The organism is Bacillus siamensis KCTC 13613 (assembly GCF_000262045.1).
Lineage (GTDB): Bacteria > Bacillota > Bacilli > Bacillales > Bacillaceae > Bacillus > Bacillus siamensis.
This window is the reverse complement of sequence record NZ_AJVF01000022.1, coordinates 1-47,241: the sequence shown is the minus strand read 5'-3', so window position 1 is coordinate 47,241 and position 47,241 is coordinate 1. Positions and strand designations below refer to the sequence as shown.

Here is a 47,241-nt window from a genome sequence, read left to right as displayed (position 1 = left end):
ACCTGTTGACCCTGTGATTCCAGTCGCTCCGGTTGATCCGGTTGCACCCGTTGGACCTGTTGACCCTGTTGTTCCTGTTACTCCAGTTGGACCTGTTGACCCTGTTGTTCCTGTTACTCCAGTTGGACCGGTTGACCCTGTGATCCCAGTCGATCCGGTTGCTCCTCTTGCACCCGTTGCTCCAGTAGCTCCCGTTACTCCGGTTACTCCAGTTGGACCGGTTGACCCTGTGATCCCAGTCGCTCCGGTTGAGCCGGTTGCACCCGTTGGACCTGTTGATCCTGTTGTTCCTGTTACTCCAGTTGGACCTGTTGACCCTGTGATTCCAGTCGATCCGGTTGCTCCTCTTGCACCCGTTGCTCCAGTAGCTCCCGTTACTCCGGTTACTCCAGTTGCTCCTGTTGACCCTGTGATTCCAGTCGATCCGGTTGAGCCGGTTGCACCCGTTGCACCCGTTGCTCCGGTTACCCCTGTTGCTCCTGTAGGGCCTGTAACGCCAGGGTCACCCCCGGTTTGCGCCAATGAAACATCGTCTATTAAAACCGTGCCGGAAGAAACTTTACTTAATACAATGACAGCAGAGGCCGCGCCAGAAGGCACACTGCTTGTTTTATAGATTTCAGACCATGTATGAAAGAGCACGTTCGGCAAATTTCCGGGTGTGATATTTTCTTGAACGGAACTGATTTGTTCACCTGCTGCGCTGACATATATGATCTGGAGGGTTACCTGGGGACTTGGCTCATTTCCGAGCGTTGCCAGTGATACGAATAGAGTCAGTGACTGAGCTGAGATGGGGATGATTTGACTGAGGTAAGCATATGGCTGAGTTCCAATAAATTGTGCAGAATATCTCCCTGAATGTGCAAACAAACTGTTAATCTGGGTATTTGCCGAACTCCAACCCTCTAATGTGCCGGTTTCAAAGCTCCCATTTATAATCGGATTATTCATTCAAGCTTTTTCCCTCTCCTTTCTGTTGCGGATAACCTTACATTTTAAGACAGCATATTAATACGGGCTGTCTTTTGACAACCTAAATAAAAAAGGTGATTTCTATTCATCACCTTAGTCCGATCCTTGAATGGGGAATCCCGTTGCAATGAGGGAACGGTTTGCCGCTGTGACTTGCGTGACATGATTCGAAGACAGTACAGATAAAAAGAGCTGATACGCAGCTGTTTCTCCCGCTGTCATTTCCTCGATGTACGTAAAAGGAATCCCCAAGATTTGCCCGCCTGAAGAAAAGAGGTTCAGCTCTTGTCTTAGTGTTTGAATAGATACCCCATTTCTTTGGAGATCGACAGCTAAGTCTAATGAAAAATTAGAAGCGAGCAGATCTAATTCCACATTTACTTGTATGACGGCATCCGTTTTTACCAATTGATCTGTCGGCGCATCTACCACCGTGCTTAATACATTTATCGGTGTTCCTTCTAACGGAATCGTCATTTGTTCTGTTGTATTTTGAAAAGCTACAGCCGGAACCGCACCGGGCGGACCCTCAGGCCCCGGGGGACCAGGCGGACCGGGCGGACCTGCTTCCCCTTGCGGACCGCGGGAGCCGGCGGGGCCTCTTTTGCCTTCGGGACCCCGCATCTGGGGCACGCACAGGGCAGATCGATTTTCATCTAAAGACGGAAACTGTTTTTCCGTCACTATTTCCGTTTTTTCATGATCGTATAGTAATTGTTCATACCAGCGTTTCATATGTCTGCTCATATATTTGTAAGGTTTCTGTTTCAATATCATGTATTGATTACGGCCGCTGCTCATATTATCACCCCGGCTATATTGTATTCACGCTGAAGCCATCATGTGCAGGGCCTTCCCGCCTCTTATCAAAACAAAAAAAAGGCAGACCTGAGTCTGCCTTTTTTCTTCTACCATAAACCCAATACTTTCCACCATAATCCGCCGATCACAAGCCATGTCACAATATGGACGATTGACAGGATAAAGCCGATGGACCACCATTTGCTTTGCGAAATATAGCCCGCTCCGAAAAAGACCGGAGCCGCTCCTGAGCCGTAATGCGTTGTCGAACCGAAAAGGTTGCTGAAAAACGCCAGGCTGAGCGCCGCCAATAGCGGCGGAGCGCCTGCCGCCACAATGACGGCGAGAAATGCCGCATACATGGCGCTGATATGCGCGGTTGCGCTCGCAAAGAAGTAATGGGTGTAATAATACACAACGATCAGAATCATAAATGCCACAATCCATGAAAAACCGGAAACAGAGGATTTCATCATATTACTGAACCAAGACACCATGCCGAGTTCATTCAGGAAATTCGCCAGCATCACAAGCGCCGCGAACCAAGTCAGTGTATCCCACGCACCTTGTTCCTTTTTGATGTCCTCCCATGTTAATACCTGTGACAAAAGCAAAACGGATAATCCGATCAGGGCCGTCGTCGTTGCGTCGATATTTAAGCTTCCTCCGAAAATCCACAGCGCAAGCACCAATAAAAAGACGATGACCATGGAGAGCTCGGATTTTTTAAACGGACCCATTTCTTTCAATTTTTCCGTTGCGATTTTAGCCGCATCCGGTGTTTCTTTAATTTCCGGCGGATACAGCTTATAAATAACGAGCGGTGTAATGATTAAGCTCGCCAATCCCGGGACAATGGCCGCGATTGCCCAGCTTGTCCATGTGATGTCCACCCCTGCGACATCATGGGCCAGCTTGGCGATCAGCGGGTTCGCCGCCATTGCCGTCAAAAACATCGCAGACGTAATCAAGTTTCCTTGGAAACCGGTCTTTAATAAGAAAGCGCCGATTTTCCGCTCTGTTCCGTCTGCCGGCGTTGATCCGAAAGTTTCGGATAATGATCTGATAATAGGAAAAATAATGCCGCCCGCCCGTGCCGTGTTACTCGGAATGGCAGGTGATAAAATTAAATCACTGAACAGCAGTGAATAAGAAAGGCCGAGTGTTTTCTTCCCGAACCGTTGTACGAATACGTAAGAAATCCTGGCGCCGAGCCCGGTTTTGATAAATCCCCGGGAAATAAAAAAGGCGATGACAATCAGCCAGATTGTCTTGTTTCCAAATCCGCTTAACGTATTTTCAATAGAAAGCGTTCCCGTTAACGCGGTGACTGCCAATGCAAAAATTGCAATTGCGCCCATTGGCAAGGGCTTGGAGATAAAGCCGATAATTGTTGCGACAAAAATAGCGAACAAATGCCATGCTTTAGGTTCAAGTCCGGACGGCGCGGGAATAAACCAAATGATTAATCCCACAGCAACAGTAATAAGCAAAGGAATGATTTTTACCGCCTGCTGTTTTTTTGCGTCTTTTTCTGAAGCCATTACAGGTCTCCTCCTATTTTGTTGTCTTCCATCCCCCATCCCATTTTACTACTTAACTAAGTTAATAAACGTTTTTGTTAATTAAAAAACACAAAGGAAAATATTCCTTTGTGTTTCTTATTTTAACGTACCCGAACCGGCTTTAGATATAACATCCGGTTTTACATTTGCGGATGAGCCGATAGAGCCGTGCAATGCCGGTGTCCAGCCGACAGACTGACTTAATCCGTTGGCGGCTGACGCGTTAATGGCAGCGCCGTTTAAAAGAGTGCCCTCTTCATGAAGCGCTTTTCCGCCGCTGAAGACGCTGATGACCTTATCGGCAGCCAGGCCCGGCACCTCAAAAACATTATTCTGCGCATATATTTTTGACGCATGTCCTGCGCCCCATGCATAACTGAACGGGTACGCGGCGCTTTTCGAGCCTGCGTAAAAATTATTATAAATATGAACCTGCCCGTACCGGACCCGCGGGGCGCGCTGGACGATGTTCTGGTAATAGTTATGGTGAAGGGTCACCTTCAGTTTTCCTTCATCCGACGTCTTGCTGTCGCTGTTTCCGATGACGGAGCCTTTATCATGGTCATGATATTTATTATAAGATAATGTAATATAATTCGCCCCGTTGGCTATATCCGTCTGGCCGTCATGGTGCTGATATTTTCTCCCGTAATAGTAGGGAAAACCGCTGTCGGGATTCGATCCGTCATTAAAGGTGCAATGGTCGATCCAGATGTGCGTCGCGCCGTTAATGGTGATATTGTCATATTCCGAGTTCCAGTTGCCGCTGCTGCCGTCAGTCGGGTCCCATTGCGGAAAATAGTCGTAAGCGTCTTGAAATTCGATGTTGCGGATGATGACGTTGTCGACGCCGTTCTTCATATTAAAATTTCCGCCTGTCACTTTGGCGTTTGAGCCTGACCCGATGATCGTCGTATTTGAAGGGATATCAATCACGACCCGCGCTTTCTGATTTTTTTGGGATCGCTGTCTGGCGTCTTCCTGGGTGCCTGAAGGTGCTTTTTTCCCCCATTTATCCGGGTCGTACGCGTTCAAATAGGCGTTGAGATCATATGCCGGATCTTTATAATCATGAAAGCCGAGCGTTTTATTGCGGTCGTCGGTATTCAAATTGATTGTGCCTTGTATGTAAATAATCTTCGGCGTGCTGTTGGCGCTTCCACCTAATGCAGAAACGAGCTGCTGTCTGTTTGATACGGTGTATACATTCGATGAAGAGGCTTTCGCGCCGCCGGTTGTCCCGCCGGAAGCGGCTCCCCATCCGTCATTTGCTCCTAACGTCTGCCGGCCAAGGTCAGCGGCATGGACACCCGCAGGAATCATCCATAAACAAACCGCCAGCATCAGTAACATTTTTTTCATAAATGGTGCTCCTCCTGATTTGATATTCCAATTTATTACAAACGAATTGTATCAAATCAATTAAGAAACAGCACCGAAAATGTACTGATTGTGTCTTTCGGTTTTATTGCGGAATCCGCAAAAAAATCCCAAGGGACCGAAATCCCTTGGGACCTGATCGGCTTACGCCCATGATTTTACTTTTTCGTTATCCGTGACAAACAGAAGGACTTTTCCTTCATCTAAGCGCTTTTCAAATTGTGATGCTTCCTCTTCTGAAAAGCCGATTTCGTGAATTTTGTTGCGGAGCTCGTCGCCCTTTTTATTAAACATATTGCCGACCGCGTGTTTAATGCCCGTTTCTTTTGCTCCGATGGTATTGACATCCGTATTGTCGGCCAGTCGTTCCGTTCTGTCGTCATCATGAGAAAGCACGTATACATCTTCTTTTGCGACACCCATTTGCTGAAGCTCTTTTACGTCCTGCATCAGTTTTTGATCGTTTGTATACTCTCTTACTACCGGTTTCATTGAGAAGTCCTCCCTTTTGTTTTTGTATATTGTGTGTTTACCCGCTTCACCAAGTGCCAAACAAAAGAAAGAGCGTTCAGTGAAAAATCGGGCAGATTGTCGGTGGATATTTTCTTCCGGGACATGTTACAGTAGGAGAAGCTACTTTTATCAGAAAAATAAAAATTTTCAAGAGCCGATCACGCAGGGAGGTGGTTCCTATTCATTATTTTTCACCGGAACAGCGATTTAACGCTTGGGTTGTCAGTGATTTAGTGAAACAGGTATTCCGCCGGCATACCCGCTGCCCGGATGGAATAAAAGAGCTTACGGCCTTTGCTGAAGATACCTTTCATATTAATATCGATTACGTTTTCTCTATTATTATCAATATCGGTGATATCGAATCCGTTCTGCCGAAAGAAATTGAGAATACGCTGGGTACTTATCTGACCGCGCTTCAGCCCGTCATTACCCCCGACATGCTTCATTCTTCTAAAACAAATGCCTATGAATATTTGGAACATGAGAAAAACACTGAGATGTTCCGGTTGTTCTATTAAAAGAAGGGCCCGGGCCCTTCTTTTTTTGTTGCCGGCGGACGGTTTGATTTTGTATTCGGGAAATGGTTCGTGTTACATTTGGAACAAACACTCATGTTGAAGGAGGATGCATCATGCCGAAAAATCAGCAGCAGATTCAATTGGCGAGACGCCCTAAAGGCGTTCCCGTCCATGACGATTTCCGTTTTGAAACGATTGCCGTTCCCGAGCCGGAAGACGGTGAAGTGCTTGTAAAAACGAGTTATGTGTCCGTTGATCCGTACATGCGCGGACGAATGCAGGATACAAAATCATATGTCGAGCCGTTCGCTTTAGATGAAGCCATAACAGGCGGAGTGATTGCCGAGGTTCTCACAGACGGCAATAAGCTGAAAAAAGGCGATATTGTGATCGGGAATCTCGCATGGCAGGAATACTCAGCAGTGAATGAGTCCGCCCTCCGCAAACTGGACACGGATATCGCACCCGCCTCGGCGTACCTCGGCATTTTAGGGATGACCGGACTGACCGCTTACTTCGGGCTGCTTGATATCGGCCGTCCGAAAAAAGGCGAAACCGTCGTCGTTTCAGGGGCTGCGGGCGCCGTCGGCTCAACGGTCGGGCAGATTGCCAAAATCAAAGGCGCGCGGGTTGTCGGCATCGCCGGTTCTGACGAAAAAATCGCGTATCTGAAAGAGGAGCTTCAATTTGATGAAGCCATTAATTACAAAACGGCGGATGATATTCAAAAAGCGCTTGAACAGGCATGCCCTGACGGCGTCGATGTCTATTTTGACAATGTCGGCGGACCGATTTCAGATGCGGTGATAAACCTGCTGAATGAATTCGCCCGCATTCCGGTATGCGGAGCGATCTCTTCATATAATACCGAAAGTGAAGAGGAAGACATGGGTCCCCGCGTACAGCCGAAACTGATTAAAACAAAAGCGCTGATGCAGGGATTCATCGTCGGTGATTATGCTGACCGCTTTTCCGAAGGCGCGAAACAATTGGCTGAATGGCTCAAGGACGGGAAGCTTCATTATGAAGAAACGATTACGGAAGGATTCAGCCATATTCCTGACGCATTCCTCGGTTTGTTTAAAGGAGAAAACAAAGGCAAACAGATCATCAAAGTCAGTGATCCAAGTTAACATGATGATGAAAAAAAGGAGGGCTTTGTTCCCTCCTTTTCTGCTTTTTCGGATCAGCTGCGAAGAATCAAAGTCAGGAAGCCGTCTTCATCCGGCTCCGTATCTTCCAAAGTGAATCCCGCTGCTTGAAAGCAGGCTAAACTCATTTGATTGTCTTTTTCGATGCTTGCCGCCCATTCCCGCACACTGGTAAACCCAGGGTCAGTCAGGAGTTTTTGCAATATCCGTTTTCCGTACCCTTGAAGCTGGTACAAAGGATTGACGATCAATCCGATATACACCTGTTCCTCCACAAACTCTATAGAGACTATGCCAGCCGGCAGCTGCCCGTCATATGCCATAAAGACAGTATCGTCTTCATCTTCATTCAATCGTGCATACCACGCATCTAATGGCAGCATCGCATCCATTCTCCGTCTGATATTATCGTCCTTAAACCAGTGCTCAAGTATTTTCAGCTCACGTTCCTTCAATATTTGAAATCTGTCTATTGAAACCATCTTCCCATCCCCCGCGCGAACCTTTTCTATTATTTTACAACAAAAAACGAAGGGCTTCCCGCCCTCCGTTTCTTATTTCTCAGATAATTTTCCGCCTGAATAAACGGCCTCTTTCAGCTCAATTCCGAGTGATTTGGCCATTTTTTTCAGTTTGGATTCTTCCATCGGCGTGACAAGGCTGAGTACCGTTCCTTCTTTACCGGCCCGCCCCGTCCGGCCTGATCTGTGAATGTACCCGTCTGCATTTGGGATGTCCGCGTGAATGACGTACGGAAGATCGTCGATATCAAGTCCGCGCGCTGCTATGTCAGTCGCCAGAAGCAGCGGAAATTCTCCCCGTTCAAACGCTGATAATATCTTTGCCCGCTCCATTTTTTTCGCTTCTCCGTGCAGGATGCCGAGATCCACGTGATGATAGGCGAGTTTTTCCGCATAGACGCTTAAATTTCCGATATCTCTGACGAACACGAGCGCCTGCATGCCGTTCAGCCGTGACAGCTTTTGCAATAGCTTCACTTTATCCCGCTGATCGCAGACGAGATATTGATGCGTGACCCGGGCTTTTTCCGCCGTATTCCGCTCCACCTTCAAAACGGCCGGTTCGTGTGCAATTCCATTCAGCACCTCTTCTGTCTCCGGCTGCAGCGTAGCAGAAAAGCTTAAAAGCTGGCGGTCTTTCAGCGTCGTTTTAATGATTTTTTTCATTGTTTCGCGGTGTTCCTTTGTCACGAGCTGATCCGCTTCATCAAGAACGATCGTCTTGACTTCATGCATTTTCAGCTTTTTCGCCTGAATCAATTCGAGCACCCTGCCCGGTGTGCCTGCAATGATATGCGGTTTATTTTTGAGCTTTTCCACCTGCTTTTTCACGTTTGCTCCGCCGATTAAAGACAAGGCGCGAAGATCGGAGCCTTTTGTCCAATCCTGAATCACCTGAAAAATCTGCATCACAAGCTCGCGGGACGGCGCTAAAATAATCACTTGCGGATGTTTTTGCTCCGGATTGATCCGCTCCAGAACCGGAAGCGTATACGCCAATGTTTTTCCGGTTCCCGTCGGGGATTCGGCGATGACGTCCTTCCCTTCCATGATCACCTGAGCGGCTTTTTCCTGAATGTCGGTCGGCTTCTGAAAGCCTGACGCTCTCCAGTTTTCGGCGATAAATGGTTGTGTATGCTGTAAAAATGGCCATGTTTGGGTCATGTCGTTCTCCTCAATTCTTAAAATCTACTCCATAGTATCTCAAATGCACGCGGCAAACGCAATTTTCTTTTTCCTTCCAAGCCTTTTAACAAACGGTCTCCTCCTTTATAATCATTAATGAGAAAGACACATGATAAAAAAGCGTGTCTGATAACGATAGAGGTGTAATGATGAGTATTTTATCCGTAAAAGATTTAAGCCACGGCTTCGGTGACCGTGCGCTTTTTAACAATGTATCGTTCCGTCTTTTAAAAGGGGAGCACGTCGGCTTAATCGGAGCTAACGGCGAAGGTAAATCAACATTTATGAATATTATTACCGGAAAGCTTGAGCCTGATGAGGGAAAGATTGAATGGGCGAAAAACGTGCGCGTCGGCTATCTCGATCAGCATACTGTGCTTGAAAAAGGCAAAACGATCCGCGACGTGCTGAAAGATGCGTTCCATTACTTATTTGCGATGGAAGAAGAAATGAATGAGATTTACAATAAAATGGGCGAAGCGGACCCTGATGAGCTTGAGCAGCTGCTTGAAGATGTCGGTGTCATTCAGGACGCCCTGACAAACAATGATTTCTATGTGATTGACAGCAAAGTTGAAGAAATCGCCCGCGGCCTCGGCCTGCAGGATGTCGGCCTTGACCGCGACGTCACTGACTTAAGCGGCGGACAGCGGACGAAAGTGCTGCTCGCCAAGCTGCTTTTGGAAAAACCGGAAATCCTCCTGTTGGACGAACCGACGAACTACCTTGATGAGCAGCATATTGAATGGCTGAAACGCTATTTGCAGGAATATGAAAATGCGTTCATCTTAATTTCTCACGACATTCCGTTTTTAAACAGCGTGATCAATTTGATTTATCATGTAGAAAATCAAGAGCTGACGCGTTATGTCGGCGACTACCATCAGTTTATGGAAGTATACGAAGTGAAAAAACAGCAGCTCGAAGCGGCCTACAAAAAGCAGCAGCAGGAAGTCGCAGAGCTGAAGGATTTTGTCGCCCGCAACAAAGCGCGGGTCAGCACGAGAAATATGGCGATGTCCCGCCAGAAAAAGCTTGATAAGATGGATATGATTGAACTGGCGGCTGAAAAACCGAAACCGGAATTCCATTTCAAGCCGGCGAGAACGTCAGGCAAATTGATTTTTGAAACGAAGGACTTAGTCATCGGCTACGATACCCCGCTGTCACGTCCGCTCAACCTCAGAATGGAACGCGGACAGAAAGTCGCCCTGTACGGCGCGAACGGCATCGGGAAAACGACGCTGTTAAAAAGCCTGCTCGGTGAAATTCAGCCGCTGGAAGGCACGGTGGAACGCGGCGAGCATCAATACACGGGCTATTTCGAGCAGGAAGTAAAAGAAACCAATAACAATACGTGCATCGAAGAAGTGTGGAGCGAATTTCCTTCCTTTACCCAGTACGAAATCCGCGCCGCCCTCGCCAAATGCGGCCTGACCACTAAACACATTGAAAGCCGCGTCTCCGTATTAAGCGGAGGAGAAAAAGCAAAGGTCAGACTGTGCAAGCTGATCAATTCAGAAACAAACCTGCTCGTGCTTGACGAGCCGACAAACCACCTGGATGTCGATGCGAAAGAAGAGCTGAAACGCGCACTGAAAGAATACAAAGGCTCCATTCTGCTCATTTCCCACGAACCGGAGTTCTACATGGATATCGCGACAGAAACATGGAACTGCGAGTCTTGGACGACGAAAGTGCTGTAAACACAAAAAGGAACTCCCGCCTGTGCGGAAGTTCCTTTTTTTCTTAATGTCCGGCTTTTATTCCGGCGAGATGTTTGCGTCCCATGAGAAGGACAAGCATGCCGACAAAAACGACGAGCCCGCCAACTGTATATGGCGTGCTTGCGGTGAAGTGTTCTGACAGCATTCCCGCAATCCACGGAGCGAGCGCACCGCCGATAAAGCGGACTGAGCTGTAGGCTGAAGACGCGATTGAACGTTCAACCGGCGCAGAACCCATCACAGCCGTTGTCATGATCGTATTCACCATACCGAGCACGGCACCGGCGACAACGATACATGTAATGATCAACGTCTGATGGTCAGTCCAGATCCCCATGACGATGAGAATGACCGCAAAGGCGATAAAGAGAACGACGAGCGAACGCACTGTTCCCAGCGCTTTGTGCACGAGCGGCGCCGTAAAGACTGACGTAATTGCCAGCAATAACCCCCAGCCGAAGAAGACGTATCCAAGACCGTGTTCATCTAAATCCAGAACGAACGGAGAATAAGCAAGCAAAATAAAAAATCCAAAGTTGTATAAGAATGCCGATACTGCCATTGTCAAAAGGCCTTTATACTTGAGCGCCTTCATCGCATCAAACACACCGACGCGTTTCGCCGGTTTCGGCAGCTTCGGCAGCATGAGTGAAATCGCGCAAAGCGCTATAAACATCAGGACAGACACTCCGAAGAACGGAGCGCGCCATGAAATGCTGCCAAGCTCTCCGCCTGCAAGCGGCCCGACGGAAATCCCCAAGCCGAGCGCGGCCTCATACAAAATAATGGCTTTGGCGCTGCCGCCGACAGATACCCCGACAATGACGGCCAGCGCGGTTGAAATAAAGAGAGCATTCCCAAGCCCCCAGCCGCCGCGATAGCCGACAAGCTGAGCGATTGAACTTGAGCTTCCGCCAAGGGCGGCAAACACGATGATAAAAATAAGTCCGAGAAGCAGTGTCCATTTCGCGCCGATCCGGCTGGAAATCGCGCCGGAGAAAAACATCATAAAACCGGTAACGAGTAAATAACTTGTAAATAACAGAGATACTTCACTAGGTGAAGCATGTAATTGTGCGGCAATCGCCGGAAGTATCGGGTCGACGAGTCCGATTCCCATAAAGGAAATCACACAGGCAAACGCAACCGCCCAAACGGCTTTAGGCTGGCTGAATAAGCCTGTTTTCTGTTGTGATGATGTATCCATTTGATCAGACCTCCTATTTGATCCATTAAAAGAAACGCTATCTTCATAGCGTTTACAGCAAAATCATTCGATTGATTGAATGGCGCGGTCAGCTTTTTCTTTCATTCCGTTAAGGCGCTCTTTAAAATGCAGAAATGTGCTGATCTTCTCATCAATCATCTCAAGCTGGTGGTTCAATGCGTGCTGAATCTCTTCCAGCTTTGCTTTCCGTTCCTTCGGATCCAGTGACAACAAGTACCCCTCTTTGTTTAATTCCAGCTGACGGCTCATCTCCATAAACTGCTGAAGCTCCTGAAGGGAAAAACCGAGCACTTCTTTAGTGCTGGTGACTTTTTCGAGCTCCTCCATATCATCTTCAGAGTAAAGCCGGACGCCGCCTTCTGTCCGTTTAGGTGCAGGAATCAAACCAATCTCCTCGTAAAAACGAATGGTTCGTTTTGTCAATCCGCTTCGTTTGGCAACTTGATCAATCTTCATCCATTCCAAGGTGAATCCCCCTCTTGTCGTTTCTGTTTCTATTATACACCTTTTGAACCTTAACGTAAACGTGAAGTTTTAAAAATGAATTTTTACGGATAAACATCCATACCGCACAATGGACATCCGCTCATGACAAAAAAAGCCGGTATGACCCGCTATTTTCTCGGGGGACATACCGGCTTTTTTTAATTCTCAAGTTCTTCAATCATCAGTGACAATTCGGTCCAGCGCTCCATCGCCGCTTCAAGCTCTTCAGCCGTTTTTGCCTGTTCGGCCATCAGTTCTTGAATCTTTCCGAAATCACTTCCCGCTTCAGCGATTTCCGCTTCCAGACGCTGATGCTTTTCTTCAAGGCCGGCGATTTTGTCTTCGATGCCGTCCCATTCGATCTGGTCCTTGTACGAAAGCTTTTTGCGCTTTTTCTTCGGCTCTTCCTCCGCCTTTTTCTCTTCGGCCGGCTGTTTTACCGCAGTCTTCTTCGCTTTTGCGTATTCCATGTATTCACTGTACGAACCTTGGAAACGCGAAATGACGCCTTGTCCTTCAAATACGATCAGGCGGTCCACGACACGGTCAAGGAAATAGCGGTCATGGGATACGGTAATGACGACGCCCGGAAACTGTTCGATGTAATCTTCGAGCACGCTTAATGTTTCTGTGTCCAGATCATTGGTCGGCTCATCTAAAAACAGCACATTCGGCTCCTGCATCAGTACATTCAGCAAGTACAGACGGCGCTTTTCCCCGCCTGACAGCTTTCTGATATATGTCTGCTGCATCGGGCGCGGGAACAGAAAGCGCTCAAGCATTTGTTCCGCGGTGATGACATCACCTTCCGCCGTCTTGACGATTTCAGCCGTCTCTTTTATATAGTCAATGACTTTCATATCGCCGTTCATTTCGCTGTGGTCCTGGGTGTAGTACCCGATCCTGACCGTCTGCCCGATGGTGATGCGGCCGCTGTCTGGCTGAATTCTGCCGGCGAGGCTGTTTAAAAGTGTCGTTTTCCCGATTCCGTTCGGCCCGATGATGCCGATTCTTTCACCCGGGATAACAAGCTCGTTAAATTGGCTGATCAGCGCTTGGCCGCCGTAGGTGAGGGTGACGTTTTCCGCTTCTATCACCTGTTTTCCGAGACGGTGGGACCCGATCGCGAAATCGAGCGATCCTGAAACTGCCGGCCCTTTTTGCTCCTTGAGCGCCTCCGCTCTGTCCACTCTCGCTTTTTGTTTCGTCGAGCGTGCTTTCGCCCCTCTTCTGAGCCACGCCAATTCGCGGCGCAGGAGGTTTTGACGTTTCGTTTCTTTCTGCTCTGCCAGCGCTTCCCGTTCGGCCCGTTTTTCCAGGAATACTTCATAGTTTCCCTTATACGTATAAAGGCTGCCTCTCTCAAGCTCGTAAATTCTGTTCGTCACCCTGTTCAGAAAATACCTGTCGTGCGTGACAAGCATGACGGCGCCCGGATATTGCGATAAGTAGCCTTCCAGCCATTCAATCGTTTCATTGTCCAAATGGTTTGTCGGTTCATCCAAAATAAGCAGGTCAGCCGGCTGGATGACGTTTTTCGCAATCGCGACGCGCTTTTTCTGGCCGCCGGACAGCTCGCTGACATCCTTCATCAAGTCGGTGACACCGAGTTTGGTTAAAACCGTTTTGGCTAATGTATTCGCCTCCCACGCATCATTCGCGTCCATTCTCGCCTGCGCATCAAGCAGGTGCTTTTGGCGCTGTTCATTTTCCGGCTCTTCATTCAGCTCCTGAAGCGCTTTTTCGTACTCCCGCATCGTTCTCATAACGGCTGAGTCACCGGAATAAATATGCTCAAGGACGGTTTGTCCGGCAGGAAGATCGGGATCCTGATGCAAAAACTCAATATGCACGTTTCCTGAAGCCGTCATCTCGCCTTCCTCCGTTGATTCAAGGCCGGCAATGGTTTTCAGAAGCGTGGACTTCCCCGTTCCGTTCGGGCCGATTAAACCGATTCTTTCATTCTCTTCAATATGAAAGGAGATATGGTCGAATAATGTCTTTTCTCCGTATGTTTTATAAAGATTTTCCGCTTTTAAGATGCTCATGGTTCCTATCAATCCTCACGTAAGTTCATGTGTTCATTTTAAATCAGGCGTTGGAATAAAACTAGTAAAAGGGCAGACAAATTTCTTGGAAGCGATCATTTTGTCCGAAGAATGTTTCCGCCTCTCCTTTTATACACTGGAGGTGAAGAGGTGATGACATGATCAGCATCAGTTTATGCGTTATCGTTAAAAATGAAGAGGAAGTGCTTGCGGGCTGTCTTGATTCCGTCAAAGACATTGCGGATGAAATTGTGATTGCTGATACGGGGTCGACCGACCGGACGAAAGAAATCGCGGCCCGTTATACGGATAAGATTTATGATTTTGAATGGGTCGATCATTTTGCGGCCGCCCGTAATTTTGCGTTTTCGAAAGCGGAAATGGAATATATTCTGTGGCTGGACGCCGACGATATGCTGACGGAAAAGGATCGTGAAAAGCTGATAGAGCTGAAGGCGTCGCTTTCAAAAGAGGTGGACGCGGTATCCATGTATTATCACGTCGGCTTTGATGATCGGGGAGAGGTCAGCTTCAGATACCGCCGCAACCGTCTCGTCAAGCGGGAAAAAGGGTTCCGCTGGATCGGAGCCGTGCATGAGTATCTGGAAGTATACGGAAACATTATAGAAACCGATATCGCCGTCACACACCGCAAATCCGAGAAAAAGCACTCGCCTCCCTCAGACCGCAACCTGAGGATTTACGAGAAAATGGCGGAAAACAGTGAAACGATGACACCTCGCGATTTATTTTATTTCGCGAATGAATTAAAGGATCACGGCCAGTATCAGCGCGCCATTACGTATTATCATCATTTTCTTTCCACTAAACAGTGCTGGATCGAAGACGAGATCAGAACGTGCCAATACCTATTCGATTGCTACAGGGCGGTCGGCCATGAAGAGGCCGCCATGACGTCGCTCTTAAAATCATTTTTGATTGATTGTCCGCGGCCGGAGTTCTGCTGCAGGCTCGGCGACTATTTTACGGAGAAACGGCAATACCGGCAGGGCGTGTTTTGGTATGAGCTCGCCCTATCCGCCACATACAGCGATTCAGGCTTTACCCAGCTCGAATATTCCACCTGGTATCCTCATCTGCAACTCTGCGTCTGCCACTGGCAGCTCGGCGACAGAGAAAAAGCGAAGATTCATAACGACAAAGCCGCCTCCTATCACCCGTCACATCCGAGCGTCCTGTATAATCAAAACGTGCTCGGCACATAACATCAAAAAAAGAGCTGCCCCCTGTAAGAGGGCAGCTCCTTATTCATTACGCCGTCGGAATACCTCCGCTGACACTGTAGATCTGGGATGTCACATAACTCGATTCTTCTGAGGCCAAAAAAACATAAATCCCTGCAAGCTCCGCGGGCTGGCCGGCACGCTGTAATGGCACGGCCGGTGTTTCCTTGCCGAATTTCGGAATGTTTTCACCGGGCTGTCCTCCGGAAATCTGAAGCGGCGTCCAGATCGGCCCCGGCGCTACAGAGTTGACTCTGATTCCTTTATTCGCCAGCTGCTTTCCTAAGCCGACGGTAAAGCCGATAATGGCATGTTTTGTCGCGGCATAATCCAACAGCATCGGACTTGGATTGTACCCTTCGACAGAAGTTGTCGTGATAATAGACGCGCCTTCCGGCAGATACGGAAGCGCCGCTTTGACGAGCCAATACAGTGAGAAAACATTAACTTCGAATGTTTGATAGATTTGTTCTGTGGCAAGATCGCTGATATCATCCACTGCCTGCTGTTTGCCGGCGACAAGGGCGAGCGTGTCAAGACCGCCAAGCTCTTGATACGCTTTTTCCGCCAATTCTCCGCAAAACGCTTCATCGCTTAAATCTCCGGGGAGCAGAACGGCTTTTCTTCCTTCTTTTTCAATTAATGCTTTCACTTCTTCGGCATCCGGCTGTTCCTCAGGCAGATAGTTAATGGCCACATCCGCCCCTTCCCGGGCATAAGCAATCGCAGCAGCCCGGCCGATCCCCGAATCGCCGCCGGTGACGAGGGCTTTTCTTCCCTTCAGCTTGCCTGCTCCTTTATAGCTTGTTTCGCCGCAGTCCGGCACAGGCTTCATCTCTTTCTGCAAACCGGGCGGCTCCTGATATTGTTTTGGAAATTCATCATGATCATATTTCATCTGCGGGTTGTGCAGATTTGCATCAGACATACAAAACTCTCCTTTATCATTGGTGATGTATTCGTATGTGTACCCCTGCGTATAGCGGATCAAACGTGTAAGTGCAGTTTCCAATTGATAAGGGAAAACAAAAAAGGAGCCCGTAAGCTCCCTTTTTTTATGATTCTCCGAGCACGTTTTCAGCCATTTTCGCTAAATGCTGGGCGCTTCCTGAAATCTCCTGCATCGTGGCAGAAATTTGTTCAACCGCCGCCGCTTGGCCGTCTGTGTTCTGGTTGATGGATTCAATAGAGTCCTCCAGCCCTTTCAGCAGGCTGTGGATTTTTTTCGTAATCTGGTCAATTTGTCCGACGTTGTCTTTTGAATGAGTGGCAAGCTTGCGGATCTCATCCGCCACCACGGAAAAGCCCTTGCCGGATTCTCCAGCTCTCGCGGCTTCAATGGCCGCATTCAAACCGAGCAGATTGCTTTGATCTGAGATGCCCTTGACAGTGACGGAAATGTCGGCAATTTCTCCCGCGCTTTCACTGACTTGTTTCGCCTGAGCGGAAATCCCGGTCATCTGTGCTGAAAAGCCGCTGATGGATTCTGAAATATCCGCGATGGCTGAAGCGGTCTGTTCCACGACGGCGGACAGGCTTTCAGCGACATCATGAAGCTTAGCTGATTTTTCAAGGCTCGTGCCGAGACCGACGCCGCCGATGACTTTTCCGTTTTCATCGTGAAGCGGAATCGCTCTGGCGATCAGCGGAAATCCGAACAGCTCTTTCGGCACCATGCTTGTCTTCTTCTGATTCATGCGTATCGCGTCTGTAATGATGTCTCCTTTTTGGAGCGGGTCTCCCGGCTTTACGTTAAGAGAAAACGTTTTAGCCGGAATATTCACAATTAATTTTTCTGTATCATAAATCCCGATGGTGATGTCATCTTGGATCAGGCTGTTTAAAAAAGGCGCAACTTTGACAAAAGCGTCAAGCAGGCTGTGCGTTTGCTGTTCCGTCTGTATACTCATTTCTTTCACTCCTTCTTAATATGGGAATTGCCGTTTTTCATGCTGAACCGAAATCCATTTCAGCGTAGTGAATTCTTCAAGGCTCCATTCGCCGTTCAGCCTCCCGAGACCTGATTGCTTCTCGCCGCCGAACGCGACATTCGGTTCATCATTAATGGTCGTATCGTTGACGTGAATCATGCCGGTTTCGATCCGCTTAGCAAACTCAACGCCGCGCTCAACGTTTGCCGTATGCACGGCTCCGCTTAAACCGAACGGTGTCGCGTTTGCGATGCTTACCGCTTCATCCTCCGTTTCAAACGGCATAATGCAGACGGCCGGACCGAACAGTTCCTCTTTTGCGATACTCATCTCAGGTCTTACATCTTTTAAGATGACGGGTTCAGCTACCGTTTTGCTGAATCGGCCGGAAAGCACCGGAACCGCTCCCTCTTCTATCGCTTTTTCAACGGACCGTTTCAGACCTTCCGCCTGTTTCTCATTGATTAAAGGCCCGATCACCGTATCAGGGTCCATCGGATCGCCGACTTTCAGCGATGACACTTTCGCTTCGTAAAGCTCTGTGAATTTGTCATATACAGATGTGTGAACGAGCACGCGGTTCGCCGACATGCAGATCTGGCCCTGATGCGTAAACCGGCTGAATACGGCCGCATTGACGGCGTATTCGAGATCAGCGTCCTCAAGCACGATCAGCGCGCTGTTTCCGCCAAGCTCCAAGAGCGGTTTTTTAAAGTGCTTGATCGCAAGCTGTCCGATATAGCTGCCCACTCCGGTTGAACCCGTAAATGAGATAATCCGCGGCACGGGATGCTCAACAAAACTGTCGCCGATCTCCCCGATATCCGTCACGATGACATTCAGCAGCCCGTCCGGTACGCCGGCCGCTTCAAAAATCTTCGCAATCAGTGTTCCGCCGCAGATCGGTGTTTCTTCATGAGGCTTCAGCACAACGCCGTTGCCCGCTCCGAGTGCCGGCGCAACTGATTTCACCGAAAGGAAAAACGGGAAATTAAACGGGCTGATGACCCCGACGACACCGGCTGGTATTCTGTACAGCCTGTTTTCTTTTCCGTCAATCGTGGACGGGAGAATTTTCCCTTCCATCCGCACCGGAAATGTTGCGGCTTCTTTTATCATATTTTTGACAAGTCCGATTTCAAACTCAGCCTTCAGCCTTGTTCCGCCAAGCTCCTCCATGATTAAGTAAATGATCGCTTCTTCGTGCTCTTCGATGAAAGATACGGCTTTTTCCAAAATGGCCCGCTTTTTAAAAGGATTGACTTTGTCCCATTCTTGTTTCGCAAGAGCCGCGGCGCGATACGCCGCATCCACGTCATCAGGCGTCGCTTTTCGGAATGAGGTGATGACTTTCTGAGTATAAGGATTTCTGTTTTCCAATACGTTCCGGCTGCTCCCATCCCTCCATCGGCCGCCGATAAACTGCTTATTTAGTTCTTCATATTGAAACATGTAAAAACATCTCCCTTTCACCGAAACTTGAAAATAGTTGATGAGTCATTTTTTGTATCGGTCTTAACGTGAGAAAATTGAACTATTTCACAATAAAATTACTGTTCCTTCCGCACATCGACGCTTTTGAGCTTTTTCCTTTTAAAGTGGAAAATTCTTTAATTGACTGTGCGAAATTTCGACAATATAATACAAACGTCAGTGTATATAATGATATGAATATTATGAATTTTCAGGAGGACCCATATGTCTTTATTATTTCGGAAAAAGCCGATCGCCGACTTAAAGGTCCAAAGCAAACAGGCCGGTCTGGCCCGCTCGTTAAGCGCTTTTGACTTGGTTTTACTCGGAATCGGCTGTGTTGTCGGCACGGGGATTTTTGTGATTACCGGGACCGTGGCCGCAACAGGGGCAGGACCGGCTTTGATTCTGTCGTTTGTGCTCGCGGGCCTTGCCTGCGCGCTCGCAGCGTTTTGTTATGCGGAATTTTCTTCATCCATTCCGATTTCAGGCAGCGTATATACGTACTCCTATGTCACTCTCGGAGAATGTCTCGCGTTTTTAATCGGATGGGACTTAATGCTTGAATATGTCATTGCGCTCTCCGCCGTCGCAACCGGCTGGTCATCGTATTTCCAGTCGCTTCTTGCGGGCTTCGGGATGCATCTTCCGGAGGCGCTGACCGCCGCACCCGGGAGCAAAGCGGGCGCTGTGCTCAATCTGCCGGCCGTTATTATTATTTTGGTGATTACCGCGATTGTTTCAAGAGGCGTGAAAGAAAGCACCCGCTTTAATAATGTCATTGTTTTGATGAAAATTGCGATCATTTTGCTGTTTATCGTCGTCGGATTCGGCTACGTGAAACCGGAAAACTGGTCGCCGTTTATGCCGTTCGGAATGAAAGGCGTCATCACGAGCGCCGCGACCGTTTTCTTCGCGTATCTCGGATTTGATGCCGTGTCAAACGCATCGGAAGAAGTGAAGAACCCGCAGAAATCAATGCCGATCGGGATTATCGGCGCGCTCGCCATCTGCACCATCCTTTACATTACCGTGTCGCTCGTTCTGACGGGAATGCTTTCGTACACTAAATTAAATGTCGGAGATCCGGTATCATTCGCGCTCCAATTTGTCGGCCAGAACAAAATCGCGGGCATTATTTCCGTCGGCGCGATTATCGGGATTACAACAGTCATGCTTGCTCTGCTGTACGCTCAGGTGCGTCTCACATTTGCGATGAGCAGAGACGGTCTTTTGCCCCGCGTATTTTCCAAGGTGCATCCGCGTTTTAAAACACCGTTTCAAAACACCTGGGTGACGGGGATCGTTGCCGCCGGGATCGCCGGTTTGATTGATCTGGGAACCTTGGCGCATCTCGTCAACATGGGAACCTTGGCGGCCTTTACGGTCATCGCGATCGCCGTCATCGTTTTAAGAAAGAAACATCCGGAGATCAAATCTTCCTTCCGTGTTCCTTTCGTTCCTTTTGTGCCGATCATCAGCGCATGCTTATGCCTCTATCTCGCAAGCAGCCTGCCCGGCGTGACATGGCTTTCCTTTGTCATCTGGATCGCCGCCGGGATCGTCGTTTATATGGTTTATTCGCGAAAACACAGTTTATTAAACAAATAAAAAGGGAGGCTCTTTTTTCGATTTGAGAAAGAAGAGCCTTTTTTGCTCTTGATCATTCATTCACCTTATGAATAATATGGTGTATGCTTTGCTTACATAAAAGGAGGAGAATCACTTTGGCAATTGCCGCACCGATGAAAGAAAAACCTGTCCATCGTCCCGATACAACCATGTATTCCATTTTATTGATTATCGGGATTTGTCATTTGCTGAACGATTCACTGCAAGCGGTGATTCCGGCGATGTTTCCTATTTTGGAACGTTCCATGAGTCTTACCTTTACACAGCTCGGAATGATCGCCTTTACGCTGAATATGGTGTCTTCCGTGATGCAGCCCGTCATCGGCTGGTATACGGATAAACGCCCGATGCCGTATGCCCTGCCGCTCGGACTCACCGCAAGCATGCTCGGCATTTTAGGGCTCGCGTTCGCCCCGTCTTTTCTGACGATTTTATGCTGCGTATTTTTTATCGGCCTTGGCTCCGCCGTCTTTCATCCTGAAGGATCGCGTGTCGCTTACATGGCCGCCGGCGAAAAGCGCGGCTTGGCGCAATCGATTTACCAAGTCGGCGGAAATACCGGCCAGGCGATGGCGCCCCTGATTACCGCGCTGATTCTCGTTCCGCTCGGTCAATTCGGCTCTGTCTGGTTTACGCTTGTCGCCGCAATCGCTGTGCTGTTTCTCATTTATATCGCCAAATGGTATAAAGGGCGCCTTATTCATTTGCGCGCCGCAAGTAAAAAATCACCGGCTGCCGCTGTGGAGACCGTGATTACAAAGCCGATTATTCTTGCCCTTATCATGATTATCTTCTTGATTTTCGCGCGTTCCTGGTATGTGAGCGCGATCGGCAACTTTTATACGTTCTATGCGATGAATGCCTATCATGTCAGCATTCAGCAGGCACAGAGCTACATCTTCGTCTTTTTATTCTTCGGGGCTGTCGGAACGTTTCTCGGCGGGCCGCTGGCAGACCGTTTCGGAAAGCGGAACGTCATTATTGTATCAATGATGGCATCGGCTCCCTTGACGATTTTCCTTCCGTTTGCGGGGCCTGTCATCGCCTATGGTGTACTGGCGCTGATCGGCGTTGTCCTGATGTCCAGCTTTTCTGTGACCGTTGTCTACGCGCAGGAGCTCGTCCCGGGTAAAATCGGCACGATGTCAGGACTTACGGTCGGGCTCGCCTTCGGAATGGGAGCAATCGGAGCCGTTGCGCTCGGCGCCCTCATTGATTCCGCGGGATTGACGCCGACCATGACAGCCGTCGCCTTTCTGCCCGTTTTAGGACTGCTCGCGTTTGTCCTGCCGAGCGACAAAACATTAAAAGAATGGCATTCATAAAAAAATCCCTGCCTTTTCGGCAGGGATTTTATGTTTCAACCGTATAAAAATGAGTGTCAGGAACCGCATATCTCGGAATAAACCCGTCTCTGAAATCGGGAAATGCCTTTTGAATTTCATCAATCCATTTTTTTACGTTTTTGATGTACGGCACGTAAATTATATTGACTGTCGTCTCGTCATCAATGTGATAGTACCAGCACAGATTGAATTCGTTCTCCGTGACGAGCGTAAAGCCTGAAAAATGATAAAAAATCAGCGGGGTGTCATTGACATATACAGCCCCGTCACGCAGGCTGACTTCGTATTGCTCAATATTCCACAGCGCGGCATTCGCGCCGATCGACTCCGTGACATGGACGTGCTCAAACTGCGCGGGCCACTTTTCAACATACCTTTGGTCACCGTATGTCTTTTTTTCTTCATTCATCTCCACCGTACAATAGGAGATGCAATCCTGTCTCCACTGCCAGACCGCCCGATACGCCTCCTCGGTATTCCGCGCGCCGACAAACCCGGTGTTGTACTGCCCGGTCAGCTTGTAATAAGACGCAAACCGTTCTGAATTGCGGTGATCCGTCAGGAAAAGAGAAGCATCCGGCTTTTCCGCAAACAGCTCGCCCGCATCTGAGAAGAAAAAGAGATCGGTGTCCAAATGGGCAAAATATTCGGCTTCATCATACTCCGTCATCACATGAAACAGAAATGCCGGCTTCAGCGTCCAGCAATATTCATGAAACGTCCGCCCGCCCTTTGCTTCAAGCAGCTCCGGATCTTCCATTTCATGGAGCTGAACCGCCGTGACATGCTCCCACGGCACCTGCTGAAGCAGTTCATACGCCTTCTTGTCGACACACAGCACATACAGATGAAAATCACGGCAATGCTCATGGAGAGAATGAATCATCGGCATCAGTTTAAAGATATGCGTTCTTGAAACAATGGTTGAAAAATGATATTTACTCACCATATCACATCCAATTTATTTAAGATCCACATGCAGTAAATCAGCAAACAGCGCTTTGAACGCTCTTGCAAAGTGCGTAACGCCCAGCTTTTTTTCCGCTTTTGACAAAAGCTTTTGGGCCTCCGGCAGATGAAAACTGTTCGCCGTGATACGCGGGCTTTTCGTCCTCCAGTCCGGGTCGAGGTTGCGGTCTTTAACCGCGTGCATCAGCTCAAGAAAGATGTACAGCAGGCTTTCATATTTCTCATAATCAAGCAGCACTTCGATGTCTGCCATAATGCTGTTGGTTAACTCCGCGTCAAACGGGCCGTTAAACGCGAGGTGCACGTCAAGCGAATGGATGTCATTGTACTTGTCGCACATGTACGCGATATTCGCCCTGATGTCATCAACGGAAGCACAGTTGCTCGGATGCTCCTGATGGACGCTCATGATATCGCGCCGCAGCTGAAACGACAAGCCCGACTGGTGAAGCCTGATGCCGAGATCATAATCTTCAAAACCGTATCTGACAATGCCTTCATCAAACAGACCGAGATCTGCCACGTGCTGCCGTTTGACTGATGAATTGTTCGTAATGAAAAAACGCCACGGCAGACGGTAGCCTTCCAAGTCGTCTCCGTATTTTTCCAAAATGCTTTTCAGCACATGTATAAAATCGGTATCTAAGTCAAAGCATCGGTCGAGAAAGCTTCCGTCTCTGATGGCACTTTCATCAAGAAGCGGCTCTTTATCGCCCGGCAGCTCTTCATACAGTTCGGCGAGCTTTTCCTTGTGCTCTTTTTCAAAACGGTCATAATAAAAGCTGTACAGCCGCTTCCAGAACATACCGCATACGACAAGATCGTCCCGGTTCTCATGAGCCTTGATATGCTTCGCCACCAAATCCTTTTCGGCAAGCATGTCACTGTCATGGAAAATCAAAATATCGCCTCTGGCATTGCGGACCGCCTGATTCCGGCCGTAAGCGATTCCTCTGTTTTCTTTAATTCTCACAAAAATCAGCGGAAAATTCGCGCTGAATGATTCGAGCATGGATAAGGTTCCGTCTTCCGAACCGTTGTCAGCCACAATCACTTCGAACGGCTCTGTGCATTCCTGTTCATTCAGGGATAGCAGGCTGTTATAAAGCCGCTCTCTGGAATTATATGCGGGAACTATGACGCTTGCCTTCACTTTTGTTCACTTCCTGTATATAATCATTTATTTGTTATCATTCTCAGATGCAAAGCCGCTGAACTCCGGGCAGACGGCGCTGACCGTCCCGATCACCTGCTTCAGAATGTCTTTGTAAAGCTGATGGACAAACGGCAGGTCGGTCCGGGTCTTCTCGTGAATCTGCCGAATGTCGCCGGCTGTGATGATCCGGTATCCGCTGAAATGATAGAAAATCAGCGGACTCCCGTCTTCGAGCACAAGACGCCCGTCCTTCCATGAAAATGTGTGCCGGCCGTAATTCCAATGGCCGATATTCACACCGGGCGTGGTGATGTCACACACATTCGGGAATAGATCAGACATGTGATCCAAGTAGCCCTGATCTCCGAATTTTCCTTCACCCGGCGCATTTTTGCATTCTTCAAGGCAGCGTTCTTTCCACCATCTGAGACAATCTGTGCCGGCCCGATCGTTTTTGAAGCTGAGAAAACCGGAATTATACCGGCCTAAAAGGCGCTGCAGCATGTCAATTTCCTTTTTTTTAAATGAGGGGATGACGATATCGCCCCGTGACAGAAGCACCGAACAATCCGGCTGATTTTCAAAAATCGGGCGCGGATCAGCGAAAAAAAACAAATCGGCATCAATGTACGTGACACGCTCTAAGTCCGGATGTCCGTCCAGCACGAATTCGAGAAATACCGGCTTCACCGTCCAGCAGTATTCGCTCTGGTCTCTCGTCCGCTTCAATTCAAGGAGCTCCTCATTTTCCAGTGCAGACACCGGAATCAGGGTGACATTATCCGGCTGCATTGCCTGAAGCACGTCATAGGTGTCTTGATCCATACACAAAGTAAAAATGGGGGCGTCCGCCTGAACCTCTTTCAATGAGCCGAATAAAGCGATGGCCTGATACAGCCTTCCTTTTGATAAAACTGTGCAATATGCGCTTGTCACGTCTTTATCACCTCTGTTTCTGTTACTTTTGAAAAAAGGCTTTATACCATTCGATCGTTTTTTCCAACCCTTCATCAATGGTATGCGCGGGTGTCCAGTTCAGAAGCTTTCTCGCCTTTTCCGCCGACAAATATTGATGCTTGATTTCGTGGCTCCCCTGGTTGAGCACCTTCGGCTTCAAGTCACTGTCCATAGCCTTAAGAATTTTTTCTACAAGTTCCAGCACCGTCAGCTGAATCTCATTGCTGAAGTTGAACGCTTCTCCCGCAAGATTGAGCTCCTCCATCTTTTCCGCCAGCAAAAGGTACGCCTCGACCGCATCCTCAATGTAAAAATAATCACGGATAAATGTGCCGTCGCTGCGGATTTCCGGCGCTTCACCGTTCAGCACGAGCTGAATCGTCTGCGGGATAATCCGGTTGAAATTCAAATCCCCGCCGCCGTACAAGTTGCCGCAGCGCGTAATACAAACCGGAAGGCCGTACGTATTAAAATATGTGTGGCTTATCAGATCGGCACAGCTTTTTGACACATCATACGGATGTTTGCCCTGAAGAGGCATGTTTTCATCATACGGCAGTGCCGGCTGGTCGCCGTACGCTTTATCACTGGAGGCGACGATCACCCGCTTGATGAGCGGATGCCGGCGGCACGCTTCAAGGATGTTCCATGTGCCGAGAATATTGGCTTCAAATGTGGAAATCGGATTGCGGTTTGCGACGCCGACGATCGCCTGTGCTGCTAAATGAAAGACCGTGTCGATTTCATATTCGCCCAGCGCCCGCTCAATCACATCCAGATCTTCAAGAGCGCCCTGCACGATATTCATTTGCTTCACTTGTTCTCCCTGATACAGATTAGATTTGAGCACAGTGTCACGGACAAGTCCCGTCACATTGGCCCCCTGATCGATCAGTTCCTTTACCAAGCAGCTTCCTAAAAGACCTGTACATCCCGTCACAAACACATTTTTATTTTTCCAGAAACTCAAACTTGATCACCATACCTTCCATACATGTTGTCCTTGATCCCACATCTTGTTGATTTCCAGCAGGTTTTTATACGTATCGATCGCCGTCCAGAAACCGTAATGCCGATATACCGCCAATTCGCCGTCCTTCGCCAGCTCCTTCAGCGGTTCTTCTTCAAACATGACATCGCTGTCTTTCGGCAGATAATCAAATACCTTCGGGCTGAGCACGAAGAATCCGCCGTTGATGATGCCGTCACTCGAGGTTTTTTCAGAAAAGCTTTTCGCCATGCCGTCTTCGACCGTCAGCGTCCCGAATTGCGAGGTCTTTTCAATACCGGTGACGGTTGCCGCAGCCCCTTTTGATTGATGATAGCTGATCAGATGAAACAGGTTGATGTTGGCCAGTCCGTCTCCGTATGTCATGAGAAAGGTTTCATCACCGATGATGTCCTTTGCCTGTAAAAGCCGCCCCGCTGTCTGCGTGTGTTCCCCCGTGTCTAAAAAAGTGATTTTCCACGGCTCGGATTTTCCCAATATCCGCACTTCTCCGGTAGAGCTGTCGAGCGTCATGCTGTGATTCTTCCAGTCATAATCTAAGAAATATTCCTTAATCAGCTCTCCTTTGAAACCAAGAAGCAGGATAAATTCGTTCACGCCATAGTATTGATAGAGTTTCATAATATGCCATAGAATCGGTTTTCCGCCTATCATGGCGAGCGGTTTGGGACGTTCATTGGTGATTTCGCTCATTCTCGTTCCTTTTCCGCCGCAGAGAATGACTGCTTTCATCTCTACCCCTCTTCTCTGTGAATATTGGATTCGAAACCGCCCGTACAAGAGAAACCAACCGGATAATTTGTCCGATTCTCTATCACCGGTTTCAAAATCTACTCTAAGATATGAGAGATTGGCGCCCTTTGTGACCGAAAGCTCTCTCTTTTTTCAGATTGGTGAAGATACACACAAAAAAAGAGCCTCACGGAAAACCATCCGTAAGGCTCTTTCTATTATTTATTATCCTCATTAAGCTTTTCTTTGCCGTAATGATATTTAGACGGATCAACCGGCGTAAAGTCGCTCAATTTGTGGAATCTGAGCAAGTCTTTGTACATCACGCTGTCAGACAGCTTCAGCTGCTCTGTGACTCTGGCTTTCAGATTTTTCGTTTCCTGATTGCCTTTCAGTTCTTTTCCTGTCTTCGTATCGTATACGACATTGGAGATAGAAGTATATTTCGGCGTGACGTAGTCTCCGTTACGGAACGTCACCGTATCATCATGGTCTTTCGAGAAGAGATCGGTACCGAAATTAATATATTTCTTAGAATCGATGCCTTCCAAGTGAAGGATCGTCGGCACAACGTCCATTTCACCGCCGAATGTATGGTTCACTCCGCCTTTTTTGCCGGGGATGTGAAGCATAAGCGGCACACGCTGGTTCTGCGCGTTTTGATAAGGCGTAATTTCTTTGCCGAGAATTTCTTTCATCGCGCGGTTATGGTTTTCAGAGATTCCGTAGTGGTCTCCGTAAATCATAATCACCGAGTTGTCATATAAACCGGATGACTTCAGATCTTTAAAGAACTGTTCAAGCGCTTCGTCAAGATAACGCGCCGTCTGGAAATAGTCATCTACAGTCGCATCGCCCGTTTTCGCTTTTTCGATCGTTGCGTCTTTTTCATCAAGCGTAAACGGATAATGGTTCGTCAGCGTGAGCAAATGCGCATAGAACGGCTGTTTCAGCGATTTAAGCTTCGGAATGGATTCTTTGAAGAACGGTTTATCCTTCAGTCCCATATTGACAAGGTTGTCATCAGACATATCGTATGTGCTGGCGTCAAAGAATTTGTCATAGCCGATATGTTTGTAAATCTGGTCACGGTTCCAGAATGATTTGTAGTCACCGTGTAAAACGGCGCTTGTATAGCCTTCACTTTGGTCAAGGATGGCAGGAAGCGATTGATACGTGTTTTCCCCTTTTGTCACGAAGGCTGACCCTTCAGGCAGTCCGAACAGGCTGTTATCCATCATCAGCTCGGCGTCAGATGTTTTACCTTGGCCTGTTTGGTGGAAAAAGTTATCAAAGTACGTCATGTCCTCACCGCCGCGGGCGAGTTTATTCAGGAACGGCGTGACTTCTTTTCCGTCAAGTTTGTAGTTGATTAAAAACGATTGGAAACTTTCCAAGTGAATCTTAATGATATTTTTGCCTTTGGCCTTGCCGAAATACTCGGCGTTCGGCTTCGCATAATGCGACGATGTGTAGTTCTCAACGCTCGTCAGGTCATCGCTGCTTGCATATGCCCGCTGCGTTTCCGTCTGCGCCGTCTGCACGCCGTCATAAATCGTGTAATTATAAAGGCCTAAGTATTTTACAATGTAATTGCGGTCAAACGTTCTTGTCAGCAGCTCCGGGCGGTCCTCTTCGGCAATCGCCAAGTTAACAAAGAACAAAACAATACCCGTCACGATAATTAATGACGTATACCGTTTTTTCAGCTTGAATTCCTTCAACTCACGTCTCCACACCAGAAGTGCGATTAAAATAATAATGTCAACAAAGTACAAAATATCATGGCCGGACATAATGCTGAAGATGCCGTCTCCCATATTTCCGACATTACCGGATTGCTTTAAGTTAGGGAATGTCAAGAAATCATCGAAGAATCGATAGAATAGGATATTCGCATACAAAATAAACGTCATGATGAAATCAATAATCACCATGATAATCGCTGATTTGCGGCCTTTCGCAAACAATGCCAGTCCTAAAAAGAAAATGGCGCTTGAGAACGGATTGATCACTAGCAGAAACTGCTGCGTCGGACCCTTCACCCCAAGGTTGAATTCAGCATGATAGGCTAAATACGTTTTGGCCCAAAACAAAATAATAGCCAGTACAAAAAAACTAAGTCTGTAAGAAAATAATTTCTTCATGGCAACCTCTACTTTCCTAAACACTTTAAATCTGTATTCTTACTTTTTGCTTCAATTCCTGCTTTCCGAGCAAAACGAAAGCATCACACAGCCCCATAAACACACCATTTTAATAAACGATATATTTATCATTCGTGTCATGCCCATTGAACATCTTATCCCGCCAGCCATTAGACGCAGGATATCCGTTCTTCGTTTCACATTTTTTTCTGGCATTAAAAGGTACCGTTTCAAACCTGGTCTGAAAATAGGAGATACCAAATATAAGAATAACACAAACTACTTAAAAACGAAAAATGAATATCAAAGGCAGCCGCCCGACAGGCGGGCTGAAGTTATTGTATGCAAAGGGATTGAAAAACTTGAATATTTTTTTCCGCCGATGCAAAAAAGGACTGGGGTCATCCAGTCCTTTTCATCAAATCGGTCAAATGCCGGCCCAGACATCTTTTGCGTAAATGCCCTTTGCTTGGAGATCCAAAATCCATTCTTGCGCTTGCCGTGCATCTGTTTCGTGAACCGACTGATACGCTTTTTGCAGTGCTGCCTCTACATCAGGCGCCATTTTGCTTCCGTCGCCGCATACGTATAGATGCCCTCCCCGGTCAAGGATCGAAATTAAAGCTTCGGCATCCTCCGTCATGACGTGCTGCACATACGTTTTCGGCACGCCTTCTTTGCGTGAAAACGCCGTATGAAGCGTCACGACTCCGTCTTTTTCATAACCTTCAAGCTCATCACGGTAAATAAAATCATAATCGTTTCTGCATCCGAAATACAGATGAGCTTCCCCCAGCTCTTTCCCTTCTTCTTTTAACGCCGCGCGTGCCTGCAGAAATCCGCGGAAGGGGGCGACTCCTGTGCCGGGACCGACCATAATAATCGGTTTTCCCGGGTCTTCGGGCAGCCGGAACCTTGTTTCCGGAGTGCGGACAAACATCACGATACCATCTTCAGGGCTGCGCTCCGCCAAATAATTCGAAGCGACTCCGCGATACTCCCCCAAACCGCTCCGGGCGGGGCCGCGAACGACGCCGACGGTAATTGAAGCCTGCCCGGGATGTTTCCGGGGTGAACTGGAAATCGAATAATAACGCGGCTTCAGCGGACGCAAAAGCTCCAAAAATCGCTCAAACGGCAGTTCACACGCTTCATATTTTTCAAGGAGATCGAGCATTGAGACGCGCAATGTTAAGATTTGCTCCTGATAGACGCCCTCTCCGAGTAAATCTTCCAATTCCCGTTTGTGCGGCGGGCAGACCGTATAAGCGGCCATTTCCCGGATTTGCGCCCTTGATGCCGCTTCCTGCAATTCGACACAGCTGCTCAGAAGATCGTGCAGCCTGACCGGCCGATCGAGCGGGAGATGAGCCGCGCTCTGTCCGCTGGCCGTCAGCAGCACTTGGTCGTTCCCGTTCAGATTATACCGGCGGAGAACACGGCCGACCTGCTCTTTGCTGTTTACCGGCAGAACGCCGAGATGATCCCCCTCATTGTAAGCAGCCTCTTTCGGCAGAATGATTTCAATATGCCTTGTGCTCCGGCCGCTTTCCGGCGCCTGAAGCTCCCTGTTTTCCGCAACGGAGGCGTAAACCGCTTCATACGTCTGTGCCAAAGGGGAGCCGCCAAGCCCGCTCACAAATTGAAGGCCCAGCGTACTTCGCTCTTTTTCGGCATTTTCATTCAGCTTGAGATCGAACGCTTTCATGGCGTCCGCCCACATCCTTTTTTTCCATTCATCAAGCTGTCCTTCAAAATCGCCGCTGACATCTCCTTCGCCGCGGGCAGAAAAGCGTTCCGCCCCTTTTTCGGCGAGTTTTTCATCAATCAGTCTCGGAACGGCCTGATATGTCGCCGCCCAGTTATGGTCACCGCAGCCGAAGACGGCATATCGGACGCCTTTCAGTTCCCCGGGTTTGACTTCTTCAAGCCATTGCACGAATTGCCCCGCGTTGCTCGGAGGCTTTCCGTTATAAGAGGATGTAATGATCAAGAGCGCTCCTTCTTTCGGCAGTTTTCCGATCCGGTCATTCAAGGGCGCTGTTTCAGTACGGACGCCGTGCATCCCGGCAGTATCGGCAAGCTCCCGCGCCACGCCTTCTGCAGTTCCCGTATCTGAGCCGTACAGAATCAGAAGCGGACGGTTATCAAGTCCGATAATGGAAGCGCCTTTTGTCTCCTGTTTTTCTTTTTTGACGCCTTCTGCCGCTTTTTCAGCCGCCGGGAGAGCAGCCGAAACACCTTCTTTGTTTCGCGGCCGCACCCGTATATGAAAATCGCCGGGCTTGAGCGTTAATGTTTGTTTAATATCCAGCTCATAATCGGTGTGGTCTGTGAAGGTAAAATGCTGAAGAATCATACCCAGAACAAGAGTTGCTTCGTGCAGGGCGAACTGCATACCGATACACGCCCTCTGACCGTTTCCGAACGGCTTGTACGCATGGTGGGGCACCTGATCCGGATGTTCAAACCGCTCCGGATAAAATTCCTCCGCATTGTCGCCCCACGCCTCTTTATCACGGTGAAGCTGAGGAATTAAGACGGAAATTCTGTCTTTTGCCGTGATCGGATATTTCCCGCCGATCACCGTATCCTCTTTCGCATAAAGACTGAACGCAGGCGCGGTCGGCCATAGGCGCAATGACTCCTGCAAAATCATCCGGATATAAGTAAGATCCAGCACTTGTTTATATGAAGGAACGGGATCGGTCAATACCCGATCGGCTTCCTCATAGGCTTTTTCCAAAACACGGGGATGCTTCAGCAGAAAGTAGATGGCAAAGGAAAGCAGGCCGCTTGTCGTTTCATGGCCGGCAATTAAAAACGTGATGATTTGAAACCGAATATTTTCATCGTCTAGTTTTTCGCCTGTTTCCGGGTCTTCCACATTCAGCATTCTGGCCAGCAGATCCTTTTCATCCCGGCCGCCGTCCGACTTACGCTCTGCGATAATACTGTCTACTAACGAAAACATCGCCTGAATGTCGTGATGAAATTGGCGCTTCGTTCTGATCATGAGCTTATCCTGAACATCAAGGCGCTGCATTTGGTGCATCGCTTCATCAAGGGCGCGCACCATGCTGTTGATAAACGGATGAGGCGTTTCCCTGTAATAGCTGTTAAACCGATAGTTAAAACCGCACAGCCCGATCGTATCGAGCGTCAGCCGGGTCATATCGGCAGGCACATCAACGGCCTCATCAGGGTTCAGCCTTGCCCATTTTTGAATCAGCTGCACCGCGATATCCGTCATCATCGCATGATAATCTTTCATCGCGCGCTGGCTGAAGGTCGGCATCAGAATATGATGCGCCTTTCGCCAGTTGGGCTCATGCGTCCAGCTTGTAAACAGCCCGTCACCGGCAAACGCGCGGACTTTCTCCAAAGCCCCTTCAATGCTTTTATCGAACCGTTCTTCATCACAAACCTCTTTCACCAGTTCATGGCCTGACACGACGATAATCGTGCCCGCCGGCGTATGCAGCTGAAAAATAGGCCCCTGCTCATTTGCCAGTTTGAGAAGCGACATGGTGGGCTTGTCTTTATCAAGCAAAGGAAGATTTCCGAGCGGGCCGAACGTCTTCGGCTGCGGAATCGGACTTGTTTCCTTCATGAATAACACCCTTTCTTAAACGGAATGCGTTTCTTCCAACTACAGTGCCCTTTTCACCCGCTGATTATCCGCCAGGGCGGGCAATCCTCATTGACGATCATTAACGGTTTTTTCTATACTGGAGAGGCTTGTCAAATACAGAAATAAGGTGAGTTCATATATGGATTTTGAAATCAAGTTTTTATCGTTTTATGTCATTCAAGTGGAAGGAAAAGACGAACAGGCAAACAAACAGTTCAAACATTTCCAGACGCTTGATACGGAAGAATTTGAAGAAAGCGAGCTGAAGGATTTCCTGGACGGGGAATTGAAGAAAATTGTCAAACGGAAAGCCGAACGGCATCCGCAATCCGAGCAGGTCCCCACAAAAATCGGCCATTTTATCACGGAGCCGGGTCATGAGCTTGATTCAAATCCGAATTACAACCTTTTCAACCGTGCCAGACTTGCGGATACGAAAGACGCATTTATCGAAGCAAGCGAGCAGTTCGTCCGCACTTATCTGGACACGAGCGCCGTTCGCGGCGGTGTTTTTATCGTGGCATCTGCTGTGCCGCGTAAATATTTTGAGGACAAGTTCGTCTTTATGATGAAATGCGATTTCGAGCCGAAGGTCGCCCGGATTTCAGACGCCTCATCTCTCATTAAAAAGGTCGAAATGGCCATCACGACAAAAAACATGAAAAGCATTCAATATCCGTATATGCCGGAAGAAGGCATGACGGAAGAGCACGAGCTGAAAATCCACCAAGCCTCGCATGCCCGTTATTTTGAGGACTTTCTCAAATTTGTCGAATACGGCGAATCGATGCCGGAAATCATGAAAAACCAAGTCATGAACATGGTGCAGGAACACGTGTATGAAACCTTTGAAGAAAACAGCGAAGAGCTTCAGCAGTTTGAGCATGACATTGAAATTTGGGAAGCGAGTGAAAAGCGGGAAATTCAGGAGCGCCTCGACACCCATCAAGTCATCGAAGCATCTGCCCAGATCATTGAACATACGCCGGAAGCCGAGCTGAAAATGAAAGTCGGAGAAACAGAGATTAAAGGATTGCTGGCCGATTTCGGCGAATCCATCCATCTTGCGAAAGTAAACGGGCGCTATGTCGCGCTCATTGAGGCGGAGACGATCTCGTTTGAAAAAGGCAGTTCGCCGGTGGAGTTTCACAAGCCTGAGGGGCTGCATGAGGTGATTGAGCGGATACGGAATAAATCTGAACAAGACTGACAAAAGTCCAGACGTCATGTTCTGGACTTTCTTTATTTAATAAGGCTCTTTGAGCAATCGATGGCATTCACCGATGATGTCTTGGATGCCGGGCGTTCCCTTTATCTCGCGGCGGACGATTTCAGATGAGAGATTCTGCACCCGTAAAGCCCGCTCCGCCCGTCGTTCGAAGTATGCTTGACATGCAGTTTCATGGTTTTTGTGCTTTTGCAGTTCTTCACTAAGCACGATCGCGTCTTCAATCGCCATCGCCGCGCCCTGCGCCAATGTCGGCGCTCCTGCATGGACGGCATCCCCGCCGAGAACGACGCGGCCTCTGTGCCACGGCTCTTTGACCGCCATCTGCTCAACCTTATGAAACAAAACGGGATATTCCTTTGACATATTCTCTATCACAAACTTCACTCCAGGAAATCCGCGCAGCAAGCCTTTCACCCGTTCAAAACGCGTGTCCTCATCATCCCTGAAGTCAGCGTCATACGGCCGGATGATAAATACGTATCCTGTTTTTTCGGACAGCGGCACGACCCCGACCTGTGTCTGCCCTTTTTTATACATCAGTGTCGAATCATGAAATATCGGCTCGGGAAAAGAGATGTAAAATCTGTGCGCCCCCATGCCGAGATACTCCGTTTCCACTTCTCTTTGCAGCATTTGATCGCGGACAGCAGAGCGGATGCCGTCAAAACCGGCGAGAATGTCAGCCGTCATCGCGGTTCCGTCTGCGAAATGCACCGTTATTTCATCTGCTGTTTCTTCGTAAGATACGACTCTTTTCCCCAGCAGAATCGTAACCCCCGCCGCTTCAGCATGCTTTCTGAGGACATCATTTAAGGTTTGCCGCAATATATTATTCCGCCCCGGCAATGAATCATCTAAAAACGCCTCACTCACTTTAAACCGCAGCGTTCCGTTTTCATCATGCTGCTTCAGCCATTCCGTTTGAAAGCCGTGTTGGCAGCATTCTTCATACACCCCGATTTCCCTCAGCACCCGCAGCGCATTTTGAGGCTGGAGAATGCCCGCTCCGCTTTTTCGCATGTCGGACGCCGCCTCGCAAAGGGTCACTTCAAAACCCGCTCTCCCGAGAGAAATCGCTGCGGACAAGCCGCCGATCCCTCCGCCCGCTATGATGATCTTCTTCACTTCATGGTTCATCACGATACCGCCTTCTCTATTTATTTACCACACATTAACTATTAGCCACCTTACTATATAGGCTGAAAAACTGTCAATCTTTATAAGTTGCCTTTTGAACCCGGCAAGCTTATACTTTGAATCACAAAAATGTACGGAGGCTTACAAAAATGGAATTGAGAGATTTGCCGGATTACTCGCAGATTGCCGGACACGCTGAGATTTACGCCGATATGGATGCTGACTCATTGAAAACATTTTTGACTTTATTTGATATGGCGAAAAAAATGAATCAAGTCATGGAGCATTATTTCTCAAGTCACGGATTGTCAGAAGGCAAATTCAAAATTTTAATGTTTCTGTTTGACGCACCCGGCCGCAGCCTGAGTCCGACGGAGCTGGCGAAAAAATCCAACGTCACCAAAGCGACCATCACCGGATTGATCGACGGACTCGCACGGGACGGCTTTGTAAACCGCAGCCGGCATACCGGCGACAGACGAAAAATCAGTATCGAGCTCACAAAGGAAGGAAAAGAAAAGCTGATGCTGTTCCTCCCCGGCCACTTTTCCAAAATTTCAGGTGTCATGGAAAACTTCACCGCTGAAGAAAAAGCGGCCTTCACAAAAATGCTTGAAGTTTTATTTGATAAGATTCTGCTGTTTTCCGGCGGCAGAACATAAAAGGCGCCCCTTTAGAAGGGCGCCTTTTTCGCGCGGTTAATCATCACTGTTTAAAATCCCGAAAAACCGAAGCAGGTTGATAAACAGGTTGATAAAGTCGATATAAAGCGTCAATGCCATCAAAGGAATCAGATCCGCCGTGATGTCACGGTGTTTGATCTGGTTCAGGTCGTATAAGATGTACATTGAAAACACAATCGTTCCGATGACGGAATACGCCATCATAGCGGCGGAATTCAGCGGGCTGAAAATATTAAAGATCCCCACCGCAAGAAGCGCGATAACAGCGACAAGCAAGAAGGACCATAAAAACGACAAGTCCTTTTTCGTCTTAGCGCCGATTGTGCCGAGCACCGCGAAAATCACAAACGAAGAGCCGAATGCCTCCAATACGACATAGGCGCCCGCTGCGGACGCATAATGGCTGATAATCGGAAACAGCGTCATTCCGGAAATAAAAGCGAATGAAAACACAAACGCATATCCGACGGCTTTTTTTCGGCGCAGCCAAAACGCCGCAAAGATCATGACGACCTCTAAGATCGAAAGCGGCAGCATCAATGCCGGCGGAATGAACTGGCCGGTATACAGGCCGATTGTCGCAACTAACAGCGTAAACACAAATACCGTTATAATGCGCTGCATAATAGATTGTTTGCTCTCATAAGCAGCAGTTTGCATGTCAAAAGTCCTCCCAAAAAATGATCGTGATAGGTCTATTATAAATAAAATGGGAGAAATTTGCATGATTTTAAGAAGATTTTAAGGATATCAGGCCTGGCGTTTTGCTGCACACTCCTGCATATTCATGAAATCATGCAGTTTTTTCGTTAATCCGCCGTGCCCGAATCGGATATTCCCCTTCTGTCCCGGCGTTTTCGCATAATCGAGAAACGCCAGCACATAGAGACGCCTGACGGGAACGGGAATGATGCCCGCATCATAAAACCAGCCGTCAATTGTATTCAGCACGCCTTTATTTATGCCGTATTGCTTCGTGCACCAATGCAGAAAGCGCACTTCGGGCAGGTGCAGATACCGGCTCTCCCGGAAAGGAACAGTTGAATGCTTCATATGTACCGCCTCCTGTCATTGGCCGTTTTTTAAGATTGCTGTTTTGCTTCTTTGCTCTTCAGGGAAAATCGATATTTCTCCACCTTATCAATTTGTGTCACTTGGGAATTATGAACCGTAATCTGAACAGTCCCGAAATCGATCGTTTCCAGCGCACTGATAATCTTTTCAACCACATGCGGATCTACGTTTCCTTTGGACGTCATCATGCTCCCCCTTTATGTCTGGCCGTTCATCTTAAGACAATGATTTTTAATTCATACTATTCTGATAAGAAATATATAATTATACTATTATGTTTCCCTCCAAAAATCAATAACATTTACACGATTTTTGGATATGATTTCGTTGCGAATACTTTCACTTCCTTCGCTTTGACATAAACTGTGTCACCGACACCGGCCCCCAAGTCGTCATATTGCTCCTTTGAAAGCTCAATCTCCAAATGCTGGCCTGTGTCGGTACGGACGGCTTCCAATCTGACGGACGGCCCGATGGCGCGGATATGCGCCGCCTTTACTTCAAATGAATGCAGACCGGACGGATTTTTTTCTACGGTAAAATGATGGGGCCTCACATAAGCGATCCCCCTGTCCTGATCAGCATGCCCGACAGGTAATACCGCATTTCCGGTGATCAGCTTTCCTCCTTCCACTTTTCCTTCAAATACATTGACACTGCCAAGAAAGTCGTACACAAACGGGTTTGCGGGGTAATCATAGACCTCCTGCGGCGTTCCGATCTGTTCAATCACGCCTTCATTCATGATGATGATCCGGTCAGCCACATCAAGTGCTTCTTCCTGGTCGTGAGTGACGAAAATACTTGTCATGCTGAATTCATCATGAAGCCGCCTGAGCCATTGTCTCAATTCTTTTCTTACTTTTGCGTCGAGCGCGCCGAACGGTTCATCCAAAAGCAAAATTTTCGGTTCTACGGCCAAGGCGCGTGCGAGGGCAGCTCTCTGCCTTTGTCCGCCTGACAGCTGCGAAGGGTAGCGCTTTTCATAAGGTTCCAGTTTTACAAGAGCGAGAAGCTCTCTGACCTTTTCGGCAATTTCTTTTTTGGCAGGGCGCTGCTTTCGCGGACGGACTTTTAATCCGTAGGCGACATTTTCAAAGATTGTCATCTTGCTGAATAACGCATAGTGCTGAAACACAAAACCGACATGTCTGCTTTTCACATGTGTATTTGTCACATCTTGTCTTCCGAACAGGACACGCCCCCCATCCGCCTGCTCAAGGCCGGCAATAACTCTCAGCAATGACGTTTTGCCTGAGCCTGACGGGCCGAGAAGCGCGACCAGCTCGCCATTATTGACGTGAAGATTGATATCCCGCAATGCCTGATAGTTTCCGTATTGCTTAGAAATACTGTCGATCGTAATCTCCATAATGACTCCTTCCTCACCCGGCTTTGGCAGAGCGATAACCGGCTTTCCATTCAATGATATTTTTCAAAAACAGTGTCACAATCGCAAAAACCGACATGACAGAAGCCACCGCAAAAGCGGCCGTAAACTGATATTCGTTGTACAAAATTTCGATATGAAGCGGGAGCGTGTTGGTAACACCCCTGACATGGCCGGAAACGACTGATACGGCGCCGAATTCGCCGATTGTCCGGGCCGTGCTTAAAATCACCCCGTAGATCAGCCCCCACTTGATATTAGGAAGCGTGACATGCCAAAACGTTCTCCAGCCTCCAGCACCAAGGGTGACGGACGCTTCTTCTTCAGCATTTCCCAAGCTTTGCATAAGCGGTATTAATTCGCGGGCGATGAAAGGGAGCGTCACAAACAAGGATGCAAGCACGATGCCCGGGACGGCGAATACGATTTTTATCTGGTGATCAAGTAAAAATGGACCAAGCCAGCCGTGAAGCCCGAACAAAAGGACAAAGATTAAGCCCGCGATTACCGGAGACACGGCAAACGGCAGATCAATCAGTGTCATAAACAGACTTTTCCCCCTGAATTCATATTTGGTCACAGCCCACGCCGCGGCAACGCCGAACAGCGTATTCAGCGGAACCGTGATGAAAACGACGAGGAGCGTCAATTTCATCGCGGCAAGGGAATCCGGATGCGTGACAAAGAGGATATAGGCCTCCGCCCCCTTTTTAAAAGCTTCAATAAATATAAATGCAAGCGGCATGATTAAAAATATGGACAAAAAGAGCAGAACCGCTGAGATCAGCACCCATTTCACAACGGGTGATTCCCGCATCTCCCGCTTTGGTGCGGCTGTTTTGGCTGTTTCCAGCTGCATGGAAAATCCCCTACCTTCCTGCGTATTTTCTCGCGGTGAGCCATTGCAATCCATTGATGATGAATAAAATGAAAAATGTGATGACAAGCATGACTGCCGCAACAGCTGTTGCCCCGGCATAATCGTATTGCTCTAATTTCGTCATAATGATCAGCGGGGAAATCTCGGTTTTAAACGGCATATTGCCCGCGATAAATACAACAGAACCATACTCCCCGAGAGCGCGGGCAAAGGATAATGCAAAACCCGATAGAATAGAAGGAAACAGCTCCGGCAGAATGACCCTTCGAAAGGTTTTCCATTTTGAGGCTCCGAGTGAGGCAGATGCTTCTTCCGTTTCTTTTTGGAGACTTTCTAAGACGGGCTGAACCATCCTGACGACAAAAGGCAGCCCGATAAATGTTAATGCGATGACAATGCCGATCGGCGTAAATGAGATACGGAAAGGAACCAGCTGTCCGATCCAGCCGTCCGGTGAATACATTGCCGTTAATGTAATGCCTGCGACGGCGGTCGGCAGCGCAAACGGCAGATCAACCAGGCCGTCAGCCAGCCTCTTCCCCGGAAAGTCATATCTCGTCAGCACCCAGGCGATGACAACGCCGAAAACCGCATTGATCAAAGCAGCGCAGCCCGCCGTCATGAAGCTCAGACGATAGGAAGCTGCGGCTCTCGGCTCAGAAATGATACGCCAGACGTCCCCGGGGCCCATTGACATGGTTTGAAAAAACACCATTGAGAGCGGCACGATAACCAAAACGGCCATATATAAAAATGTAAATCCCATCGTTAGTCCGAAACCCGGAATCACGGACGGTTTTGTTTTTTTGAAAAGCAGTGTTCTCATCATCGTTTCCTCTTTCTATTTCCCATAGATGCTGTCAAAGGTTCCGCCGTCATTGAAATGGGTTTCCTGCGCTTTTTTCCAGCCGCCGAATTCCTTTTCGACCGTCACTGTTTTGATATGCGGGAATTGTTTTTCATACTTTTTCAGAACCTCTTTATCGCGTGGCCGGTAAAAATTCTTCGCGGCGATCTCCTGTCCTTTTTTGCTGTAGAGATAGGATAAATATGCTTCAGCCGCTTTTTTTGTTCCTTTTTTATCCGCCGTTTTGTCGACGACAGAGACAGGAGGCTCAGCAAGAATGCTGATTGACGGATTGACAATCTCAAACTTTTCCTTGCCGAATTCCTTCAGTGTGAGATAGGCCTCATTTTCCCAAGCGATCAATACATCCCCCATCCCTCTTTCTGTAAAACTGGTCGTTGCCCCCCGCGCCCCTGAATCAAGTACTTCCACATTGCCATAGAGGTCTTTCATAAACTGTTTGATTTTCGTTTCGTCATGATGATACGTTTCATCCGCATATGCCCAGGCCGCTAAATAGTTCCATCTGGCTCCGCCGGATGTTTTCGGGTTGGGCGTAATGACAGAAACACCCTTTTTCGCTAAGTCAGCCCAATCAGTGATGTGTTTCGGATTTCCTTTTCTGACTAAGAACACAATGGTTGACGTGTAAGGAGTTGATTGATCCGGCAGACGGGACTGCCAGTTTTGATCAATGAGATGAGCTTTTTCGGCTATCGAATCAATGTCATAGCCCAAAGCAAGTGTTACGACATCAGCGTCAAGTCCGTCTATAACGGATCTGGCCTGTTTCCCCGAACCACCGTGCGATTGCTGTACGGTTACATCTTGACCCGTTTTCTTTTTCCAATAAGAAGAAAAGGCCTGATTATACTCTTTATACAGCTCCCGCGTCGGATCATACGATACATTCAGCAGCTGAACGGTTTTTCCGTCTGATGAAGCGCTCCCGGACTCAGACTGACAGGCTGACAGCGTCCCTGCCAGTAAAAGTAATACTAAAAATGCCGTTATTTTTTTCATTTGCCTGATTTCTCCTCTCTTTCTCTGCATAAAAAAAGGCATATTATCTCCTTTTAAAAAAGGAAAATAATATGCCTTCAGTTGACTGATGGGCCATTATACCAGTATCAGATATGGGCAATACGGCCAGCTTTCGTTTGTGTACGATCAGCTATTGGTGCCGGTTCGATGTGTATAAGAATAATTCAAACTATCCCTAGCTGTCAACTAAGTTTTTGAATATTTAAATTGTTTCCCGCTGACAAAAAAAGCGCCCCGCCTCTGGCCGGAGCACCTTTTTTCTATGCTTTTGTTTCCTCGATCGTACATGTGACACCCATGCTGGCGAGCGCCTGCTCCAGAGAGCCGTAGGTTTGATACGCTGAAAAATCAAGTCCCAATTGGATAGAAGTCTGTGCCACATCAGGCCGAATGCCGGAAAATACGGTTCTGATGCCGAGAAGAAATAACGTTTTCGACAGCATGTACAATTGCTGCGCCACCATCGTATCGACAATGGGCACACCGGACAGATCAATCACAAGGTTTGTGATCCGTTTGGCGACACAGTTTTCCGGCACCGTCTCCAATATCACGCGCGCCCGTCTCGTATCAATCGCGCCGATGAGCGGCAGAGTGCCGATCGTATCCGCGATCAAAATAACCGGACAGCTCAATTCGGAAATAAGCTCCTGCTGAGATGACAGCCTCGCGATCATTAATGTCTGATACTGTTCAGTAAAATCCGTCATCAGCTGATCAAATGAGCTGTTAACAAGGTGATTCCAGCGGCGGACATCCTCTTTTGTTACGATATCCTGATGCTCATCTATAAAACGGGTGACCGCATCCCAAAAGACGGTTCTTGAATTGCCGATCGCTTCAACGACCTCATGAACCTGCGCGTCCTGCTCCACTCTGCTTTTCGCTACCTGTGCGGCCCATTTTTCTTTGTTATGCTGAAAAACAGCCGGGTCTTCCAAAAAAGCGCTTGCGACGGCCGTGTTCGTAAAGGTATGCTGCTCGATCAGCAGCTGTTTCATTTCCTCACTTAATTGATTCGCAGAATAAAAATGCCCTCTCAGCTTCCGTCTCAGCTTGAGCCATTTTTCCGTCAGCTCGGCCGAATGTGTAATAATATAATCATGAAGTAATTGGTCTTTGTTCACTGCCGTCTCCTCTTTCAAGAATATGTACTTTTGTCTAAATTATAAATCGGAATTGCCGATCGTACTAGAGAAATAAAAAAAAGCCGGCACATTAAAGCTTTCGGTTGCTTTTTTCGCCTGCAGGACACACTATAAAAGAAATAAAACAGGAGGTCAGTAAGATGATCAAAAAAATCGCGACAGTCGCCGTATACACTGATGATCAGCAAAAAGCGAAAACATTCTGGACGGAAAAAGCGGGGTTTGAAACCGTCGCCGAACATCCGATGGGCCCGAATGCCTTCTGGCTTGAAGTAGCGCCAAAAGGAGCCGAGACTCATTTGGTTATCTATCCGAAAGCAATGATGAAAGGGGCCGAGCATATGAAGGCTTCAATCGTATTTGAATGCGAAGATGTCTTTGCCGCGTACGAACAGATGAAAAAAAACGGCGTCACATTTATAGATGAACCGAAACAAATGGAGTGGGGCAGCTTCGTGCAATTTAAAGACGAGGAAGGTCATGTCTTTCTCCTCAAATCGTAATCAGTCGTCCTAATTGACTTTGAGAATCATTTTCATTTAAAATAAAACTTGAAAATGATTGGAGAGATGCCAGATGTTCGTGCAAATCAGAAAAATGACCGTAAAAGAAGGACATGCCGATAAAGTGATCGAACGCTTCAGCTCAGAAGGCGTAATCGAAAAGCAGGAAGGCTTGATTGACGTAACAGTCCTGGAGAAAAAAGTCCGCCGCGGCGATGAAGAAGTCGTCGTCTTAATCCGCTGGGAGTCAGAAGACCATTGGAAGCAATGGGAAAAAAGCGAAGATCACATCGCGGCCCACAAAGCAAACCAAGGCAAGCCGAAACCTGATTACATGCTTGGGACGGACGTCGGTATGTATCATGTCAAAGCCGTTAAAACAGGCGTACACGGAAAATAATAAAGAGCGTTTGCCCCAGGGCAAAGCTCTTTTTATTTTTTCTCCTCATACGGCAGGACAAACAGCGGTTTATCGGGCTTCCATTCCGCATACAACACGTCCTCCGTTTTTTTGATGTTCAGCTTTTTCAGCTCCTGAGTCAGCTGCTTTTCTTCCACCCCGGCTTCTTTCAGATTTTCGTGCAGCACTTCACCGTCAATAATCAGTGTGACCGGTAAAGAGACCTGCTTCGGTTTTATTTGCATGTCGCCGTTTTTCGTCGTGTCGTACGGAAATTTCGGCAGGACGCTGACCATCCCGTTTGTTTCTAAAATCGCATATTCCGCTTCCTGTATGGAAAAGCAGTTCGCCTGTCTGAGAAGGCTCTGCAGCTGATTAATGTCCAGTTTATTCTTTTTCAGCACATCATATTTCAGTTTTCCTTTATGGATGACAATGTTCGGCTCGCCTTCCAACAGCTTTCTGGAGCTTTTCACTTTCTGCGTAATCAGTTCGATGAAATAGATTAAAATCCCCCATAACAGAGAAGCAAAAATGATTTCAACGATCCTGACGCCTTTATCATACACCGCATTTCCGACCAATTCGCCGAGAATAAGCGCCGAAATAAAATCAAATGGCGTAATCTGTGAGAATTGAGTTTTTCCGAGCAATTTTAAAATCACAAATAAAATACCCAAACCGCATACTAATTCCCAAGCAACTGTAAATAAATGTCCCATATCTGCACCTTCTTCTTAAAAGTCATTACCATTATGGACATCCGCCTGTTTTCTATACAGCGGCCGAAAACACAAAAAACGCAGCCGCAGCCGCGTTTCTCTGTTTAATGTTTTTGATTCGATTTCACGACCCGAACGCACGTCTCAGCGACATAACCGGCGGCCGCTCCGAAACCGGCAAACATCGCAGCAAGGCCCAGGCCCATCCCTTCCCAGCCGCCAATACCGAAAATGCTGTAAACAACCGTACCGAATGCAGCAAGGCCCAGTACCGCCAAAAGGCATTCAGGCCACATCTTTTTCGGCCATTTTTTACGGAGAACAGCCGATACGGCAAAGTTAAGACAAAACGCGGCCAGACAGATCAGATAAAAATATCCCATGTCTCTTGTACCTCCGTCATGAGGAGCTTTTTATTTGCTCATCTCTTTTTCAAACAAATGATAACCTGATGCAAATCCTTTTGATTCGTATCCCATCCCGTTGTAAAACGACTGAAGCGCCTTGTTGTCAGACACGCAATCGAGCCGGATTTTCGTTTTTCCCGGACAAGACACCCCCGTCTCCGCCCAAGTCATGATCGTCCGGCCGAGTCCCACGCCTGCATACCGCCTGTTAATCGCCAGCCGATGCAGATATACGGATTCTCCATGTCCCTGATTGCCCCATAGACGTCTGTCCCACTCGCTTGCTTCGGGGAGCAGCATGACGACACCGGCCAGCTCAACTTTCTGCCTGAATAGAAAAACATGTCCTTTGGCGATTGCCTCCCGCATATTGTGGGTATCTTCCCCTTGCAAAAGCCCGCTCCACTGGTTTGACCCTTTATCCCGAAGCCATTCCGCCGCTGACACGAGCAGCTCCATAACCTCTTTTGTATCATCCTTCCGGGCAAGGGTGACCCGGAAGGCTCCCGCCGTCTCTTCCGTAATCGTAAATGGTGTCATAAAATCCTCCCGTAATCAGAATATTCGACACCTTCATTATAGACCAAACGCAGAAAGGAAAAAAACAGCCGTCATGTTTGAGGGCCGTTTAAAAAATTTTCTTCTTATCACGTTCTTCTTTTAAAATCTCAACCGCTTCCCTGAAACGCATGGAGTGAACGATTTCACGCTCACGCAGAAAACGGAGTGAATCATTCAGGTCAGGATCATCGGAAATATCAATAATCCATTGATACGTCGCTCTCGCCTTCTCTTCAGCAGCGATATCTTCATATAAATCAGCGATCGGGTCTCCCTTTGCCTGTATGTAAGACGCCGTGAACGGAACTCCGGCCGCATTATGATAAAACAGCGCGCTGTCATGGTTGACGTAATGGTCGCTGAGCCCTGCATCACGCAGCTGCTGCGGGGTCGCATCTTTTGTCAGCTTATAAATCATCGTCGCAATCATTTCCAAATGGGCAAACTCCTCCGTGCCGATATCTGTCAGCAGGCCGATCACCTTATCAGGAATCGTGTAGCGCTGGTTTAAATACCGGAGCGCGGCGGCTAATTCGCCGTCAGCCCCGCCGTATTGTTCAATCAAAAACTTAGCCAGCATCGGGTTGCATGTGCTCACTTTAACCGGATACTGCAGCTTTTTTTCATATACCCACATTTACAGATCCCTCCTTATACTTGCCACGGCCAAGGACCGCGGCCCCAATCCCACTGCGCGCCAACCTGACTCACGCCAAATTGCAGAAGCGGTCCGTACTCAGGTTCAAACCGTTTTCTCAGCTGCCTTGAGTACCGGGAATATTCATGAAACTGCTGAAGCGCGAGACGGTCATGGGGATGCGTATCCAGATAAAGCGTCAGCTCCACCAAGACAAAGTCCGCCGCCTGGATTTGCTCCAGCAGCCGATAGTATTCATCATCAATCTTTTTCGCCATATTCGATTCCCCCCCGATAAGGATTATCATAGAAATCGTAAAGATCCTTCCAAAGGGTCCCTTTTCTCAATGCCTCCATCGGAGAAAACTGCTCCAAGTGATACGGCTGAAACCGCATATAAAGATGCGGCGGCGTTCTGTAGTATTTTCTCCCGATCGGCGGGCAGGGATCAAACCGGCTGTGGAAGGGCTTATAAGATTTAACCGGTGTAAACGGCTGATTTTCTTTCATTACGATCCTCCTTTCCTAAACACATGACCTTAATAGGTATGAACCCGTAACGGCATTTATGCCCCGCAAGAAATGAAAAAAGCCCGGCGCTTAGAAACGGTCACAAAAAAACACTCTTGCTGTCCAAGAGTGCTTTTTCCCGAATGGTCAGATATATTGACTGTCCCGATGATGATGATGATGGAACGGGTAGCCGCCGTAGCCTCCGCCATAGCCGCCAAAACCGTATCCCGGGTAGCCTCCAAACCCTCCATAGCCGCCGTAACCGCCAAAACCGTATCCCGGGTAGCCGTAGCCTCCGCCGAAACCGTATCCCGGATATCCTCCGTAGCCGCCGTAGCCTCCGTAGCCGCCAAAACCGTATCCCGGGTAGCCGCCGTAGCCTCCAAACCCTCCATAGCCGCCGCCAAAGCCGCCGCCGTAAATCGGTCTTCTTTCATCCATGATTTATCGCTCCTTCACATAGGTTACAGTCCAGTTTATGACATGCGGAAGGAAACGTATGGGCATCCGCCCAGTTTTGGCGAAATAATCAATAATTGCTTACGGAGAAATACGATACAGGCCGGCCGCATAAGCAAAATAAAAAGGCCGGAACTTATGCCGCCCCGGCCTTTTTGTCTTTATTCGCCTAAATCTACATTGTGATAAACCTGCTGTACGTCTTCCAAATCTTCCAGCACATCGATCAGCTTTTCAAATTGAGCTTTCGCATCTTCGGGAAGCTCGATTTCATTTTGCGCAAGCATCGTCAGCTCCGCAACTGTGAACTCTTCAACACCGGCATTTTTGAATGCCTCTTGTACGGCATGGAATTGATCAGGCTCAGCATACACGATAACACTGTCATCCTCTTCTAAGATATCGCGCACGTCCACGTCAGCTTCCATCAGCAATTCCAGCGCTTCATCCGCCGTCTTGCCTTCAACGCCGATAACGGCAGTCGCATCGAACATGTAAGCGACAGACCCGCTCACACCCATATTTCCTCCGTTTTTCCCGAATGCGGCACGAACTTCAGGCGCCGTGCGGTTTACATTATTCGTTAACGCATCAACGATGATCATTGAACCGTTCGGCCCGAAACCTTCGTAACGCAGCTCGTCAAAGTTCTCCTCCGCGCCGCCTTTCGCCTTTTCAATCGCACGCTCAATAATATTTTTCGGCACACTGTACGTCTTTGCGCGCTCAAGCACCACTTTTAACGCCTGGTTCGATTCCGGATCTGGCTCGCCTTGTTTTGCCGCCACATAAATCTCACGGCCGAACTTCGCGTAAATCCGGCTCGTATTTGCGTCCTTTGATGCTTTCTTTTCTTTAATATTGTTCCACTTACGGCCCATTTTGTTCCACTCTCTTTCACGAATTGAATCTGTATGATTAAATACTCTGTTTCTATTATACCTCAGCGATTAGGTTGTTTCGAGTGTAAGACATTAGAAAAAACAGGCACGCTTAAAATCACCGCGGCGCACTAAGCCGTATTTGAGGGTTATTGTACAAAACATAAAAAGCCTCCTTTCATACAGGAAGGAAGTCGCAAGCCGAAAGATTCATTTTATTCTTATTACCTATTTCCTACACTGTATATCCCGATTCGCGTGGTAAAATTTTGATATCGAACAAAAGAAAGGATATGGTCATGAAAGTTTTCGAAGCAAACAGCCTGCTTGCCGCTGCCAAACAGCGCGCGGGTGAATATAAAAAACTGCGCGGTCAGATGGTCAACCTGAAAA

The 47,241-nt window shown here is 48.2% G+C and carries 48 protein-coding genes; 11 read left to right on the top strand and 37 right to left on the bottom strand.

All coding sequences use genetic code 11. The features are described 5' to 3' along the window. The 5 genes from Y79_RS1000000121820 to Y79_RS0106600 all read right to left on the bottom strand — a co-directional run. Nucleotides 1–954, bottom strand: a 954-nt coding sequence (locus Y79_RS1000000121820) for an NTTRR-F1 domain (protein ID WP_155816724.1), incomplete at its 3' end; no start/stop codon positions are given. Nucleotides 955–1,068: 114 nt separating this feature from the next. Next, nucleotides 1,069–1,776 (bottom strand): hypothetical protein, encoded by a 708-nt coding sequence (locus Y79_RS0106615; RefSeq protein ID WP_029575252.1) that lies wholly within the window; start codon nt 1,774–1,776, stop codon nt 1,069–1,071. A gap of 107 nt (nt 1,777–1,883) precedes the next feature. Beyond that, nucleotides 1,884–3,320, bottom strand: a complete 1,437-nt coding sequence (locus Y79_RS0106610) for an anion permease (protein ID WP_007408966.1) — start codon at nt 3,318–3,320, stop codon at nt 1,884–1,886. Between the two features lie 117 nt (nt 3,321–3,437). Continuing rightward, on the bottom strand, nt 3,438–4,703 hold the full coding sequence (locus tag Y79_RS0106605; protein WP_016936979.1) for a pectate lyase: 1,266 nt from the start codon (nt 4,701–4,703) through the stop codon (nt 3,438–3,440). Nucleotides 4,704–4,865: 162 nt separating this feature from the next. After that, on the bottom strand, nt 4,866–5,213 hold the full coding sequence (locus Y79_RS0106600) for a YflT domain-containing protein (protein ID WP_016936978.1): 348 nt from the start codon (nt 5,211–5,213) through the stop codon (nt 4,866–4,868). Between the two features lie 191 nt (nt 5,214–5,404). Between Y79_RS0106600 and Y79_RS0106595 the strand changes: the two genes are divergently transcribed. Together Y79_RS0106595 and Y79_RS0106590 are read left to right on the top strand one after the other, a co-directional pair. Next, nucleotides 5,405–5,755 (top strand): DUF3212 family protein, encoded by a 351-nt coding sequence (locus Y79_RS0106595; protein WP_016936977.1) that lies wholly within the window; start codon nt 5,405–5,407, stop codon nt 5,753–5,755. Between the two features lie 113 nt (nt 5,756–5,868). After that, the gene (locus Y79_RS0106590; protein WP_016936976.1) at nt 5,869–6,888 is read left to right on the top strand and encodes an NADP-dependent oxidoreductase; all 1,020 of its coding nucleotides are present in this window, start codon (nt 5,869–5,871) and stop codon (nt 6,886–6,888) included. Nucleotides 6,889–6,941: 53 nt separating this feature from the next. On the opposite strand, the gene Y79_RS0106585 is transcribed toward Y79_RS0106590, so the two are convergent. After that, on the bottom strand, nt 6,942–7,388 hold the full coding sequence (locus Y79_RS0106585) for a GNAT family N-acetyltransferase (protein WP_016936975.1): 447 nt from the start codon (nt 7,386–7,388) through the stop codon (nt 6,942–6,944). 72 nt (nt 7,389–7,460) lie between these two features. Next, nucleotides 7,461–8,591 (bottom strand): DEAD/DEAH box helicase, encoded by a 1,131-nt coding sequence (locus tag Y79_RS0106580; RefSeq protein ID WP_016936974.1) that lies wholly within the window; start codon nt 8,589–8,591, stop codon nt 7,461–7,463. A 170-nt stretch (nt 8,592–8,761) separates the two neighbouring features. On the opposite strand from Y79_RS0106580, the gene Y79_RS0106575 reads away from it, so the two are divergent. Next, complete coding sequence (locus tag Y79_RS0106575) at nt 8,762–10,318, top strand: ABC-F family ATP-binding cassette domain-containing protein (protein WP_016936973.1); 1,557 nt, start codon at nt 8,762–8,764, stop codon at nt 10,316–10,318. A 43-nt stretch (nt 10,319–10,361) separates the two neighbouring features. Here the strand turns inward: Y79_RS0106575 and Y79_RS0106570 are convergent, their stop codons facing one another. The 3 genes from Y79_RS0106570 to Y79_RS0106560 form a co-directional block, all read right to left on the bottom strand. Next, complete coding sequence (locus Y79_RS0106570; protein WP_016936972.1) at nt 10,362–11,546, bottom strand: MFS transporter; 1,185 nt, start codon at nt 11,544–11,546, stop codon at nt 10,362–10,364. A 63-nt stretch (nt 11,547–11,609) separates the two neighbouring features. Further along, nucleotides 11,610–12,032 (bottom strand): MerR family transcriptional regulator, encoded by a 423-nt coding sequence (locus tag Y79_RS0106565; RefSeq protein ID WP_016936971.1) that lies wholly within the window; start codon nt 12,030–12,032, stop codon nt 11,610–11,612. Between the two features lie 179 nt (nt 12,033–12,211). Next, entirely contained in the window at nt 12,212–14,101 is a 1,890-nt protein-coding gene (locus Y79_RS0106560; protein WP_016936970.1) for an ABC-F family ATP-binding cassette domain-containing protein, read from the bottom strand. A 158-nt stretch (nt 14,102–14,259) separates the two neighbouring features. Here Y79_RS0106560 and Y79_RS0106555 point away from each other — a divergent pair, with 158 nt between their 5' ends. Beyond that, on the top strand, nt 14,260–15,327 hold the full coding sequence (locus Y79_RS0106555) for a tetratricopeptide repeat-containing glycosyltransferase family 2 protein (RefSeq protein WP_016936969.1): 1,068 nt from the start codon (nt 14,260–14,262) through the stop codon (nt 15,325–15,327). A gap of 46 nt (nt 15,328–15,373) precedes the next feature. Here Y79_RS0106555 and Y79_RS0106550 read toward each other — a convergent pair whose 3' ends face one another. From Y79_RS0106550 to yfmT, 3 genes are all read right to left on the bottom strand, one after another. Continuing rightward, the gene (locus Y79_RS0106550; protein ID WP_016936968.1) at nt 15,374–16,273 is read right to left on the bottom strand and encodes an SDR family oxidoreductase; all 900 of its coding nucleotides are present in this window, start codon (nt 16,271–16,273) and stop codon (nt 15,374–15,376) included. 127 nt (nt 16,274–16,400) lie between these two features. Beyond that, nucleotides 16,401–16,805, bottom strand: a complete 405-nt coding sequence (locus Y79_RS1000000121945; RefSeq protein WP_369719111.1) for a methyl-accepting chemotaxis protein — start codon at nt 16,803–16,805, stop codon at nt 16,401–16,403. A gap of 465 nt (nt 16,806–17,270) precedes the next feature. Next, nucleotides 17,271–18,728: a benzaldehyde dehydrogenase gene (yfmT, locus tag Y79_RS0106540; RefSeq protein WP_016936967.1), complete on the bottom strand. Its 1,458-nt coding sequence runs from the start codon at nt 18,726–18,728 to the stop codon at nt 17,271–17,273. Nucleotides 18,729–18,974: 246 nt separating this feature from the next. On the opposite strand from yfmT, the gene Y79_RS0106535 reads away from it, so the two are divergent. Further along, nucleotides 18,975–20,360, top strand: a complete 1,386-nt coding sequence (locus Y79_RS0106535) for a branched-chain amino acid transporter BcaP (RefSeq protein ID WP_016936966.1) — start codon at nt 18,975–18,977, stop codon at nt 20,358–20,360. A 116-nt stretch (nt 20,361–20,476) separates the two neighbouring features. Next, nucleotides 20,477–21,706, top strand: a complete 1,230-nt coding sequence (locus Y79_RS0106530) for an MFS transporter (protein WP_016936965.1) — start codon at nt 20,477–20,479, stop codon at nt 21,704–21,706. 28 nt (nt 21,707–21,734) lie between these two features. Here Y79_RS0106530 and Y79_RS0106525 read toward each other — a convergent pair whose 3' ends face one another. The 7 genes from Y79_RS0106525 to Y79_RS0106495 form a co-directional block, all read right to left on the bottom strand. Continuing rightward, a complete protein-coding gene (locus Y79_RS0106525; protein ID WP_016936964.1) occupies nt 21,735–22,673 on the bottom strand; it encodes a putative nucleotide-diphospho-sugar transferase in 939 nt (312 codons plus the stop codon). A 15-nt stretch (nt 22,674–22,688) separates the two neighbouring features. Continuing rightward, nucleotides 22,689–23,849 carry a glycosyltransferase family 2 protein gene (locus tag Y79_RS0106520; protein ID WP_016936963.1) on the bottom strand — a complete coding sequence of 387 codons (1,161 nt, stop codon included), beginning with the start codon at nt 23,847–23,849 and terminating at the stop codon, nt 22,689–22,691. Nucleotides 23,850–23,876: 27 nt separating this feature from the next. Continuing rightward, a complete protein-coding gene (locus Y79_RS0106515) occupies nt 23,877–24,788 on the bottom strand; it encodes a putative nucleotide-diphospho-sugar transferase (protein WP_016936962.1) in 912 nt (303 codons plus the stop codon). Nucleotides 24,789–24,810: 22 nt separating this feature from the next. Then, nucleotides 24,811–25,779, bottom strand: a complete 969-nt coding sequence (locus Y79_RS0106510; protein ID WP_029575250.1) for a GDP-mannose 4,6-dehydratase — start codon at nt 25,777–25,779, stop codon at nt 24,811–24,813. Between the two features lie 6 nt (nt 25,780–25,785). After that, entirely contained in the window at nt 25,786–26,550 is a 765-nt protein-coding gene (gene rfbF / locus Y79_RS0106505) for a glucose-1-phosphate cytidylyltransferase (protein ID WP_016936960.1), read from the bottom strand. A gap of 218 nt (nt 26,551–26,768) precedes the next feature. After that, nucleotides 26,769–28,697 carry a lipoteichoic acid synthase gene (ltaS, locus tag Y79_RS0106500; RefSeq protein WP_016936959.1) on the bottom strand — a complete coding sequence of 643 codons (1,929 nt, stop codon included), beginning with the start codon at nt 28,695–28,697 and terminating at the stop codon, nt 26,769–26,771. A gap of 427 nt (nt 28,698–29,124) precedes the next feature. After that, entirely contained in the window at nt 29,125–32,310 is a 3,186-nt protein-coding gene (locus Y79_RS0106495) for a bifunctional cytochrome P450/NADPH--P450 reductase (protein WP_016936958.1), read from the bottom strand. A 160-nt stretch (nt 32,311–32,470) separates the two neighbouring features. Between Y79_RS0106495 and Y79_RS0106490 the strand changes: the two genes are divergently transcribed. Further along, entirely contained in the window at nt 32,471–33,541 is a 1,071-nt protein-coding gene (locus Y79_RS0106490) for a DUF3900 domain-containing protein (protein WP_016936957.1), read from the top strand. A gap of 36 nt (nt 33,542–33,577) precedes the next feature. On the opposite strand, the gene Y79_RS0106485 is transcribed toward Y79_RS0106490, so the two are convergent. Continuing rightward, a complete protein-coding gene (locus Y79_RS0106485; RefSeq protein ID WP_016936956.1) occupies nt 33,578–34,699 on the bottom strand; it encodes an FAD-dependent oxidoreductase in 1,122 nt (373 codons plus the stop codon). Nucleotides 34,700–34,848: 149 nt separating this feature from the next. Here Y79_RS0106485 and Y79_RS0106480 point away from each other — a divergent pair, with 149 nt between their 5' ends. After that, on the top strand, nt 34,849–35,361 hold the full coding sequence (locus Y79_RS0106480; RefSeq protein WP_016936955.1) for a MarR family transcriptional regulator: 513 nt from the start codon (nt 34,849–34,851) through the stop codon (nt 35,359–35,361). A 36-nt stretch (nt 35,362–35,397) separates the two neighbouring features. Here the strand turns inward: Y79_RS0106480 and Y79_RS0106475 are convergent, their stop codons facing one another. From Y79_RS0106475 to Y79_RS0106440, 8 genes are all read right to left on the bottom strand, one after another. Beyond that, the gene (locus Y79_RS0106475) at nt 35,398–36,042 is read right to left on the bottom strand and encodes a Bax inhibitor-1/YccA family protein (RefSeq protein ID WP_016936954.1); all 645 of its coding nucleotides are present in this window, start codon (nt 36,040–36,042) and stop codon (nt 35,398–35,400) included. A gap of 90 nt (nt 36,043–36,132) precedes the next feature. Next, nucleotides 36,133–36,435 (bottom strand): FMN riboswitch-binding regulator RibR, encoded by a 303-nt coding sequence (gene ribR / locus Y79_RS0106470; RefSeq protein WP_016936953.1) that lies wholly within the window; start codon nt 36,433–36,435, stop codon nt 36,133–36,135. 29 nt (nt 36,436–36,464) lie between these two features. Continuing rightward, nucleotides 36,465–36,641 (bottom strand): YezD family protein, encoded by a 177-nt coding sequence (locus Y79_RS1000000120695; RefSeq protein ID WP_016936952.1) that lies wholly within the window; start codon nt 36,639–36,641, stop codon nt 36,465–36,467. 116 nt (nt 36,642–36,757) lie between these two features. Beyond that, nucleotides 36,758–37,828, bottom strand: a complete 1,071-nt coding sequence (locus Y79_RS0106460) for a sulfate/molybdate ABC transporter ATP-binding protein (RefSeq protein ID WP_016936951.1) — start codon at nt 37,826–37,828, stop codon at nt 36,758–36,760. A 13-nt stretch (nt 37,829–37,841) separates the two neighbouring features. Further along, complete coding sequence (gene cysW / locus Y79_RS0106455) at nt 37,842–38,705, bottom strand: sulfate ABC transporter permease subunit CysW (protein WP_016936950.1); 864 nt, start codon at nt 38,703–38,705, stop codon at nt 37,842–37,844. 10 nt (nt 38,706–38,715) lie between these two features. Continuing rightward, nucleotides 38,716–39,552, bottom strand: coding sequence for a sulfate ABC transporter permease subunit CysT (cysT, locus tag Y79_RS0106450; RefSeq protein ID WP_016936949.1), 837 nt, complete (start codon nt 39,550–39,552; stop codon nt 38,716–38,718). Between the two features lie 15 nt (nt 39,553–39,567). Then, on the bottom strand, nt 39,568–40,638 hold the full coding sequence (locus Y79_RS0106445; RefSeq protein ID WP_016936948.1) for a sulfate ABC transporter substrate-binding protein: 1,071 nt from the start codon (nt 40,636–40,638) through the stop codon (nt 39,568–39,570). A gap of 239 nt (nt 40,639–40,877) precedes the next feature. After that, nucleotides 40,878–41,744, bottom strand: a complete 867-nt coding sequence (locus Y79_RS0106440; protein ID WP_016936947.1) for an STAS domain-containing protein — start codon at nt 41,742–41,744, stop codon at nt 40,878–40,880. A gap of 161 nt (nt 41,745–41,905) precedes the next feature. Between Y79_RS0106440 and Y79_RS0106435 the strand changes: the two genes are divergently transcribed. Then, nucleotides 41,906–42,268 (top strand): VOC family protein, encoded by a 363-nt coding sequence (locus tag Y79_RS0106435; RefSeq protein ID WP_016936946.1) that lies wholly within the window; start codon nt 41,906–41,908, stop codon nt 42,266–42,268. A 73-nt stretch (nt 42,269–42,341) separates the two neighbouring features. Then, entirely contained in the window at nt 42,342–42,668 is a 327-nt protein-coding gene (gene hmoA, locus Y79_RS0106430) for a heme-degrading oxygenase HmoA (RefSeq protein WP_016936945.1), read from the top strand. Nucleotides 42,669–42,700: 32 nt separating this feature from the next. On the opposite strand, the gene Y79_RS0106425 is transcribed toward hmoA, so the two are convergent. The 8 genes from Y79_RS0106425 to Y79_RS0106390 all read right to left on the bottom strand — a co-directional run bounded on the left by Y79_RS0106425 (nt 42,701) and on the right by Y79_RS0106390 (nt 46,848). Next, a complete protein-coding gene (locus Y79_RS0106425) occupies nt 42,701–43,390 on the bottom strand; it encodes a YetF domain-containing protein (RefSeq protein WP_016936944.1) in 690 nt (229 codons plus the stop codon). 104 nt (nt 43,391–43,494) lie between these two features. Then, nucleotides 43,495–43,773 (bottom strand): YesK-like family protein, encoded by a 279-nt coding sequence (locus Y79_RS0106420; protein WP_016936943.1) that lies wholly within the window; start codon nt 43,771–43,773, stop codon nt 43,495–43,497. 30 nt (nt 43,774–43,803) lie between these two features. Further along, nucleotides 43,804–44,337, bottom strand: coding sequence for a GNAT family N-acetyltransferase (locus Y79_RS0106415; RefSeq protein WP_016936942.1), 534 nt, complete (start codon nt 44,335–44,337; stop codon nt 43,804–43,806). 88 nt (nt 44,338–44,425) lie between these two features. Continuing rightward, nucleotides 44,426–44,995: a spore coat protein CotJC gene (gene cotJC, locus Y79_RS0106410; protein WP_013351314.1), complete on the bottom strand. Its 570-nt coding sequence runs from the start codon at nt 44,993–44,995 to the stop codon at nt 44,426–44,428. A 14-nt stretch (nt 44,996–45,009) separates the two neighbouring features. Next, a complete protein-coding gene (gene cotJB / locus Y79_RS0106405) occupies nt 45,010–45,273 on the bottom strand; it encodes a spore coat protein CotJB (protein WP_007408934.1) in 264 nt (87 codons plus the stop codon). Beyond that, nucleotides 45,257–45,505, bottom strand: a complete 249-nt coding sequence (cotJA, locus tag Y79_RS0106400) for a spore coat-associated protein CotJA (protein WP_003155704.1) — start codon at nt 45,503–45,505, stop codon at nt 45,257–45,259. The genes cotJB and cotJA overlap by 17 nt, the downstream gene beginning before the upstream one ends. A 147-nt stretch (nt 45,506–45,652) precedes the next feature. Then, the gene (locus Y79_RS0106395; RefSeq protein WP_016936941.1) at nt 45,653–45,949 is read right to left on the bottom strand and encodes a hypothetical protein; all 297 of its coding nucleotides are present in this window, start codon (nt 45,947–45,949) and stop codon (nt 45,653–45,655) included. A 179-nt stretch (nt 45,950–46,128) separates the two neighbouring features. Further along, the gene (locus tag Y79_RS0106390; RefSeq protein WP_014469866.1) at nt 46,129–46,848 is read right to left on the bottom strand and encodes a YebC/PmpR family DNA-binding transcriptional regulator; all 720 of its coding nucleotides are present in this window, start codon (nt 46,846–46,848) and stop codon (nt 46,129–46,131) included. A gap of 299 nt (nt 46,849–47,147) precedes the next feature. Between Y79_RS0106390 and Y79_RS1000000121940 the strand changes: the two genes are divergently transcribed. Next, nucleotides 47,148–47,241, top strand: a 94-nt coding sequence (locus Y79_RS1000000121940) for a hypothetical protein (RefSeq protein ID WP_420535146.1), incomplete at its 3' end; no start/stop codon positions are given.

What these genes read in the sequence shown, in the direction of transcription:
- ribR (WP_016936953.1), bottom strand. Translation starts at nt 36,435, where the DNA reads ATGAAGCATTCAACTGTTCCTTTCCGGGAGAGCCGGTATCTGCACCTG.
- Y79_RS0106550 (WP_016936968.1), bottom strand. Translation starts at nt 16,273, where the DNA reads ATGTCTGATGCAAATCTGCACAACCCGCAGATGAAATATGATCATGAT.
- Y79_RS0106475 (WP_016936954.1), bottom strand. Translation starts at nt 36,042, where the DNA reads ATGCAAACTGCTGCTTATGAGAGCAAACAATCTATTATGCAGCGCATT.
- Y79_RS0106445 (WP_016936948.1), bottom strand. Translation starts at nt 40,638, where the DNA reads ATGCCTTTTTTTATGCAGAGAAAGAGAGGAGAAATCAGGCAAATGAAA.
- Y79_RS0106560 (WP_016936970.1), bottom strand. Translation starts at nt 14,101, where the DNA reads ATGAGCATCTTAAAAGCGGAAAATCTTTATAAAACATACGGAGAAAAG.
- ltaS (WP_016936959.1), bottom strand. Translation starts at nt 28,697, where the DNA reads ATGAAGAAATTATTTTCTTACAGACTTAGTTTTTTTGTACTGGCTATT.
- Y79_RS0106570 (WP_016936972.1), bottom strand. Translation starts at nt 11,546, where the DNA reads ATGGATACATCATCACAACAGAAAACAGGCTTATTCAGCCAGCCTAAA.
- Y79_RS0106415 (WP_016936942.1), bottom strand. Translation starts at nt 44,337, where the DNA reads ATGACACCATTTACGATTACGGAAGAGACGGCGGGAGCCTTCCGGGTC.
- cotJA (WP_003155704.1), bottom strand. Translation starts at nt 45,505, where the DNA reads ATGAAAGAAAATCAGCCGTTTACACCGGTTAAATCTTATAAGCCCTTC.
- cysT (WP_016936949.1), bottom strand. Translation starts at nt 39,552, where the DNA reads ATGAGAACACTGCTTTTCAAAAAAACAAAACCGTCCGTGATTCCGGGT.
- Y79_RS0106490 (WP_016936957.1), top strand. Translation starts at nt 32,471, where the DNA reads ATGGATTTTGAAATCAAGTTTTTATCGTTTTATGTCATTCAAGTGGAA.
- Y79_RS0106460 (WP_016936951.1), bottom strand. Translation starts at nt 37,828, where the DNA reads ATGGAGATTACGATCGACAGTATTTCTAAGCAATACGGAAACTATCAG.
- rfbF (WP_016936960.1), bottom strand. Translation starts at nt 26,550, where the DNA reads ATGAAAGCAGTCATTCTCTGCGGCGGAAAAGGAACGAGAATGAGCGAA.
- Y79_RS0106390 (WP_014469866.1), bottom strand. Translation starts at nt 46,848, where the DNA reads ATGGGCCGTAAGTGGAACAATATTAAAGAAAAGAAAGCATCAAAGGAC.
- yfmT (WP_016936967.1), bottom strand. Translation starts at nt 18,728, where the DNA reads ATGTTTCAATATGAAGAACTAAATAAGCAGTTTATCGGCGGCCGATGG.
- Y79_RS0106600 (WP_016936978.1), bottom strand. Translation starts at nt 5,213, where the DNA reads ATGAAACCGGTAGTAAGAGAGTATACAAACGATCAAAAACTGATGCAG.
- cysW (WP_016936950.1), bottom strand. Translation starts at nt 38,705, where the DNA reads ATGCAGCTGGAAACAGCCAAAACAGCCGCACCAAAGCGGGAGATGCGG.
- Y79_RS0106395 (WP_016936941.1), bottom strand. Translation starts at nt 45,949, where the DNA reads ATGGATGAAAGAAGACCGATTTACGGCGGCGGCTTTGGCGGCGGCTAT.
- Y79_RS0106585 (WP_016936975.1), bottom strand. Translation starts at nt 7,388, where the DNA reads ATGGTTTCAATAGACAGATTTCAAATATTGAAGGAACGTGAGCTGAAA.
- Y79_RS1000000121945 (WP_369719111.1), bottom strand. Translation starts at nt 16,805, where the DNA reads ATGACCGGGATTTCCGCTCAGGCGAAACAAGTCAGTGAAAGCGCGGGA.
- cotJC (WP_013351314.1), bottom strand. Translation starts at nt 44,995, where the DNA reads ATGTGGGTATATGAAAAAAAGCTGCAGTATCCGGTTAAAGTGAGCACA.
- Y79_RS0106425 (WP_016936944.1), bottom strand. Translation starts at nt 43,390, where the DNA reads ATGGGACATTTATTTACAGTTGCTTGGGAATTAGTATGCGGTTTGGGT.
- Y79_RS0106535 (WP_016936966.1), top strand. Translation starts at nt 18,975, where the DNA reads ATGTCTTTATTATTTCGGAAAAAGCCGATCGCCGACTTAAAGGTCCAA.
- Y79_RS0106495 (WP_016936958.1), bottom strand. Translation starts at nt 32,310, where the DNA reads ATGAAGGAAACAAGTCCGATTCCGCAGCCGAAGACGTTCGGCCCGCTC.
- Y79_RS0106480 (WP_016936955.1), top strand. Translation starts at nt 34,849, where the DNA reads ATGGAATTGAGAGATTTGCCGGATTACTCGCAGATTGCCGGACACGCT.
- cotJB (WP_007408934.1), bottom strand. Translation starts at nt 45,273, where the DNA reads ATGGCGAAAAAGATTGATGATGAATACTATCGGCTGCTGGAGCAAATC.
- hmoA (WP_016936945.1), top strand. Translation starts at nt 42,342, where the DNA reads ATGTTCGTGCAAATCAGAAAAATGACCGTAAAAGAAGGACATGCCGAT.
- Y79_RS1000000120695 (WP_016936952.1), bottom strand. Translation starts at nt 36,641, where the DNA reads ATGACGTCCAAAGGAAACGTAGATCCGCATGTGGTTGAAAAGATTATC.
- Y79_RS0106590 (WP_016936976.1), top strand. Translation starts at nt 5,869, where the DNA reads ATGCCGAAAAATCAGCAGCAGATTCAATTGGCGAGACGCCCTAAAGGC.
- Y79_RS0106435 (WP_016936946.1), top strand. Translation starts at nt 41,906, where the DNA reads ATGATCAAAAAAATCGCGACAGTCGCCGTATACACTGATGATCAGCAA.
- Y79_RS0106420 (WP_016936943.1), bottom strand. Translation starts at nt 43,773, where the DNA reads ATGGGATATTTTTATCTGATCTGTCTGGCCGCGTTTTGTCTTAACTTT.
- Y79_RS0106575 (WP_016936973.1), top strand. Translation starts at nt 8,762, where the DNA reads ATGAGTATTTTATCCGTAAAAGATTTAAGCCACGGCTTCGGTGACCGT.
- Y79_RS0106580 (WP_016936974.1), bottom strand. Translation starts at nt 8,591, where the DNA reads ATGACCCAAACATGGCCATTTTTACAGCATACACAACCATTTATCGCC.
- Y79_RS0106605 (WP_016936979.1), bottom strand. Translation starts at nt 4,703, where the DNA reads ATGAAAAAAATGTTACTGATGCTGGCGGTTTGTTTATGGATGATTCCT.
- Y79_RS0106610 (WP_007408966.1), bottom strand. Translation starts at nt 3,320, where the DNA reads ATGGCTTCAGAAAAAGACGCAAAAAAACAGCAGGCGGTAAAAATCATT.
- Y79_RS0106615 (WP_029575252.1), bottom strand. Translation starts at nt 1,776, where the DNA reads ATGAGCAGCGGCCGTAATCAATACATGATATTGAAACAGAAACCTTAC.
- Y79_RS0106485 (WP_016936956.1), bottom strand. Translation starts at nt 34,699, where the DNA reads ATGAACCATGAAGTGAAGAAGATCATCATAGCGGGCGGAGGGATCGGC.
- Y79_RS0106555 (WP_016936969.1), top strand. Translation starts at nt 14,260, where the DNA reads ATGATCAGCATCAGTTTATGCGTTATCGTTAAAAATGAAGAGGAAGTG.